The sequence below is a fragment of the Chelativorans sp. J32 genome (assembly GCF_000518985.1).
In the GTDB taxonomy this organism is placed as follows: domain Bacteria; phylum Pseudomonadota; class Alphaproteobacteria; order Rhizobiales; family Rhizobiaceae; genus Chelativorans.
The window spans coordinates 112901-155649 of sequence record NZ_JAEQ01000008.1; the positions used below are offsets into that span (position 1 = coordinate 112901).

The window sequence follows — 42749 nt, forward strand, 5'->3', positions numbered from 1 at the left end:
CAGCTTTGATGAGCAGAGGAAAAGGCCATGTTCGTCGCATCGGCATTTGCACAAGAGGCGGCTGACCAGGCCGCTGGAGAAATACACACGGAGACGGGCGTAGCGGAGCACGGCAGCGAAGGCGGCTTTCCTCCCTTCCTCGTTGAGACTTATCCCTCGCAGCTTCTTTGGCTCGCGATCACGTTTGGTCTTTTCTATCTTTTCCTGAAGCGGGTGGTTCTGCCGCGCATCGGGGGCATTCTGGAGGTACGGCGCGACCGTATCGCCCAGGACCTCGACCAGGCGGCCCGCATGAAGGAAGAGGCGGATGCAGCTGTCGCTGCATACGAGCAGGAGCTTGCCGAGGCCCGTAAAAAGGCGGCGTCGATCGCCCAGGAGGCGCGCGACAACGCCAAGGCCGAAGCGGAAGCTGAACGCCGCAGGGTTGAAGCAGGGCTCGATTCCAAGCTCAAGGAAGCCGAGGCCAGGATTGCTCTGATCAAGGACACGGCACTTTCCGACGTCGGCACAATTGCCGAAGAGACGGCCGCTGCCATCGTCCAGGAGCTTGTGGGCGGCAAGGTCGACAAGGCTTCGCTCTCGGCGGCGGTAAAAGCCGCCCAGCAGCAGTAGGAGAGGCGCATGGACGCGACATTCTGGGCACTGGTGGCGCTTGTCATCTTCGTGGGCATCCTGCTTTACATCAAGGTGCCGGCGAAGTTGGCGGGTTCGCTGGATGCTCGCGCCGACCGCATCCGCAACGAGCTTGAGGAGGCACGTCGCCTTCGCGAGGAGGCCCAGCAGCTTTTGGCCGAGTACCAGCGCAAGCGGCGCGAGGCCGAGGAAGAGGCGAGGGATCTCGTCGAGGCCGCCAAGCGTGAGGCGAAGGTCATCGTCTCCGATGCCAAGTCTAAGACCGAGGAATATGTTTCCAGGCGCACCGCACTGGCCGAGCAAAAGATCGCTCAGGCCGAGCGGGATGCAGTGAACGAGGTGCGGGCTCGCGCCGTCGATGTCGCTGTGGCTGCGGCCGGCAAGCTTCTGGCGGAGAAGGTCGACAGCAGGACTGGCGAGGAGCTCTTCAAGGCTTCTCTGCAGGACGTCAAAACGCGACTGAACTGAACGCCTGTAATGAACTTTGAAAAATGCCGCCCTCTGGGCGGCATTTTTCTTTTGCGGGCTCTTGGATGAGGAATTTATCTCGAGCTTGCCTCCTCCAAGATGCAGCCTGCCGTCGCTTTGCCGAGTTCGGCGGCTCCGTGAAGAGATTTCTTCAATGGGCCATCGAGATAATGGGTCATCGAGATGCCCTCCCAGGAGCTATCAAGCTGTTGAAGCCGCGCTGCAATCATTGCCTTTTTTTTAGATAATGCGCATTTCCCGGAACGGCACGGCTCCCTCTGGTACGCCTCTCGCTCCGCGCGGAGGACGAAATCTCGTTCGCAAATCCTGCCAAGCGAGCTCGGCACCATCAATATGCTGGACGCTGCCTGAGTGAGCGGACTTCGTAATTCGGGCACGCTGTCGACGAGAGTAGGAGGAGCGCCTTGGCGAATTTGGCGCGAGCCTCGACCGCTCTGGATGAAATCCTTGTCTATGCAGTCAGCCCATCTCGCTTTCGCGTGTCGGCTCTGCTGATAAAGTCGGCGCGGCTTTCACCGGGGCGTCATAAGGGATATCCAGGAGCCTGCAGAGCTCCTGCAAGCATTCCTCGAAAACGGGTTCCAGGTTGTTATAGGCAAAGCCGATCTGATTCAGGACTTCCATGCAGAGCAGCCCGTATAGCCGCATCCAACAGGAAAGAAAGATATAGGCGGCCTCAGGGGGCAGCACGCCGTCCAGCCTTTCCGAATAGGTCCTCAACTGCTCCGCAAGCGCAGGGTCCATGTCTTCCAGACTTGGGATGGGAAATCGCTTCGTGCGCCAGATCTGGACGATCTCTTCCATGAAGACTTGGCCGAATGCCCTGCCTGACTGGCTCAGGTTCGTGCATCTTTCGTGGCCGTCAGGCGCCGGAGTGGCAAAGAGGCAGCCGAACTCGGCTGGATGAGCAACCGCCCACTGACGCAAGGCACGGCAGATCGCGAGAAGGCGGCAGTCCGGGTTCGCTGCGCCGCTGCGGTCACGCGCGGATGTGAGCGCATTCACGAGTTCGCAATAAAGATCGTGCCGGAGCGCTTCGGTGAGTTCGCCTTGGCTGGAATAGTATCGGTAGAGGGCAGGACCGCTCATCCCCATCCGTCGCGCCACCGCGTTGACCGTCACGGCCGCGGCACCCTGGCTGACAAGGAGTTCGCGTGCAATGCTCCTCATCTCAGCCATGGTGGCTTCGCGAAGCTTCTCCCTGCGGCTCGTCTTCTTCGGTCCAGTTCCGTCGCTCATCGGCATATTGACATGATAGCCCACATAACGATAGTTAGACTATCTAACTTTTGTGAATGGGGCAAGTTCAGCACTTCCATGATTCCGCCCGGAAGCGCTGCTGCACCCCGCCATCCTTTGAGACGTACAAGGATGGATGCAAGTTATTGAATCTAAGCGCTGCTGGCGAAACCGTTCCGGTGGTCGCGGCTATGCGCTAGAATGGGCGGAGGGTGGATTGGAGGAGCCGCATGCTGGTCCTTGTTCTTGGTCTCGTTATCTTCCTCGGCACGCATTCGGTCCGGATTGTGGCGCCGCAATTGCGCGAGGGTGTCATACGCAGCCGCAGCTTGGGCGCCTGGAAAGGCATGTACAGTCTCGCGGCATTCCTCGGACTGGTGCTGATCGTCTGGGGCTATTGGCTCGCTCGGCAGGACCCGGTCATCCTCTATACGCCGCCTGTCGGGATGCGCCACCTGACGCTAGCCCTCATGCTCCCGGTCTTTCCCCTCATGGCCGCATCGCATCGGCCGGGGCGCATCAGCGCAGCTGTCGGACATCCAATGCTGCTCGGCACGGTGCTTTGGGGCGTTGCCCATCTATTGGCCAACGGCACGCTGGCCGACTTGCTTCTGTTCGGCGGCATTGCAGCTTGGGCCGGCATAGACTGGGTTTCTTCCGTTCGGCATCCGCGCGAGCCTGTGTTCAAGGGCAAACCGACGCCGAGAAATGATGTGATGGCGATCGTTGCGGGGCTGATTATCTACGCGATCTTTGTTGGTGGGCTACACCGGCTTCTTTTCGGTGTCTCACCCATTGGCTAAGCGGTGAGCACTAGGTGGCGAAGAACTCTGCGGCCTCCTCGGCCGGTGCAGCGATGCCGTCTTCGGGCGTTTTGAAAGGCGAGAAGCTCATCCGGTGAAGCCGCGTTACAGGGCCATAGGCGGTGATGGCTTCGCGGTGGCGTTCGGTTGCATAGCCGACATGGCTGTGAAAGCCATAGTGGGGCATCAGCATGCCGGTCCTCACCATCATCCGGTCCCGCATGACCTTGGCAACGATCGAAGCCGCGGCGATGGACTGGGATCGCTGGTCGCCTTTGACGACAGCCCGGCATGGGCAGGGGAGGCCCGGAGGAATATCCCTTCCGTCAGCAAGCGCATAGGCCGGCTGCACGCAAAGCCCGTCAAGGGCGCGCCGCATGGCTTCCAGACTGGCTCTGAGGATGTTCGATTCGTCTATGCTGGAGGCGCAAACAGATGCGACGGACACGGCGATCGAAGCGCTGAAGATCTCCTGCACCAGCGCCTCGCGCGCTTCCGCGGTGAGCCGCTTCGAATCGTCCAATCCATTCGGAATCCGATCCGGGTCGAGGACAACCGCTGCCGCCACCACAGGCCCGGCAAGGGGGCCACGTCCCGCCTCGTCCAACCCCGCCACGGGCGCCAGACCGTCGCGCATAATCCCCGCCTCCAGCGTGAAGTCGGGACGCACGGGCAGATCGAAGAGGGGCGGAGAATCGGACTGCGAGGAAGCCATGGCGGCATGCTTGCATCGCTGCCGATTCTCCGCAAGCCTTTCCCAACGCTTCGGACAAAAAGCGGGGAAGGCTGCCGTCGGCCCGGGGGCGAAGGGCTACGACGGTCGCTCCGGAGCGGCATGGGGCGAGACCGCACCGGAATTGCAAACTTCGATCGACGCAGGAGAATCCGGCAGCTGCCGGTACTCACCTGGCGTCGTCATCGCTTCAACTGATCCGTCCTTGGAAGGATATGCCGGACCTGGCGCTTCTTTCCTAAAGAAGGCTCAGCTGCTCTCCTTCGCCTTTTCCGGCCTTGAAAAGATCGGTGCGCAGCTTTCGCCGCTCGGCATTGAGCCCGATCCTCCGAGCCGCAATCTCAAAACGCCGTCCGATCTGCCAGGCATAGGGGCCAGTACCCTTCATTCGCTTCCCCCATTCGGAATCATAATCCTTGCCTCCGCGCATCGAACGCACGAGCGACATCACATGCCTGTAGCGATCGGGATAATGGCGCAGGAGCCAGTCCTTGAAGATCGGGCTCACCTCCAGTGGCAGACGCAGGATCACATAACCTGCCTCCTTGGCACCCACCGCATGGGCGGATTCCAGGATACGCTCGATCTCGCTGTCGTTCAGGCCGGGGATGACCGGCCCTATCATCACTGAAGCGGGAATGCCGGCCTCGTTCAGCGCCCGCATCGCCTCCAGCCTGCGTGTCGGCGTTGCCGCCCTGGGCTCCATGGTCCGTGCAAGCCGCCGGTCAAGCGTGGTTACGGAAAGGGCTACTTTAGCCAGGCCGCGTTCAGCCATGCGCGACAAAATATCTATATCGCGCATGACCAGTGCGGATTTCGTGACGATGCCGACCGGGTGGTTATGGGCATCTAGAACCTCGAGGATCTCGCGCATAATGCGCCACTTCTTCTCGATCGGTTGATAAGGATCCGTGTTGGTACCGATCGCGATCGTCCGTGGCTCGTATCCCGTTTTGGCGAGTTCCTTTTCCAGCAGGCGCGGCGCGTCGGGTTTTGCGAACAGTTTCGATTCGAAATCAAGCCCGGGCGACAAACCCATGTAACTATGCGTCGGGCGAGCGAAGCAGTAGACACAACCGTGCTCACAACCGCGATAAGGATTTATCGAACGGTCGAAGGAGATATCCGGTGAGGCGTTGCGCGTGATGATCGTACGCGGTTTTTCGACCTGCACTTCGGTCTTGAAGGGCGGCAGTTCCTCCAGCGTCTCCCATCCGTCATCGAACACATGACGGGTGAGCGGCTCGAAGCGTCCCGTGGGATTGATGCCGGCGCCGCGTCCTCTTCGGCGATCGTCGCCGACCCGGACGCCTGCCTCATCGATGATCGCGTTTGCCATGGCAGAACCTCCATCGCTGTAAGCGGCAATGTCTGCCCGTACGATCTGTTCCATCGTCCTGCCTCCGCGCTGCCCGGCCGGCGCGCTGATGTCTTGAGATGAATCTATTCCTATTCGGCTATAAGGAACAAATCAAGAACATTTTACGCGAGGGAAGAACGTGGCCAAAGGCGCGGCTGTGAAGAAGCTGTGGAATAAGGAATCAGCGCGAGGTGGCGCCGCGCTTCAGGTGCTCATCGAGACGCGGCATGATTTCCACGAAATTGCAGGGCTTGTGCCGGTAGTCGAACTGATCCTTCAGGATGGAATCCCAAGCATCGCGACAGGCGCCGGGCGAACCCGGGAGAACGAAGACGAACGTCTGGTCGATGAGGCCGGCAGTGGCCCGGGATTGGATCGTAGAGGTTCCGATCTTCTCAAAGGAAATCCTGTGGAAGACCTGTGAAAAACCGTCCATCCGTTTTTCGAACAGCGGCTCGAGGGCTTCCGGTGTCACGTCGCGTCCCGTGAAGCCGGTGCCGCCGGTGGTGATCACGGCATCGATCCCGGGATCGGCGCACCAGGCGCGAACGAGGCTGCGGATATGCCGGATCTCGTCTGGCGCTATGCTGCGGTCCGCCAATTCGTGGCCCGCTTCCTTGATGCGTTCGGCAAGCGTCTGCCCCGATTTGTCATCGGCCAAGCTACGCGTATCCGAAACGGTGAGCACGGCAAACCGCACGGGAATGAACTGCCGCTCAGACATTGACCAACTCCCCCGTTGAAGCCGATGTTTCGGTGGCGCAAACAAACCAATGGGGATGCTTTTGGGCGATCGCCTGGCGGGTTCGTTCCGCCGCCTCTTGATGCTCGAAAATACCGAAGCAGGTGGCGCCGGAGCCCGACATGCGGGCGATAAGCGCTCCCTCGGCACGCAGCAGCCCGAGAACGCTGCCGATCTCGGGCACGAGTGAAAGCGCGGCCGGCTCCAGGTCGTTGCGTGTGAGCCGCATCCATTCCAGGAGTTCCGCCGGGTCGCTCTTCGAGGGCAGGGCAGGAAGGGGCGCGTGCTCGCGCTTGATCAGGGCTGAGAACACTTTTGGAGTGGCGAGCGGCAGGCCGGCATTGACCAGGAGGATGGGAAGCCGGGGCAGGGCGGGAAAGGGCTCCAGCATCTCGCCGATACCGCGCGCGATCAGGGGACGTCCGTAAAGGCACATGGGCACATCGGCTCCGAGCATCAGCCCGATCTGGGCAAGCTCCTTGGGAGGGACCTGGATCTCCCACAAGCGGGTCAGCAGCTTCAGCACCGCCGCGGCGTCGCTTGATCCGCCTCCTATACCCGCAGCGACGGGCAGGTTCTTTTCAAGCGTGATCGCCACGGGTGACTTTGCTTGAGCACCAAAATGCAGCCGGAGGATGTCCCGCGCCTTGAGCACCAGGTTGGCCCCGCCTTCCAGGCCGTCGCGGAAAGGTCCCGTCACCTCGAAGTGATCCCGATCCGATGGTCGGACGGAAAGCCGATCCCCGAAAGCAGTGAAGGCTACAAGGGATTCCAGCAGGTGATACCCGTCGGCACGCCGGCCGATCACATGCAGCGCGAGATTGATCTTTGCCGGGGCCGTATTTTCAAGTTTCATTCGTTGCGGCGCTTAGTCCTTCGCCAAGCGGTACTCGCCGGTCCGCGGATCCTTCACAAGCGTGCCCATACTGCCCGTGGCGGCTTCCTTCCGAACGCGCTCCATCCGCTTTGTGACGCGTTCAGCCTCGCGAAGGAAAAGTCGATAGCCGGCAAGTGCCACGGCGGCGACAAGAGCGAGGAAAATGAGTTGCGGCATGGCCGAGTGCCTCCTTTGGCGATGTTCCTCATTCTATGGCGGTTTGCGACAGCAGCAAGGCGCTAGAATCCGAAACGGCGCCAGAGCGCCTGGTCTTCAAGGGTTTGAATAAGGCCGGCTGCCGCAGCCGCTGCGATTTCGGTCTCCCGGCCTTCAATTCCGAAGAAGCCCAGCCTTCGGCCCAATAGGCCGCGAGGGGCGCTGACGAGCTTAAGGCGGGTCTTCGGTCCGTAGCGCTGCTTAAGAAAGGATCGCATATCGCCGATCGCATCGACAAGGCCCAGCGCAAGACCTCTTTCACCTGTCCAGAAAAGGCCGGTGAAGAGATCGTCGTGATCGGCAAGCTTTGCGCCACGCCGCTGCCGGACGAGCGAAATGAACGTCTGGTGAACCTCTTCCTGCAGGGCTTTCAGCCGTTCCACGTCTTCCTCTTTTTCCGGCTGGAAAGGATCGAGGATCGCCTTGTTGCGTCCGGAGGTATGAACGCGGCGCTCCACACCGATCTTCTTGATGAGATCCTGAAAGCCGAAACCCGCTGAAACGACGCCGATCGAGCCGACGATGGAGGAGGGGTCGGCGATGATCTCGTCACCGGCAAGGGCGATCATGTAACCACCGGAGGCGGCAACATCCTCGACGAAGACAAAAACGGTCCTTTTCTTTTCTTCCGCCAGATCGCGGATGCGCCTGTAGATCAGACGTGACTGCACCGGTGATCCGCCAGGCGAGTTGACCGAGATTGCGACAGCAGGGCTGGAGATGGAGAATGCCTTCTCCAGGAGACCAGCCGTGGAGGCCAGTGACAGCGACTGCCGCATGGGGCCGGCGCCCGCCATGATCGTCCCGTGCAGCCTGACGACGGGAATGGTGATGGCATCGGAACGAAGGGATTTCGGCAGGAGGCGTGCCAGCGATTCTTTCACTTAGGAGGTCTCCGCGACTGGTTATCTTCATGTAGGCATTGGTATGCAGGACGCAATGGCAATCACACCAACGCTCAGTCGGGGAAAAGTGTTTCCCTGCCGTTTATGATAGCGTCCGCACGTTCCGTGAAGGCTCGGCCGTCCTGCTCATGCAATATGAGGGGCGGTACGATGCTCAAGGCCCCCCGGGCACCCTTGCGCGCCCTGAGAACGATGCGGATCGCATCGGCTTCCGGACGTGGATGGACCGGAAGACAGCGTGGGCTGCCAAACCGGCCTTCTAGTGATGCGATGATTTCGGCAAGCGAAGCTGGCCGAGCGATGATCGCCACTTCCGCTTTCGACCGCGCGATCGCGGAGGCTGTCCGGAGCCATCGGTCGAAGAGGCCATCGGTCAGAACGTGGGCATCCCGCCGAAGCAGGTCTGGCGTCGCGCGGTCCCGTGCCGAGTTGAAGGGCGGGTTCATAATGATGAAGTCGAAGGAACGGTCCGGCAGGCCGGCACGAACCCGCTCCGGGCCGGAAAGCTCGACGTCTGCCTGCGCCACCTTGATGCGGGCGGCGAGCCCCGCATTTTCGGAAAGGCCACAGCTTTGCAGCGCACAATCCGCCATGGTGGCAACTTTCTCGACCAGCAGCACCTGCGCCCTCAAGCAGCGCGCCGCAACCGCGAAGCCGGCGGCGCCCGCTCCAGCGCCTAGATCCGCCAGATCGCCATGGAAGCCGTTGGGAACGGCTGCAGCCAGCAGCATTGCATCGAGCCCCGCGCGATGACCCTTGCCGGCGGGCTGGACGAGATGGAACGCGCCGCGATGGAAGGCATCGATGGTGAAGGGGGGCGGCTCGGTGTTCATGACCTCTGTATATCGCAGCCGAGCGTGGAGGATGTCGCTCACGGAAAATTCAACGCTGGCCTAACTGCGCTGCTCCAGCCAGCTCTGAAATTCGGCGAGGTTGCTTACCTTGTGCTCTAACACTGCATGGTAGACAAGGAAACTTGGAAGAGGTTCGGCTTGTGCTGGCGGGCTCGCCGCCAGATCCGTCTTGATCAAAAGGATGGTCTCGCGAATATGAGGCGTTAGACGCCGGCCGATCGTTTCCAGATGGCCCAAGTCGGGCTGTCTGGCCGGCTCGTCCACGAACCAGATGTCGAAGGTCCATTCGTCATCTGCTGCCGATAGGCAGGTGATACCGATATACAATCCATCAGGATATGCCTCGGGTGTCTTGTTCCAGAAGCCGCTGTCATTCCTGAACCGCACCGAGCCCACGCGCGGATGAGCGGCCAATTCCCTTAGAAGTTCTGCGATCGCCGCGTGAGTGGGCGAATCCAGTTTATCGCAGACGACGGTGATGTCGATATCGCGGCGGACCATGAGTCCCAAGGCGGAACTGCCGACGCGGATTGGATTTCCGATCGCGCGGAGCCTGTTCTCGATATCCATCAGCTCCACGATCGAATCAGCTTCTGCCTGCAATGCAGCCTGCCGATCCAGGAGGTCAGCCCTTCCCACGATTAACCACCCCTGTTCGTCCAGCAGGCCACGCAAAGCTGATCACGTCAGGAGCCGTCCCCGGTGGTCACGCCGGCGTCTACAAGCAGTTTCCTTGCATCCGCGACCTGGTCTTCCGCAACCAGCACGCGGCGGGGCAATACGCCCAAAGAACCTTCCAGGATGCTCATATTCTGATCGGCTATGATGTAATCGATCCCTGCATCGCGCAGCAGGCTTTCGATGAAGGAGATGGCGACGGCGTCATTGGTGCGGATAAGTTCGATCATGACTAGACGTTCGCAGGTCCATGTCTACTTGTAAATGCGCCCCGCTTGCCTTACCCCCAACCCCGCGCCAACTCGCCGCTTGCGGGGAGGTGGGCTGCGGCCATACACTTCAGAGGCTGTTAGGAAGGAGAAGCACTGGTGGGTGTCGTATTGAATCTTGAAGACGGCAAGCGCGGTGCGGCCTCCATCGAGGGCCTGATAGCGCTGACCAAGGACGATATGGCGCGCGTCAACGAGTTGATCCTTTCGAAAGCGGGTTCGGATGTGGATTTGATTCCCCAACTTGCCCGCCATCTGATCTCATCCGGCGGCAAGCGACTGCGCCCCATGATCACCCTGGCGGCAGCGCAGACCTTCGGCTATTCCGGCGAGGGGCATGTGAAGCTCGCCACGAGCGTGGAATTCATGCACACCGCCACGCTGCTCCACGACGACGTGGTCGATGAAAGCGACCTGCGGCGCGGCAAGAAGACGGCACGCACGATCTGGGGCAATCAGGCGAGCGTGCTGGTAGGGGATTTCCTCCTGGGGCAGGCCTTCCGCATGATGGTCGATGTCGGGTCACTCGATGCCCTCGACGTGCTTTCTACCGCCGCCGCCATCATCGCCGAGGGCGAGGTGATGCAACTTGGCGTTTCGAAGAACCTGGAGACCACCGAAGACGAGTATCTGGCAGTCATCAAGGCCAAGACGGCGGCCCTCTTTTCCGCCGCGGCGGAGGTGGGGCCGATCATAGCCGAGGCGTCGCGCAACGACCGGGCGGCGCTGCGCTCATTCGGCATGAATCTGGGCCTTGCTTTCCAACTTGTCGATGATGCACTTGATTATGGCGGCAGCAGCCGTGATCTCGGCAAGAATGTCGGTGACGATTTCCGCGAGGGCAAGGTGACGCTGCCGGTGATCCTGAGCTACCGGCGCGGCTCGGACGAGGAGCGGCTTTTCTGGAAGCGTGCCATCGAGGAGAACCAGAGCGACGATGACGCGCTGCAGAAGGCGATCGGCCTCATGAGCCGCCATGGTGCGATCGGAGACACGATCGCGCGCGCCCGACATTTCGGCGAGATCGCTCGTGACGCGCTCGCCCCGTTGAAGAGTACGCCGCAGAAAGCGGCGCTTTTCGATGTCATCGATTTCTGCATCAGCCGGGTTTCGTAGGCGGGACAGGCCGCAATTGCCGATTGCGACACAATCGCAAAAAGGCCATGCTCTGCAGCTAGCGAGACTCCGTGGCAATTTCCGTAAGGGAAGGGCCGAACCGACGGAAGGGATAGTATGCGGCTAACCAGGGCAACACTCAACGCGACGGCGGCACTCGCGGTTTTCATGGCGTTTTCCGCGCAGACGGTCGGCGCCAAGGATGCTGAAAAGGCGGCCGGGCAGGTTCCCACCAGTACGTTTTCGGGTGCTTACCTGGCCGGAAGGGCGGCCGAGTTTGAGGATGATCTGAAGAGCGCGGTCACCTATTACGAGCGCGCGCTGGCACTCGATCCCGACAATGCCGATCTGCAGCAGACACTGCTGCTCGCGCTGGTCTCCCAAGGCGAAATAGACAAGGCACTCCCTTACGCGGATCAGTTGAAGGCCGTTCCCGAGGTCGAGCGCTTCTCTCGCCTTACATTGGCGATCGACTCTTTCCGCAAGAAGGATTTTGCCGCCGCTGAACGATGGCTCAATCTGGTTCTGGAATCCGATCTCGACCGCCTTATCACCGGCATCATGACAAGCTGGGCAAAGGTGGGGCAGGGCGATACCGAAGCCGCGCTGACCAGCCTCGACAATCTCCAGGGCCCGCAATGGTACGATCTTTTCAAATCCTATCATCGCGCCCTCATCCTGGCTAATGACGGGCAGGCTGAGGAAGCCGACGCAGCCTTTGACGAAGTGGTCACCGAGCTGGCTCCCCGTTCCGTCGCCCCCGACACAATGGGTCGTCTCGCTGAAGTGTATGCTTCCTATCTGTCGAGCCGTGGCGAAAAGGAGCGCGCGCTCGCCGTGCTCCAGCAGGCGGAGCAGACGGGAGGCGGCATAGCCACCATTCCCGAACTTCGCGCCAAGATCGAAGGCGGCGAGAAGCTCGACTCGGTGGTGGCGAATGCGCCCGACGGGGCAGCCGAAATCCTGCTCAACATTGCCACCGAGCTTGCAAGCGGTGGGGGTGATTCTTTCGTCCGCGTCTATCTTCAGCTTGCGCGGGCTCTGCGCCCGCATGGCGACGCCGTTCTCGTGCAACTCGCCCATGTCGCCGAGCGGCAGCAGGATGGCGAGGAGGCGATCGCGATTTACCGCCAGATCCGAAAGGGCTCGCCCTGGGCGCGGTTCGTGGATTTCCAGATCGGCCTCAACCTTGCCGACCTGAAGCGGAACGACGAGGCGATCGCGCACCTGAAAAAGGTGCTGGAGGCCGACCCGAAAGACATGCGCGCCTACCTGGCGCTGGGCGGTGTTTATGCGAGCCAGAAGAATTACCGCGACGCGGCCGAACTCTATGATCGTGCAGTGGCGCAAATCCCGGAGCCCGGGCGTGAGCACTGGAACATCTTCTATCAGCGCGGCATCGCCTATGAGCGCCTGAAGCAATGGCCCAAGGCGGAGCCAAATTTCAAAAAGGCGCTGGAGCTTTATCCCGACCACCCGCAGGTGCTGAATTATCTCGGCTATTCCTGGATCGACATGAACATGAACCTCGAAGAGGGCATGGAACTGATCAAGAGGGCCGTGGAACTCAGGCCCAGCGACGGCTACATCGTTGATTCGCTCGGATGGGCCTATTACCGGCTCGGTCAGTACGATCAGGCGGTCGAGCATCTGGAGCGAGCCGTGTCGCTGCGTCCCGAAGATGCGGTTCTGAACGACCACCTCGGCGACGTCTATTGGCGCGTCGGGCGTAAGCTCGAGGCGCGCTACCAGTGGTCGCAGGTCAAGTCTCTCGAGGCCGAACCCGATCTCCTCGCACAGGTGGAAGAGAAGCTGAAGAACGGCCTGCCGCCCGTGGATGGCGAAAAGGTGGCCGATGCTGCAGGCAACGCGCGGACGGCGAATGACAGCACTCCCGCCGCTCCGGCCAAACAGCCCGAAGAACAGCCTGCTGCTCAACCCTCCCAACCGGCCGAGGAGCCCGAGCAGCCACAGGCCCAGCCTGCAACGCCGGAGGAGCCGGCGGATACAGGCGCGAGCGCCGAGACCGACGCGACTTATAAGGTGAAGCCTGGTCAGTCCCTTTGGTCCATCGCCGTTGAAGAGCTGGGCGACGGCAAGCGCTTCCGCGAAATCCTGAACCTCAACCCGGTGCTCAAGGGCGATCCGAACCGCATCCGCCCGGGTCTGGAGCTGAAACTGCCGCGATAATTCGCTGCTATCCCGGAGCGCCGAAGGGCTCTCCGGGATGCCACTGGTGCGAAATCGCCGCGCACGGGCCGGTCCTTGCCCCAGCCAATTGCTTGACGCTCGCTCGCCCGCGCAATAGGACGGGGCCGCTTTTGTCCATCGCTCCGGAGAAGCTCGCGTGAACGCCAGCGCCCTTCCTCACATGCACCCCTCGCGGTCCTTTCAGGGCCTGATCCTGACGCTGCACAGCTATTGGGCGGAGCAGGGTTGTGTGATTCTCCAGCCCTACGACATGGAGGTCGGCGCGGGTACCTTCCATCCGGCGACGACGCTGCGCTCGCTCGGGCCACGGCCGTGGAACGCCGCCTATGTGCAGCCCTCGCGCCGACCCAAGGATGGCCGCTACGGCGAAAACCCCAACCGGCTGCAGCATTACTATCAATATCAGGTGATCCTGAAGCCGAACCCGCCCAACCTGCAGGAACTCTATCTCGGCTCGCTCGCCGCGATCGGCCTCGATCCGCTCCTGCACGATATCCGCTTCGTCGAGGACGATTGGGAAAGCCCGACGCTCGGCGCATGGGGGCTCGGCTGGGAATGCTGGTGCGACGGCATGGAAGTCTCCCAGTTCACCTATTTCCAGCAGGTTTGCGGCATCGAGTGCGCGCCCGTTTCAGGCGAGCTCACCTACGGCCTCGAGCGCCTGGCCATGTATGTGCAGGGCGTGGACAATGTGTATGACCTGAACTTCAACGGGTTGGAAGGCCCGGAGAAGGTCACCTATGGCGAGGTTTTCCTGCAGGCCGAGCAGGAATATTCGCGCCACAATTTCGAATATGCCGACACGGCGATGCTCTTCCGCCATTTCGAGGATGCGGAGAAGGAATGCCGTGCGCTGCTCGAAGCCGGAGCGCCTCGTTCAAGCGACAATGCTCCGCTGCACCGCATGGTCTTCCCTGCCTATGACCAGTGCATCAAGGCTTCGCACGTGTTCAACCTGCTCGATGCCCGCGGCGTGATCTCGGTCACCGAGCGCCAGAGCTATATTCTGCGCGTCCGCGATCTGGCGAAAGCTTGTGGCGAAGCCTTCCTGCAGACCGAGGCCGGTGGCGCGACGCCCTCCTCACCCTCCATGGGGAAGGCCGCCGCGTAGCGACGGGTAGGAAAGAGGCGCCTTATGTCCAGAGCTGGTACGCGCCAGGCAGAATATATTGCCGGCGCGGAAACACCCTGTGGCTTGCATATCCCGGCCGTCATCTCGACGGCTCGCCGCACGCCGGTCATCTCGTCCGAAAAGGCCTGATGCGCGGCAAAGCAGGCCATCAATGCGATCAGTTGCAGAAGTGTCGATGCCGTCTTCATGGCCGTTCCGGACAAAGCTTCGCCGTCTGAAGCGCCTGCGCTTCAGCGCCTTTCGTTGCGTTGAGTGATTTCGCTCCAAGAACGGGCGATCACCCGCCGATCCGACACTAAGATGAAGTTTTTCTCGATATCCGATGGTGCCACTTTGAGGTCAAAGATGCCATTTCTGGCACCATATTCGGGTGACAGTTGCCGGTTGAATTGCTATTGCCCCGCATATTTCCAAGCATCGAGCCCGCCAAATGCCCGACCTTCTTCTTGAACTGCGCAGCGAAGAAATCCCCGCCCTGCCGCGCGCCCGCAGCGCCGGAGGCGCGAGGACGCTCAAACAAAAGAATGACACGCGGGCGGAGATTCACTGATGCCAGACCTTCTTCTTGAACTTCGTAGCGAAGAAATCCCCGCCCTGCCGCGCGTCCGCAGCGCCGGAGGCGCGAGGATGCTCAAAAAAGAAAACGGCATGCGGGCGGAGATTCACTGATGCCCGACCTTCTTCTTGAACTTCGCAGCGAAGAAATCCCCGCCCTGCCGCGCGCCCGCAGCGCCGGAGGCGCGAGGACGCTCAAACAAAAGAACGGCACGCGGGCGGAGATTCACTGATGCCAGACCTTCTTCTTGAACTTCGCAGCGAAGAAATCCCCGCCCGCATGCAGCGGAAGGCCGCGGGCGACCTGAAGAAGCTCCTGACGGATGGTCTGGTGAATGCGGGGCTCACCTACGAGGCCGCCACCGAATACTGGACGCCGCGCCGCCTGGCGCTTGATGTCCGCGGCGTCACCGCCCGCTCGCGCGATGTGCGCGAGGAGATCAAGGGGCCGTCCACCAGCGCGCCGGAACAGGCGATCCAGGGCTTTCTCCGAAAGGCCGGCCTCACCGATATCGCCCAGGCGCATGTGCACACCGACCCCAAGAAGGGCGATTTCTACGTCGCGCACATCGAAAAGAAAGGCCGTCTCGCCGAAGAGATCATCGCCGAACTGATGCCAGCCATCATCCGCGATTTCCCCTGGCCGAAATCCATGCGCTGGGGCGCGGCCTCCCGCAATCCGGGCTCGCTGCGCTGGGTCCGCCCGCTGCAGTCCATCATCTGCACCTTCGGCCCGGAGACCGAGGAGCCGGTGGTGGTCGATTTCGAGATCGACGGCATCCGCTCCGGCAACGTCACCTACGGCCATCGCTTCCACGCGCCGGGGGCGATCACCGTCCGCCGTTTCGATGACTATGTGGAGAAGCTGGAACAGGCGAAGGTCGTACTCGATGCCGAGCGGCGCAGGCGCATCATCCTTGATGACGCGAAGAACCTTGCTTTCGCAAGCGGCCTGGAACTGGTCGAGGACGAGGGCCTCCTGGAAGAGGTCTCCGGCCTTGTCGAATGGCCGGCGGTGCTGATGGGTGAGTTCGAGGAGGCCTATCTGGAAATCCCGCCTGAGGTCGTCCGTCTGACCATCCGCGCCAACCAGAAGTGCTTCGTCACGCGCCCGCAGGGCGAGGCGGGAAAACTCTCCAACCGTTTCATCATCACGGCCAATATCGAGGCTTCGGATGGCGGCAAGGAGATCGCCTACGGCAACGGCAAGGTAGTACGCGCGCGCCTTTCCGACGCGCTCTATTTCTGGAAAACGGACCAGGCCGACCTGCCGGACCTCGACCGGTTAAAGGACTCCGCCGAAAAATTCGGCCTGGATCTCAAGAAGCCGCTCGACCAGCGCATGGCGCGGCTCGACCATCTGAACGTCACCTTCCATGCCAAGCTCGGCACGCAAGGCGAGCGCGTGGAGCGCATCCGCCGGCTGGCGCGCGAGTTGGCCCCGATCGTCGGCGCCGATCCTGCGCTTGCCGAACGCGCGGCCGTGCTCGCCAAGGCCGATTTGCAAACGGAGGTGGTGGGCGAGTTCCCGGAACTCCAGGGCGCAATGGGCCGCAAGTATGCCGAGCTTCAGGGCGAGCACCCGTCTGTCGCCCGCGCGCTCGAAGAGCATTACAAGCCGCTCGGGCCGTCAGATATCGTGCCGACCGATCCGGTCTCGGTGGCGGTCGCGCTTGCCGACAAGCTCGATACGCTCGTGGGCTTCTGGGCCATCGACGAGAAGCCGACAGGGAGCAAGGACCCGTATGCGCTCCGCCGCGCCGCGCTCGGCGTGATCCGGATCGTGGTGGAGAATGGGGTGAGAGCTGAACTGTCCGAGCTTATAGTGGGCGCAATGCTCCCAATATTGGCAATCTTGCAGGATCGCTTTGCCGACAAGAAAATGCTCAACCATTTTGCTCACTTGATGATGGTTGAGCGATCGACCAAGCGTATGACAACTAGGCAAAAGATTGCATTCTTGTTGGTTGATTCTCCTCCGCGATTAGCGTTTCCGTATGATCCCATTGTGGCTAGCGATGACCTCCTCTCCTTCTTCCACGACCGCCTGAAAGTCTACCTGCGCGACAAGGGCGCGCGCTACGATCTCATCGACGCGGTTCTGGCGAGTGGCCGCCCGATCTCTCCCCTTGAGGGGGAGATGTCGCCGAAGGCGACAGAGGGGGGTAAGGACACCGCCAAGGCACTGCCGGGCATCTCCCCCTCAAGGGGGGAGATCACGCCTTCATCCAACGACGACCTGCTCCTGATCGTTCGCCGTGTCGAAGCGCTTTCGAACTTGCTCGGCACCGAAACCGGCCAGAACCTGCTCGCGGGCACCAAGCGGGCGGCGAACATCCTTGCGGCCGAGGAGAAGAAGGGTACCAGGATTGCCGAGGCCGTCGATCCCGCGCTTCTCAAGGAAGAGGCGGAGATGCGCCTCTTCAGCGCGGTGAATCAGGCCGAGAAGGAAGCCGGCGAAGCGATTCAGAAACAAAACTTTTCCGCCGCCATGACGGCGCTGGCCGCGCTGCGCGAGCCTATCGATTCATTCTTCGAGAAAGTCCTCGTAAATGACGAGAATGATTCAATACGCGCCAATCGCCTTGGCCTCCTGAAGCGCATCCGTGAGGCGACCGGTCAGGTGGCGGATTTCTCGAAGATCGCGGGGTAGGCCATCAGCCGCGGCAGTTAGGCTAAGCCTTGCCCTCGGCCCTTCGTCGGGATAGGCACCTTGCAGTAAAAGGGAATGAGCGTGGCCGAGATCCTTCCGCAGGAGAATGCTCTTGACGCAGCCAGCCGCCTGCTGGTGACGGGGGAGCCGGTCGCAATCCCCACGGAGACGGTCTACGGACTTGCAGCTGATGCCACCAATGGCGAGGCGGTCGCTCGCATCTTTGAGGCGAAGGGCAGGCCCCGCTTCAATCCGCTCATTGCCCATGTGGCCGATGTCAATATGGCGCAGCGGATCGCTCACTTCTCACCGCTAGCGCAGCGCCTGGCTGAAGCCTTCTGGCCCGGCCCCCTCACGCTCGTATTGCCGCAGCGCGACGCTTCAGGGATTCATCCGCTCGTCACCGCCGGGCTGGACACGATCGCGCTGCGCTGCCCGCAAGGTTTCGGCCGTGAGGTGATCGCCCGGCTCGGGCGCCCGCTCGCTGCTCCCAGCGCCAATATATCCGGCCGCGTGACGGGAACCACCGCGCAGGCGGTAGACGCGGCGCTCGGTGATCGCATCAAGCTTATTGTCGATGGCGGCCCGACCAGGGTCGGACTCGAATCCACCATCGTCAAAGTGGCGGAGGACGGGATCGTCCTCCTGCGCCCGGGCGGACTGGCTGTCGAGGAGATCGAGCGCGCTGCTGGTGCGCCGGTGAAGCGTGGGGCACGGGGCGTTCAAGCTCCGGGAATGCTCGCCTCGCATTATGCACCGCAGGCGGGGATCAGGCTCGACATCGACGAGATTCTGCCGGGCGAGGCGCTGCTTGCCTTCGGGCCGGACCGGGCGAGGGGAGCGGCACAGGCTGTCCTGACCCTCAATCTTTCGCCCGCCGCGGATCTTCGCGAGGCGGCGGCCAATCTCTTCTCCTATCTCTCCAAGCTCGATGCTTCCGGTGCTAAGACCATCGCTGTCGAGCCGGTGCCCAGGCATGGGCTCGGAGAAGCGATCAATGATCGTCTGGCGCGGGCGGCCGCCCCACGGGATTGAGCCGGCATGGAGTGAATGCCCATGGATATTGAGACGGATATGCTTGATCCAGCCCTCGTTGAGCGCTTCGTTGCCATTGTGGGCGAGCGGCACGCTCTTACGGATCCAGCCGATATCGCTCCTCATCTCATAGAGCGTCGTGGCCTGTGGAGTGGCGGCCGCAGCAGCCTGGTGCTGAAGCCGGGCAGCACGGCGGAAGTAAGCAGGATCCTGAAGCTCGCAACGGAGACGGGCACGCCGATCGTTCCGCAGGGCGGCAATACAGGTCTTGTCGGTGGCCAGATGCCGGATGCCACGGGCCGCGAAGTCATCCTTTCCACCGCGCGTCTCAACCGTATCCGGGAGATCGACCTTTCCTCCAACACCGCAACGGTCGAGGCCGGTGTCGTGCTCCAAGTGCTCCAGGAGGAGGCGGCGAAGAATGATCGCCTCTTCCCGCTTGCTCTTGGCTCGCAAGGGTCTTGCCAGATCGGCGGCAATCTCTCCTCGAATGCCGGCGGTATCGGCGCACTCGCTTACGGCGTGGCGCGGGATCTCTGCCTCGGCCTGGAGGTCGTCCTGCCCACCGGTGAGATTTTCGACGACCTTCGCAAGCTCAAGAAGGACAATACCGGCTACGATCTGAAGGATCTCTTCATCGGCGCCGAGGGCACGCTGGGCGTCATCACGGCAGCGGTCGTGAAGCTCTATCCCAAGCCGAAGGGGCGTGAGCTTGCCTGGGTGGGCCTCGGTTCACCAGTCGATGCTCTGAGGCTGTTCGAGCTTGCGAACGACAAGGCCGGCACGGCGCTCACAATGTTCGAACTGATAGAGAGAACCCCGCTCGATTTCGTGCTGCGGCATTTTCCAGTGCACCGGCCGCCCTTGGCCGAGCCTCATCCATGGAACGTGATGCTCGAGATCTCCTCGGGCCGTTCGGCAGAAGACGCGCGCGCCCTCATCGAGGACATACTGGAGACCGCCTTCGAGTCAGATTACGTTAACGACGCGACCATCGCGCAGAACGAGACCCAGCAGCAAGTGCTGCGCCAGATGCGTGAAGACATGTCGGACGCCCAAAGGCACGAAGGCAGCTCGATCAAGCACGACATCTCCGTGCCGGTGGCTGCAATCCCCGAATTCATTGCCCGCGCTGCACTGGCCGTCCAGGAGATCGTGCCCGGCGCCCGCGTCGTTTGTTTCGGCCACATGGGCGATGGCAATCTGCACTACAACATCGCCCAGCCTGTCGGTTTCTCCGCAGAGGAATATCTCGGCCACTACCGGGCGATGAACGATGCGGTGCACGCCATCGTCCGTTCCCTCGGCGGCTCTTTTTCGGCCGAGCACGGCATCGGCCGCATGAAGAGGGAGGAGCTTCTTGCCACCCAGTCACCGGTCGCCACGGATCTCATGCGCCGCGTGAAAACGGCGTTCGACCCGGCGGGCATCATGAATCCCGGCAAGGTGATCTGAACCCCGTCACTTCGGTGAGAAAGTCTTCACAAAGCTTATCTTGTCGTAAAATGCGCTGGCGCGTAATCAGCAAAATTTAACTGACTTTCTAAGCCCGGAAGTAAGAACCCCGGGGCTAGTCTTCCCTCCATACAGACCGGGTCAACTGGTCGGGGAGAACCGGACAACCGGCTCTCGGGAGCAACAGGAAGGCAACAATGGCAATTGGTCTGAAACCGGTCTGGGCTGGGCGGGCGCTACGGCTCGATCCGTTCCGCCTGCCGCAGGTGGTAAGCTACGCAGCGCAAGATAGTTTTGGAGAGGTAACCTTCACGATCGGTCCTCGTGGCGTCCGCATGCGCCGCGTCCTGGACAAGGCTCAGCTGCCGGTCACCTTCGCCTTGCCCCCGTCCGCTTTCCGTGGCGTTGCCGCGCGCGCGATCGAGGATGAGGATGGCCAGGTGACGATCACGCTGGAACTCCTCCACACCGACCCGAAATTGTCCGTGCCTCTGCTTGTGGCTGGGGACCTCGACGATGTCGCTGCCGATTGGCGTGCCTGGGCGGAAGCCTTTCAACTGCCGATGCTGTTGGTCGAGTCCGACGGCATAGCGCGCACCCTCGATGAGTCGTTGGGGAATGTGAAGAAGCGCGTGGCGCAGGATCGACGCCAGGGCAGCGCCGTGCGCCTGCGTCGTCCCCGCTTCCTCGCGCGCCGCAGGAAAGGCACGCTCGGCCTGCGTCTCGTGGTCGATGGCGAGGAGATTATCGCCGCAGGCCCGGCTGGTCGTTCGGACACGCAGGAAGCGCTGTAGAGATCACTGCCGGGGTGGAAGCCGGCAATCAGAAATACGGGCTGATCGAGGCCCAGGCTCCTCCGCAAAGGAGGCCCAGAAAGATCAGCCAGCCCACGACCGAGTTGGATTTGAACAGCGCCAGGCACTGATCCGGATCGTCGATATCGAGGACCCGGATCTGCCGCGCCATATGCGCGCCGGCCGCGACCAGCCCGGCAAGCGCCGGCATGGGCACGGCGGCAAGAGCAAAGGCGACGGCGAAGAAGAGAAGCGCTCCGCCATAGAGCGCGACGAGCCAGCGTTTGGTATGCTCCGCGAACAGGCGTGCGGTGGAGCGGACGCCGACCAGCGCATCATCCTCCTTGTCCTGATGGGCATAGATCGTGTCATATCCGATCACCCACAGGATCGAGCCGCAATAAAGGAGGAAAGGCGCCAGCGATAGGCTGCCGAAATATACGGCCCAGCCCATCAGCGCACCCCAGGAAAATGCAAGCCCCAGAAAGAACTGGGGCCAGTCCGTGAATCTCTTCGCGAAGGGATAGACCGCCACCACCAGGAGCGACGCGAGCCCCACCAGGATTGCGAAGGCATTGAACTGCAAGAGCACCAGAAGCCCCACCAGCGCCTGCGCCACGAGGAAGGACCACGCCTGCTTCCGCGAGACCTGGCCGGAGGGAAGCGGGCGCGAGCGGGTCCGCTCCACCTTCTCGTCGATATCCAGGTCGACGATGTCGTTATAGGTGCAGCCGGCACCGCGCATCGCGATGGCACCCACGAGGAAGAGGAAGAGGTGCCACAGCGACGGCATCTCGCTTAATATCCGGGCGCCGGGAACGGCACCTGAGGCAGCGGCCATCGCAAGAGACCACCAGCAGGGCCAAAGCAGGAGCTTCCAGCCGATCGGACGATCCCAGCGGGCAAGCTGAGCATAGGGCCAGGCTATGCGAGGCAGGAGGCGGTAGACCCAGTGGCCGGACGGCGCATCGGCAACACGGCCACGCATCTGCCGGGATTGGATGACGTCCATCTGCACTAACCTCTCGCCTGCGGAGACGCGAACTGGAGTGGCAAGCCGGGCGGTCTACGTCAAGCCAATCCTTTCTTGATATGTCTTCTCGCGGCTTGACCTCGGCCCGTTTCGGCCATAGCCCGGTGTCACGAAATCGGGATAACGGGCAGGTTCATGAAAGTTCTCCTCATCGGGTCGGGCGGGCGCGAGCATGCTCTGGCGTGGAAACTGACCGCTTCGCCTCTCCTGGAGAGACTCTATGCCGCGCCTGGAAATCCGGGCATTGCCAAACATGCCGAATGTGTCGAGCTCGATATCCGCGATAATGGTGCGGTGGTCGATTTCTGCCGGGACAATGGGGTGGACTTCGTGGTGGTCGGCCCTGAGGCGCCCCTGGTGGCGGGTCTTGCCGATGACCTGATCGCCGCCGGGATTCCGGTCTTCGGGCCGACGGCTGAGGCAGCGCAGCTGGAAGGGTCGAAGGGCTTCACCAAGGATCTCTGCGCAGCATACGGCATTCCCACCGCCGCCTATGCCCGCTTCGGTGATGCGACGCATGCCAAGGATTATCTGCGCAAGGTGGGCACCCCCATCGTCATCAAGGCGGACGGGCTGGCCGCCGGGAAGGGCGTCACGATCGCCATGACCGAGGACGAGGCCTTTGCTGCCGTCGATGATTGTTTTTCCGGCATTTTCGGCGATGCAGGCGCGGAGGTGGTGATCGAGGAATTGTTGGAGGGTGAGGAGGCGAGCTTCTTCTGCCTCTGCGACGGCAAGACGGCGCTGCCATTTGGAACCGCACAGGACCACAAACGTGTGGGCGAGGGCGATACGGGTCCGAATACCGGCGGAATGGGCGCCTATTCCCCGGCGCCCGTAATGTCGCCCGAGATGATTTCCAGGGTGATGGGGGAGATCATCGAGCCGACATTGAAGGGCATGGAGGAAAAGGGGGCGCCGTTCATTGGCGTGCTCTATGCAGGGCTCATGATCACGGACGAAGGTCCGAAGCTCATCGAATACAATGTGCGCTTTGGGGATCCCGAATGCCAGGTGCTGATGCTCCGGCTGAAGGACGATCTTTTATCATTGATGAAGGGCGCGGTCGATGGCCAGCTTGCGCATATGTCCGTGCGTTGGAGCGACGATGCGGCACTCACCGTGGTCATGGCTGCAAAGGGTTATCCCGGCACGCCCGAAAAGGGTTCGGTGATCCGGGGATCGGAGGCCGCTACGGCTGAAGGCGTCGAGATCTTTCATGCCGGCACCGCCCTGAAGGACGGCGAACTGGTCGCAAATGGCGGCCGCGTGCTCAACGTGACGGCGCTCGGCAGCACCGTGACCGAAGCGCGGGACAAGGCCTATGACGCCATCGGCCGGATCGATTGGCCGGAGGGTTTTTGTCGACGCGACATCGGTTGGCGGGCGATCGAGCGGGAAGCGGCTGGAACGAAGCCCTGACCCGCCGTCATTCGACACTGGATTATCTTCAAGCAAGGGCGTCGGAATCTCCATTGGCCAGTCGTCTTCAAGGCGGATGAGCCACGGAGAGGACAATGACCCCCATCATTACGGCCTTTGAACAGTCCCCCGATCGCGGCAGGGGCCTCGCGCGTGACATGCGCGTTCGCTGGGCCCTTGAGGAAGTGGGACAGCCTTACGAAGTTCGCCTTCTTTCGTTCAAGGCGATGAAGGAACCCGCGCATCTGGCGCTTCATCCATTCGGGCAGATCCCGACCTATGAGGAAGGCAATCTCACCTTATTCGAGTCGGGGGCGATCGTGTTTCACATTGCGGAGCGGCATGCGGGCTTGCTGCCGGAAGACGCGAACGCCCGGGCTCGCGCGATCACATGGATGTTTGCGGCGCTCAGCACGATCGAGCCCCCGGTGGTCGAGCGAGAAATGGCCAGGTATCTGGAGGGCGAGGAGACCTGGTACGAGCAGCGCCTGCCTCTGGTCGAGGGGCGTATCCGCAACCGGTTGCGCGAGCTTTCCGATCGTCTCGGCGATGCCGACTGGCTCGACGGGGCTTTCAGCGCCGGTGACCTGCTAATGGTGACGGTCCTGCGCAGATTAGAAGGATCGGGGCTGGTGGAGGAATATCAGAACCTCTCCGCTTATGTCGACCGTGGTAAGGCGCGGCCAGCCTACAAGCGTGCCTTCGAGGCTCAACTGGCGGTTTTTAGAGCCGCGTCGGCCGGATGAGAAAAGAAGGGCGCCTCCGCAGCTCTGCAGCCTTATCGCCGAGGCGCCGCAGTTCGCCCCGCAACGACAGACCTAATCGCCCTCGAAGGGATCGGGCGCAGGACCGGTGGGTAGCGTGCCTTCGGCGGAGCGCTTCTGGTGATGGGCGAGCGAACATTGGATCGAGCAAAGCACGCCGCGGTCCGACCAGTAAGCCGCCCCGTTCTCGATCAAACCTTGGTAATAGGCGAAGCCCGGAGTGCCCATCGCCTTGCCGCACTCAACGCATTTGAACTTTTCCGGTCGCGCGAGCATGGCGCCTCCATCTCTTCCCCTTCAATCTAACCGCTAGGCCAGACATGCTCAACGACCGCGTGAGTTTGCGATGGTCTTGGCAGTGAAGGGGATCGGGATGCGCCGGGCCCACGACCGGCCGTCAGGGATAGAGCCTGGTCTTCGACCAGCCCTCGTCGCCCTCACGCTTGAAAAGGACGCGGTCATGCAGGCGGAAGGGCCGGTCGTGCCAGAATTCGATGCTGACCGGCACGATGCGGAAACCGGACCAGTAAGAGGGACGCGGGATCTCGCCCACTGCGAATTTGGCCGTGTATTCGGCGACTGCCTTTTCCAGCGCAAAACGGCTCTCGAGTGGACGCGACTGCTTTGATGCCCAAGCGCCTATCCGGCTGCCGCGCGGGCGCGATGCATAGTAAGCGTCAGCCTCCTCGTCGGGCACCTGTTCCACGGGACCCCTGACCCGCACCTGGCGACGCAGGCTTTTCCAGTGGAAACAGAGCGCTGCCTTCATGGACGATAAAATTTCCTGTCCCTTTACGCTTTCAAAATTGGTATAAAAAACGAATCCTCGCTCATCGAATCCCTTGAGCAGGACCATTCGTACGTTCGGCATCCCATCCGGGTCCACCGTTGCGAGCGCCGTGGCGTTCGGGTCGTTGGGCTCGGAGCGTTCTGCGTCTTGCAGCCATTCTGCAAAGAGGCGGAAGGGTTCTCCAGCTTCGGTGAAATCCGCTTGGTTTAAGTCATTTTTAATCATCGTGTTGCTCATTTTGTTTTCCTGAGGAGATCGCCGATTGTCTGGAATGACGCAAGAGACAGAAACCGGCAGCCGTTTGGCCCTGCGCACCTTTGGAAAGGTGGCGGCTCTTTTCGTCATATCTGTTTCAGCCCAGGCGTGCGTCATCGGTGGAAAGAAAGCCTCCCTCGACACGGTGCTTACGACGGGCTCTGTTCCGCGGCAAACACGTGTCTTTTCCGATGACAGCCTGGCGAAGGATGGACAGGCAATCCTCGCAGCGCTTTCGTCTGTCCCCGGCGAAACTGCCGGCCTGCCTTGGGAAAATCCCGAAAGCGGCGCCCGGGGCCTGATCACCGCTTATAGCGGTGAAGCGGAGTGCCTTGCCTTCACGACCACCCGAGAAAGCTTCGACGGAATCGGTCTCTATCAGGGGAAGGCCTGCCGCGATGCGGCCGGCAATCTGCGGATGCGCAGATTCGAGCAGCAATAGTGGACTCACGCCTCCCTCTGGAATTTGGCCGCCCGAATGCGCATATATCGGGTGAATGCTGAATCTATTGGCAAAAACACTCTTTCGCGGCACTTCCTGCCGCCTTTGGGCTAGGCAGAATGAGAGACCCTTATGAAGTGCTCGGCGTGTCGAAAAGCGCGTCGGCCAAGGACATAAAGGCGGCTTTTCGCCGCCTCGCCAAGAAATACCATCCCGACCAGCGGCCGGATGATCCGCAGGCGAAGGAACGCTTTTCCGAAGTCAACCAGGCTTACGAGATCCTCGGCGACGAGCAGAAGCGCAAAGCCTTCGACAATGGAGAGATCGACGCCGCGGGCAAGCCTCGTTTCCAGGGATTCGAGGCGGCCGGGGGTGATCCCTTTGCCGGTTTTCAGCGCGCTGGCGGAGGCCCGGGACGCACGCATTTCGAATTTCGCAGCAGCGGTTTCGGTGGCGATGCCGGCGATATCTTCAGCGAGATCTTCGGTCAGGCTTTCCGGGGAGCGCAGGGCGCGAGCAGCGCACGGCCCGAGGGGCTGGGCGATATCAACGCCACGCTGGATGTGAGCGTGGAGGATGTCGCTTCCGAAGCCAAGGTAACCGCAATCTTCCCTGATGGACGTCGCATCGCGGTCAAGCTGCCGCGCTATGTGGAAGATGGGCAGACGATCCGGCTGAAGGGGCAGGGTGCTGAAACGCCCTTCGGCGAGCGCGGAGATGCGCTGGTGAAGCTACGGCTGCGGCCGCATCCGCTTTTCCGCGTTGAAGGCCGCGATCTCCATGTGGACCTGCCCGTCAGTCTTCGCGACGCGGTGCTGGGCGCGAAGGTAACGGTCGATACCCCCACCGGAAAGGTCGCTGTGAAGGTTCCGGCATGGTCCAGTTCGGATCGTACCCTGCGCTTGAAAGGCCGCGGCCTTCCGCTGAAAGGCGGCGGCAACGGCGACCTCTATGCTCATGTGCGCATCATGCTGCCGGCGGGCGGGGATCCCGCTCTCGAGGAGCTTTTCCGCAAGGCCGAGGTCTGACAACTTTTCCGAGCAAAACCCGAGGGCGGTCTTTCCCGGTTGCACGCTTGATGCGATGCTGCCGCTGTGCGATACGGCGTCCGCCGCAACTTGAGTTCGGAGAATCGACATGGCAGGTGGGAATGGCCTGATGGCCGGCAAACGGGGTCTCGTTCTCGGCGTGGCGAACAACCGCTCGATTGCCTGGGGCATTTGCAAGGCATGTGCCGCCGAGGGGGCCGAGCTTGCCCTTACTTACCAGGGTGATGCCATGAAGAAGCGAGTGGAGCCGCTTGCCGCAGAGCTTGGCGCTCTCGTGGTCGGCCATTGCGACGTCACCGATCCCGACTCGATCGACGAGGTCTTCGCGGAGGTGGAGAAGCGCTGGGGCAAACTCGATTTTCTCGTTCATGCCATCGCCTTTTCCGACAAGGACGAGCTGACTGGCCGCTATGTCGAGACCACGCGGGAGAACTTCCTGCGCACCATGGATATATCGGTCTATTCCCTGACGGCCGTCGCCAAGCGGGCGGAGCGGCTGATGACCGATGGCGGTTCCATCATCACGCTCACTTATTACGGCGCCGAGAAGGTGATGCCGCACTACAATGTGATGGGCGTCGCCAAGGCTGCGCTCGAAGCGAGCGTCCGCTATTTGGCCGTCGATCTTGGCGACAAGAACATCCGTGTGAACGCCATTTCGGCAGGGCCGATCAAGACGCTCGCCGCGTCGGGCATCGGCGATTTCCGCTACATCCTGCGCTGGAACGAATACAACTCGCCGCTGAAGCGGGTGGTGACGATCGAGGAAGTGGGCGACACGGCGCTTTATCTGCTGTCGCATCTGTCTCGCGCGGTCACGGGGGAAGTGCTTCACGCCGATTCGGGCTACCATGTGGTCGGCATGAAAGCCGTGGATGCCCCTGATATTTCCGTGAACGGCGACTAGGCCATATCTCGATCCGAGGGGCGACGGCGCCCCGTTTCTGCGAGGGCAAGCGTGCTTCCGCTCGTGTACATCGTGCGCCATGGCGAGACCGACTGGAACGTGGAAGAGCGTCTCCAGGGGCAGGCGGATACCGACATCAACGAGCGCGGCCGCGTTCAAGCCGATCGCAACGGCCGCCGTCTCGCCGAGCTTGTGCCCGATCCCTCCTCATTCGATTTCGTGGCGAGCCCTCTTCGTCGCACGCGCGAAACCATGGAGCGCATCCGTCTCCAGCTTGGGATGCCGCCCGCGGGCTTCCGCACCGATCCGCGCCTTATGGAGGTGCATTTCGGTTCCTGGCAGGGCTTCACCTATAGCGAGCTCGAGGAACGATCTCCGGGCTGTACCGATGAGCGCACACGCAACAAGTGGCGCTTCCTCCCGCCGGGTCCGGGCGCAGAAAATTATGAGACGATGGCCTTGCGAATTCGCTCATGGCTTGATGAGGTCGCGCGGCCAACCATCTGCGTGACCCATGGCGGGGTCATTCGCGCAATCTTTCACTGGCTGGAAGAGATGCCCGGCGAGGACGCCGCCAGCCTGGAGGTCCCGCAGAATCGAATCCTGCGGATCCAAAACGGCAGGCTGGAATGGCTCTAGCCATTATTCCGGCAAGAACATGTCGGTAATCTGCCGCTCGCCTTTGTCATCGACCTGGTAGGCAATCACGACCTCAGCGCCGTCGCTGATCGCTTCCATGTCCACTTCGGGCGGGAGCTTGTACGTGGAGCCGTCATCGAGCGTGATCGTCATCGTCTCCGGGTCCACCGACGTAATCTTGCCTTCCGCATCGGCCGCCAAAGCCGGAGTGCAAATGAGCCCGAGGACAAGAGCTGCAACCGCGATTCGCATGTTTCGAAACCTCATCGATCTGATCGAGCAGGACCGCGACGTTACAAAAGCTACAAGTCGCAAATGTGTCCAAACCGAAGCAATGCGCGGTTTGACCGCGCCGCCAAACCAAAATAGAAGCATGGCCGCCCCCTTATGGGGAAGGAATCTTTTCGATGTCACACAACACATTCGGCCATCTTTTTCGCGTCACCACCTGGGGGGAGAGCCATGGCCCCGCCATCGGCTGCATCATTGATGGTTGTCCGCCCGGAATCCATTTCACGCGCGCCGAAATTCAGGCCGATCTCGACCGCCGCAGGCCGGGACAGTCCCGTTTCGTCACCCAGCGCCGTGAGCCGGATGAGGTCAAGATATTATCCGGCGTAATGGAGAAAGGCGATTCCCTGGTCACCACCGGCACGCCGATCTCTATGCTGATCGAGAATCTCGACCAGCGTTCCAAGGACTATGGCGAGATCGCCGAGCGCTACCGTCCCGGTCACGCCGACTATACCTATGACGTGAAATACGGCCTCAGGGATTACCGCGGTGGGGGCCGTTCGTCGGCGCGTGAAACCGCTGCCCGTGTGGCTGCCGGTGCGCTCGCCCGCAAGGTCGTGCCCGGCATGGTGGTGCGCGCAGCGCTGATTTCGATGGGCGAGAAGGATATCGATCGGGCGAACTGGAACTGGGACTTCGTGCACGATCCTGACAACCCCTTCTTCACACCCGATCCGCAATCCGTTCCCGTGTTTTCGGACTATCTCGACGGCATCCGAAAGGCCGGATCTTCCGTCGGCGCGGTGGTCGAAGTCGTGGCCGAAGGCGTGCCCGCGGGGCTTGGTGCGCCCGTCTATGGCAAGCTCGATCAGGATATCTGCGCCAATCTCATGTCGATCAACGCCGTCAAGGGAGTGGAGATAGGCATAGGTTTCGAGGCCGCGCGTATTCGTGGCGAGGAGAACGCCGATGAGATGCGGGCGGGCAATGACGGCCGGCCTCGTTTCCTGTCCAACAATGCCGGCGGGATTCTCGGCGGCATCTCGACGGGGCAGCCCATCATTGCCCGGTTTGCCGTAAAGCCCACTTCCTCGATCCTGACACCCCGCCGCTCGGTTGATCGGCAGGGAGCGGAGGTCGAGATCGTGACGAAGGGCAGGCACGATCCCTGTGTCGGCATCCGCGCGGTCCCGATCGGGGAAGCAATGGTCGCCTGCGCGATCGCCGACCATTATCTGAGACATCGGGGGCAAACGGGACAGGGATAGGACTGCCGGCGCGGGAATGTTCGCGAAAGCTCTTTCCCGTCCCGCTTTAATTCCCTATTGCCCTACTGCCTTACCGAACCTATTGCGCTAATCCCGGGAGGGAACATGCCCTACGATCAGAAACAAGTCGTCGAAGCCCTCCGCGCATTCGAACGCGGCGAGATCGTGGTCGTCATGGACGATGACGGCCGCGAGAACGAAGGCGACCTGATCGTTGCCGCGGTTCATTGCACGCCGGAGAAGATGGCGTTCATCGTTCGTCATACTTCGGGCATCGTGTGCGCACCCATGCCGCGCGAGGAAGCGCGTCGGCTCAACCTTGCCCCGATGGTTGCGGAGAACGATGCTCCCCACCAGACCGCGTTCACGGTCAGCATCGATTTCAAGCATGGCACGACGACGGGCATTTCCGCGGAAGATCGCACGCTCACCGTGCGCAATCTCGCAAACCCCAATGTCGGAGCACAGGATTTCGTGCGTCCCGGCCATATTTTCCCGCTCGTCGCGCGGGAGGGCGGGGTGCTCATGCGCTCCGGCCATACGGAAGCAGCCGTGGATCTCTGCCGCCTTGCAGGCCTGCCGCCGATCGGTGTCATCTGCGAGCTGGTGAATGACGATGGGACCGTGATGCGCGGCCCGCAGGTCGTGAGCTTTGCTCAGAAGCACGGATTGAAGCAGGTTTCCGTCGCCGATCTCATTGCCTATCGCCAGCGGCAGGAGACGCTGGTCGAGCGCGTCGCTACGTTCCCGATCAACACGGCCGCTGGCCAAGCGATGGCCTACGCCTATACCCTGCCATGGGAGGCAATGCAGCATCTGGCCATTGTGTTGGGAGACGTTCGGGACGGGCAGGATGTTCCGGTCCGGCTTCATACGGAAGATGTCGTGGAAGACGTCTTCGGCGTCGAAAGGCGCCTACAGCATGTGCTGGAGCGCATGGAAGGACGGGGCGTGCTGGTCTATCTGCGCGCAGGTTCCGTTGGGGTGGCGCATCAGCAGAGGCGCCGTGAGGGTGAGGATCACGAAGAGGCCATCAAGCGCGAGAGCGAGTGGCGCGAGATTGGCCTGGGCGCGCAGATCCTCAAGGATCTCGGCATCACTTCCATCCGGCTTCTGGCCTCGCGCGAACGCCATTATGTCGGCCTCGACGGCTTTGGGATCGAGATCGTATCGACCGAAATCCTCTGATCGGAGCATTTCCCGAAACAAAACGCGCACCTGTTGAGGGTGCATTCCAGGCGTGGCCAAACGCAACTCCAACCCTTATACGGGGCTATGGCCACACGACTATACACCCACCCAGTCTGCCTGGAGCATCTTGTGCCGCCTGGGCATCCCGAGCGCCCGGACAGACTCCGGGCCATTGCCAAGGTGCTCGCCCACGACGTCTTCGATCCGCTCGATCGGGTGGAGGCGCCGCTGGCGGACGAAGGGATGCTGCTTTTAGCCCACCCGCAAACCTATATTCACAGGGTCAGGGAAGCGATTCCGGCAGAAGGTATGGAACGGATCGACGCGGACACGGTGGTAAGCCCGCGTAGCTGGGACGCTGCGCTTGCTGCAGTGGGAGCATCGGTCACGGCTGTGGACGACGTCTTCACCGGCAGAGCAGACAATGTCTTCGTCGCCACGCGCCCGCCCGGGCACCACGCGGAGAGGGACAGAGCCATGGGGTTCTGCCTGTTCAACAATGCCGCGATCGCGGCGCGTTATGCGCGGAAGGCCCACGTGGCCGAGCGGGTCGCCATCGTGGATTGGGACGTGCACCACGGCAATGGAACGCAGGATATCTTCCGGGACGATCCTTCCGTGCTCTACTGCTCGACCCATCAGATGCCGCTCTATCCCGGCACCGGCGCTTCATCCGAGACGGGGGCGGGGAATATCGTCAATGTTCCGCTGGCGCCCGGCAGCGGCAGCGACCTCTTTCGTGAGGCTCTCGAGACGGCTATTCTTCCACGCATCGATGAATTCCAGCCCGATCTCATCATTATCTCGGCCGGCTTCGATGCCCATCACCGCGATCCGCTGGCCGAGCTCAACTTCACCGAGCAGGATTTCAGCTGGGCCACGGCGAAGCTGATGGAAAGTGCTGGACGCTGGTCGTCCAATCGGGTTGTCAGCCTGCTGGAGGGCGGTTACGACCTTGAGGGGCTCGGCCTCTCGGTGGCCGCCCATGTCGGGCGCTTGATGAAAGGGTAAAGATGATGACCGGAAACGATACCCCGGCGAACAATGACGACATCAAGGCCATGAGCTTCGAGCAGGCGCTGGAAGCTCTTGAGAATATCGTCAACGATCTAGAGCGGGGCGACGTTCCTCTCGAGCAATCGATCCGGATCTATGAGCGCGGCGAGGCGCTGAAGGCCCATTGCGACCGGTTGCTGAAGGCGGCTGAGGACAAGGTCGAAAAGATTCGCCTGTCCCGCGAGGGCGCGCCGGTCGGCACCGAGCCGCTCGACCCCAAGTGAGGTCGGGCGCCGTTCCTCAAAAGGGGCTGTTCCGCATCCTGGAAGAGGTCTAAGCTCCGCCGGTTTCGGTGCGAGGTACCCATGAGTTTCTTTCCCGGTAAGGATCCAGTCGCAGGCGACGCCTCTGCCTGCGATGCGATCGAAACACTGATCGTGCCGCGTACGGCCGATATCGGTGAGTTCCAGGTGCGCCGAGCACTTCCTTCGGCAAAGCGTCGGCTCGTCGGTCCCTTCATTTTCTTTGATCGGATGGGACCGGCCATCCTGCGCGCGGGACAGGCGGTGGATGTGCGGCCGCATCCGCATATAGGGCTTGCCACGGTCACCTATCTTTTCGACGGTCGCATCCGTCACCGTGACTCGCTCGGCACCGAGATGGTGATCGAGCCCGGTGACCTGAACCTGATGACGGCGGGGCGCGGCATCGTCCACTCGGAGCGCACGCCGGAGGAGATCCGCGGCGCACCTTTGTCCATATCAGGTTTGCAGACCTGGCTGGCGCTGCCCGACGGGGGAGAGGAGGTGGCCCCCGCTTTCTCCCACACGCTTGGCGAGGATCTTCCTTTGCTCGATTGGGAAGGTGTTTCAGGCCGCCTTATCATCGGCGATCTTCATGGGCTTCGCGCGCCGGTAAAAACGGCGACGGAAACCCTTTATGCCGATATCCGCCTTGCGCCCGGCGCCCGCTTCCAGATCCCCGCGACTGCGGAGGAACGGGCCATTTATGTCCTCGAAGGCGCGGTGGAGATCGCGGGAGAGACGTTCCCGTCAGACCGCCTTCTTGTCTTCCGTCCGGGTGATGAAACCGTGGTCGAGGCGCAAACCGGGGCACATTTTATGCTGTTTGGTGGTGCGGCGCTCGGATCGCGACGCTATATCTGGTGGAACTTCGTTTCTTCCTCTAAGGAACGCATCGAACAGGCGAAGGAGGAATGGCGTACGGGCCGCTTCGACATCGTTCCCGGTGACGAAGAGGAATTCATTCCCCTGCCGGAAAAATAATGCAGCGGGATTCTGCTGCGATCACATTCAGCCAGGCAAGATCAATGTCCAACACACAAGATGACGATAGGCAGGCGGGGCGGATGAAGTCGCCCCCGGAAACACCCCTGCTGGATCGTGTTCGTTTTCCCTCGGACCTCAAGCAGATCCCCGAGGAAGATCTGCCGCTGCTGGCGGAAGAGTTGCGCGCTGAGATGATCGACGCCGTCTCTCAAACCGGTGGCCACCTGGGCGCTGGCCTGGGCGTGGTCGAACTCACCGTCGCGCTGCACTATGTCTTCGATACGCCGCATGACCGGCTGATCTGGGATGTCGGCCATCAGGCCTACCCGCATAAGATCCTGACCGGCCGTCGTGACCGCATCCGAACCCTTCGCCAGGAAGGCGGGCTCTCAGGCTTCACGAAGCGCGCCGAAAGCGAATATGATCCCTTCGGCGCCGCCCACTCGTCCACCTCGATTTCCGCTGGGCTTGGCATGGCGGTGGCACGCGATCTTTCCGGAGGGCAGCGGCATGTGATCGCCGTCATTGGCGACGGCGCGCTTTCGGCGGGCATGGCCTATGAAGCCATGAACAACGCCGGCGCGCTTGATGCCCGGCTCATCGTGATCCTCAACGATAACGACATGTCCATCGCACCCCCGACCGGGGCGATGAGCACTTATCTGGCGCGCCTTGCCTCCGGCCGCGCCTATCAGGGAATCCGCGATGTCGGCAAGAAACTGACGTCACATCTGGGGAAGACCGTGGACCGGGCGATTACCCGCGCGGTGGAGCATGCGCGCGGCTATGTCACGGGCGGTACGCTGTTCGAGGAGATGGGTTTCTTTCATATCGGCCCGATCGACGGTCATGACCTGGAAGCGCTGGTACCGGTGCTCCGCAATATACGCGACCATGGTACCGGCCCGGTCCTGATCCATGTCGTTACCCAGAAGGGCAAAGGATATGCGCCGGCGGAAGCGGCGGCCGACAAATATCATGGTGTCGCCAAGTTCGACGTGATCACCGGGGCACAGGCCAAATCGCCGGCAGGCGCGCCGAGCTACACCAAGGTGTTTGCTCAGTCACTTGTCGAAGAAGCCCGCGAGGATGATCGCATTGTGGCGATCACCGCCGCCATGCCTTCGGGCACTGGCCTTGATCTCTTTGAGAAGGAGTTTCCGAAGCGAACCTTCGATGTCGGCATTGCCGAGCAGCACGCCGTGACTTTTGCGGCAGGCCTTGCCGCGGAGGGTTACAGACCCTTTGCCGCGATCTACTCCACTTTCCTTCAACGCGCCTACGACCAGGTGGTGCACGATGTGGCGATCCAAAACCTGCCCGTTCGCTTTGCCATCGACCGCGCGGGATTCGTGGGCGCGGACGGTTCCACCCATTGCGGTGCCTTCGACGTAACCTACCTCGCAACGCTTCCCAATATTGTCCTCATGGCGGCGGCCGACGAGGCGGAACTGAAGCACATGGTGCGCACCGCCGCCGCCTATGACGAAGGGCCAATCGCGTTCCGCTATCCGCGCGGCGAAGGTGTGGGCGTCGCCTTGCCGCAGCGTGGCGAAATGCTTGCGATCGGCAAGGGGCGCGTCATTCGCGAAGGCAGCAAGATCGCACTCCTCTCGCTTGGCACCCGCCTTGCAGACTGCCTGAAGGCTGGCGACGAGCTCGAAGCCGCCGGCCTCTCGACCACCGTTGCAGATGCACGCTTCGCCAAGCCGCTGGATGCCGATCTCATCCGCCGCCTTGCCCGCGAGCATGAGGTGCTGGTGACCGTCGAGGAAGGATCCATTGGCGGTTTCGGTGCACATGTGCTGCACTTCCTGGCGCATGAAGGGTTGCTCGACAACGGGCTGAAGGTGCGCCCGCTGGTGATGCCGGACATCTTCATGGATCAGGCGAAGCCGGAAAAGATGTATGCCGATGCAGGGCTTGATGCCGCAAGCGTCGTGCGCACCGTCTTCGCGGCACTCGGACAGGCGGAGCAGGCAGCGAGGGCCTAAGCGATACCACCTTCGGCGTTGCATTTTGCACTCTCATCCCGGAGCGGAGCGAACCTATCCGGGATGGCACGATCTCTGCCATGGCCCACAGCGATAGACCTTGCCTCGCCGCGCCGCATCCTGCACTGAAACACCCATGATGTCGCCAACCACCTCTCGTTTCCGCCTCGACCAGCTTCTGGTGGAGCGGGGTTTTTTTGAGAGCCGCGCCCGGGCTCGCGATGCGATACTGCGCGGCACGGTAAGGGTCGCGGGTGAGCTGGCGGAAAAGCCTGGTCAACCGGTCGCAGAGCATGTGGACATCGCGGTGGACGACCCGGCCCGCCGCTACGTCTCGCGTGCGGCCCTGAAGCTGATCCATGGTCTGGATGCCTTCAAGCTTGACCCCAACGGCCGTCACGCCCTCGATATTGGCGCGTCGACGGGTGGGTTCACGCAGGTGCTGCTCGAACGAGGAGCCGCTCATGTGACGGCGATCGATGTGGGCACGGGGCAAATGGATCCGAAGCTGCGCGAGGATTCTCGCGTCACCTGCCTCGAAGGTATCAACGCCCGGCATTTGACGCTTGATGCGATCGGCGGACGCAAGCCTGATTTCCTGGTTTCGGATGTCAGCTTCATATCGCTCAGACTGGCATTGCCGCCGGCGCTTGAGATGGCCGAGAAAGGTGCGCAGGGCCTTTTTCTGGTCAAGCCGCAATTCGAGGCGGGCCGTGAGGCAATCGGGAAGGGTGGGTTGTTGCGCTCGCCGGAGAAGGCGGAAGCAGTCGCGCGGGAGATCGCAGACTGGCTTCCGGGCAATCCGGGCTGGCAGACCATCGGTCTCCTTCCGTCCCCGATCGAAGGCGGTGACGGCAATCGCGAGTTCTTGCTCGTGGGGCGAAAGGTATGAGCCTTCGTCTCACCATCGATGAGTTGGGCGCTCAGGGAGACGGCGTCGCGCATGGACCGGCGGGGCCGGTCTATATTCCCTTTGCGCTTCCCGGCGAAGAAATCACAGCGCACGTCGAAAAGACCAGGGGCGCGCTTATTTCCATCGAGAAGCCGTCGCCTCTTCGTGTCGCGCCCTCGAGCCCGCATTTCGGCGTGTGCGGGGGGTGCTCCGTGCAGCATCTTGCGCCTGCCGCCTATGCGGAATGGAAGCGCGAGAAGGTCGTGCGCGCGCTGCAGAGCCGGGGTCTGGAAGCGCAAGTTGAGCCACTGGTGCTCTGCCCTCCTGCATCGCGCAGGCGCGTCACGTTTACGGGGCGCGCCGCTGGCGGTCGTGTGCTGCTCGGCTTCAACGCCGCCCAGTCCCATCGCATCGTGGAGATAGAGGAATGCCCGATCGCCGTACCGCAGATCGTCTCGGCCCTCCCGGATCTGCGAGCCCTGGCGGGTTTGATTGGGACGGGACCGAAACCCTTCCATCTCACCGTGACCGCCACCCGGACAGGGCTCGACATCGCGGTCGATGGTTCCGGCCCGCTCAGCGAAAAGAGGCGCCAAAGGGCCCTGGAACTCGTTCTGGCCAGCGGCTTTGCGCGCCTTTCCGTCGGTGGGGACGTGCTGGTGGAGCGCGAGAAGCCCGTCGTCCTTTTCGGCAATGTGCCTGTCGCGATCCCTCCTGGTGGCTTCCTGCAAGCGACCGAGCAGGCCGAAGAGGCCATGGCGACTCTCGTTCGCATGCATCTTGAGGGGGTCAAACATGTGGCCGACCTCTTTGCCGGCAGCGGCACCTTCGCGCTTCGGCTTGCGCGCGCGGCGCGCGTCCATGCGGTGGAAGGGGAGGCCGGTGCGCTCCGTGCGTTGGAGGAAGGAGCAAAGCGCGCCACCGACCTGAAGCCGGTTACCGTGGAAAAACGTGACCTGTTCAACCGTCCGCTTCTGGTCAAGGAACTGGAGCGATTCGACGGGCTCGTCTTCGATCCGCCCCGTGCGGGTGCGGAAGCGCAGTGCCGGCAGCTTGCCCGCTCCCCGGTCCGGAGTGTCGCTGCCGTTTCCTGCAATCCTGGCACGCTCGCCCGCGACCTCTCCATCCTGGTGGAAGGTGGATACCGCATCACAAGGGTCACGCCGATCGACCAGTTTCTCTGGTCGCCGCATGTGGAGGTCGTGGCGCTTCTGGAGCGTGGGAAAGAGCGAGGCTAGAGCCTTTCAGGTTTTGACGGAAGCCTATCCGGCATTGAGAAAGTAGTTTCTGCATTCGGTTGGGTGGATCGAGGAGACGAGATGGCCGATGCGTCGCCAGGTGTCCTCGATGGTTCGCTTCTGGGCTTGGCGCATCCAGTGCTTGATCTTGGCCAAGGCCTGCTCGATGGGATTGAGGTCGGGCGAGTAAGGCGGCAGATACCAGAGCCTGGCATTGGCGGCGCGGATCATCTGGCGAATGGCAGCGGCCTTGTGGGAGCCGAGATTGTCCATGACGACGATGTCGCCGGGTTCGAGTACCGGTACGAGCTGCTGCTCGACATAGGCGCGGAAGCACTGGCCATTGATCGGCCCGTCGAACACGCAAGGTGCCGTCAGCCGGTCGCAGCGCAGCGCGCCGAGGAAGGTCAGCGTGCGCCAGTGGCGGTCCGGGGCGTAGCCGCGCAGGCGCTTGCCCTTTGGCCCCCAGCCCCGCAGCGGCGCCATGTTGGTCTTGATCCACGTCTCGTCGATGAACACCAGCCGCCGTGGATCGAGATCCACCTGAAAGGGCCGCCAGCGCCGCCCCTGTGGGCGATAACGGCGGTCCTGCTCAAGGGGGAACAGCGTTTTTTTGAACCGAAGCCCCTCGCGGCGCAGGAACTTCCACACCGTGTCGTGCGACACCTTCACGCCGCGCGCCGCCAGTTCATCCTTCAGGCCATGCAATGTCAGATGCGATGCCTGGTTGATGCGTTGACGATAAACACCCGGTGCAGCTCCAGAACGCGCTTGCGATGGCCACCCATCTTGGCCGGCGCCACCGAGCCGGTTGTCCCGGTAGCGCTGGTGCCACTTCACTGCCGAGGAAACGGCAACCCCGAAGCGGCTGGCAGCCGACCGGCAGCTCTCGCCGGCCTCGATCGCACCGACCACACGTGCTCGAAGATCATTGGATAGAGGTGCTGTCATCAGATGCTGGCCTCCACTCCAGCCAGCATCTTGAATCACAAAATCAACAGAACCGGAATCCCTCCCGATTCAGTCAATCACTGAACCGCTCTAGGGCGTTTTGCAGGCAGCTGGCGTGACCTGCCGTCACACAATGCGGCTAAGCGTTCACCTGCCCCGAAAGAATGCGGTCGACATAAGCGGGCACGATCTTGCTCGCTGGGCCATGGATCGCTTCGTCGAAATTATACACGTTTTCGGAAGGTTCCAGGTTGAGCTCTACCGTGTGCGCGCCGGCGACAGCCGCTTCCTCCACGAATTGGGCCGCAGGATAGACGCTGCCGCTGGTGCCAATCGACAGGAACAAGTTGCAGGCCGAGAGCGCTTCGTAGATCCGTTCCATATGGTAGGGCATTTCTCCAAACCACACGACATCCGGCCTTAAAGCGCCTTTGGTTCTGCAGTCGGGGCAGGGGATATCGACGGACAACGCCTCTCGCCATTCGTGCCGCGAGCCGCAGTGGGCGCAAAGCGCCTTGGCGAGTTCACCATGCATGTAGATCAGGTTATGCGATCCCGCACGCTCGTGCAGGTCGTCGATGTTCTGGGTGATGAGAAGCACCTGACCCCGATACTGGCGTTCGAGCTGCGCCAAAGCGTAATGTGCTGCATTCGGCTCGACCTGCGAGAGTTGACTGCGGCGATCGTTATAGAATCCGTGCACCAGCGCCGGGTTGGCGGCAAAACCCTCCGGCGTGGCCACCTCGCGCAAATCATAGCGCGACCAGATCCCGCCCTTGTCGCGGAACGTATCCACCCCTGATTCGGCGGAAATACCTGCCCCCGTCAGGATGACAATCGAGCTTCCCATCTAGGCTTGCGTGCCGCCCACAGTCATCTGGTCCATTCTCAGATGCGGTTGGCCGACGCCGACCGGCACGCCCTGGCCGGCCTTGCCGCACATGCCGATGCCGGTGTCGAGCTTCATGTCGTTGCCGATCATGCTAACCCGCTTCATGGCGTCCGGGCCGTTACCGATGAGAGTGGCGCCGCGGATCGGACGGGTCACCTTTCCATCCTCGATCATATAGGCTTCGGTGCAGTCGAACACGAATTTGCCTGAGGTGATGTCTACCTGTCCACCGCCGAAGGAAACGGCATAAATGCCCTTCCTCACCGACGCGATGATCTCTTCGGGCGTCTTGTCACCACCCATCATATAGGTGTTGGTCATCCGGGGCATGGGCACATGGGCGTAGGATTCGCGCCTGCCATTGCCGGTCGCCTGCATGCCCATAAGGCGGGCGTTGAGCCGGTCCTGCATGTAGCCGACAAGCTTGCCGTCCTCGATCAGCACGGTGCGATTGGTGGGGGTGCCCTCATCGTCTATTGTAAGCGAGCCGCGCCGCTCGGCGATCGTGCCGTCGTCCACCACGGTCACGCCCTTTGCGGCTACCTGCTGTCCCATGAGACCGGCAAAGGCTGACGTCTTCTTGCGGTTGAAGTCGCCCTCGAGCCCGTGGCCGACCGCCTCGTGCAGCATGACGCCTGGCCATCCATTCGCCAGCACGATATCGAACGTGCCGGCGGGGGCAGGGGCCGCTTCGAGATTGACCAGAGCCTGGCGCAGCGCCTCGCCGGCGGCATGCCGCCAGGAATCCTCCGCAAGGAACTCGGCGAAGCTCTTACGGCCGCCCATCCCATAGGAGCCGCTCTCCTGCCTCTCCCCATCCCCGACGACGACGGAGATATGCATGCGTACCAGCGGGCGGATATCGCGGGCGAGGTGGCCATCCGCCCGCAGGATTTCCACATGCTGCCACGAGGCGGCCAGCGACGCGGTAACCTGCCGAACGCGCGGGTCTTTGGCCCTCAGCCACGCATCGACTTCCTGCAGGAGCTTCGCCTTTTCCTCGAAGCCAGGCGCAGCGATCGGATTCTCTTCGCTGTAGAGGCGCTGATTCGTGCCGGCTGGAGCTGCCGCCAGCGTGCCCGAATAGCCGTGCTTCACGGCGGAGACCGCATCGGCCGCACGAAGGAGGGCAGCCTCCGAAAGCTCGCTCGAATGGGCGTAACCTGTCGCTTCACCGGCGACCGCGCGCAACCCGAAACCCTGATCGGTATTGAAGCTCGCCGTCTTCAACCTTCCATTGTCAAAGACCAGCGCCTCGCCTTCTCGGTATTCCAGGAAGAGCTCCCCGTCATCAGCACCTGATATGGTGTGCGACACGATGGTCTTGAGCTTTTCCGGGGAAGAATCGAAGGAATCGATGAGGGAACGGGGCATGCGGGCATCCTCTTGGTTGGCCCACGATCTTGTGAACGCTGACTACGCGTTGGTGTTCAGGCATGGACCCGCATCGAATGATCCATGCCTGAACGACCCCGCGTCGTCCCCGATCGAATAAAGGACCGTGGCCTTACACATGTAGAGAGAGAGGGCTGGATGATCCAGCCCCGGCCTTGCGCCTAGCGTGGCAGAGCGTCGAAGCCTTCGCCGAAACCGTTCAGGTCGACGGGGATGCCGATTCCCTCTTCAGGCGTCTGGAAGACGATGAAAGTGGCGGATGTCCCAGTCCTAAGCGTCTGGAGAAGCTGCTGCTCCAGGATCACCTCGGCATAGCAGCCGTCCTGGAAGCAGCGCACGAAATATGCCCTGCCGATATCCTTCCCGTCGACATTCAGGCCAAGGCCGTTGGGCAGCAGCACACCGAGCGGCGCCAGCACACGCAGGATTTCGGCCTTGTTGTCCGCCGTTCGCAGAACGACGACGGAGAGGCCGACCTCCGGCCGATCCTCCGCCACCACGTTCTGCATCATTGCGCACTGCTCGCTGGCGGCCCCCGCCGGGGTATCGCACACGATCGACCAGGCACCGTGGGTGGAACGCACATTGCCGCTCTGTTGCGGCTGTTGCTGTTGGGCGACCGCAGGCAATGCCGCGGCCAGGGTAAGGGCGATCGTTGCCGCTCGTGCCAACAGACGCATCGAAACCTCGCTACATTACGAATCGGGACAATCTATCGCGGCGCCCGCCTGCCCGGAAGGGTGCTGCGCCGCATCAATAGGTCTTGCCCCACCTCGGGGCGACATTTCCCCAGAAATCGGACGGAACTGCGGCGCTCCCGCGCATCTCGAAGCCGCGTGGCCGCCTTGGCGCCAGCGCAAAAATGCCGCATGTAAGGCAAGATGCCTTTCTTGCGGTTCGGATGAGAGTATGGTTTGAACGCGCCGATAAGAGCCAGGAATCTCAATTGGGCTTCCGTGCGGCGTGGTATTTTGCCATAGCAGCAGCCGCAGGTGGCGCGTTGATCGGGAGATGACGAGGGTGATGAAGAAATTTGCAGCAGGCCTTGGGGCTCTGTCGCTTTCCGCCAGCAGCGCTGTCGCGGCACAGCCTGAACCCTGGGAGATGCGCTTCCAGGAAGCAGCGACAGGCATCATGGAAGAAATCACTTGGTTCGAGGAATACACATTGTGGTTCATCGTCCCAATCGTGCTTCTTGTGATGGCTTTGCTTGCGTGGTGCATGCTGCGCTACCGGTCGAGCGCCAACCCGGTGCCGTCCCGCACGAGCCACAATACGCTCATCGAAGTCCTGTGGACCGTAGGCCCGGTGATCGTGCTTCTCTTTCTTGCGATCCCTTCCTTCCAGCTCCTGACGCGGCAGTACACGCCCGACGAGGAGCCGGCCATGACGATCAAGGCGACGGGCGTACAGTGGTATTGGGATTACGAGTACCAGGATCAGGAGAACCCGCTGAACTTCACCTCCCTTATGTTGCAGGAAGGTGACCGTGCATCGGCGGGCAAGGAAAACACGGCCGAATATCCGCGCCTTCTGGCGGTCGACAATGAACTGGTTGTTCCCGTCAACACCACCGTTCGCGTGCTGGTGACGGCGAGCGACGTCATTCATGCTTTCGCTATGCCGTCGTTCGGCATCAAGGTGGACGCGGTTCCCGGCCGCATCAACGAGACCTGGTTCAAGGCCGAGCGTGAAGGCCTTTATTACGGCCAGTGCTCTGAGCTTTGCGGCAAGGATCATGCATTTATGCCGATTGCCATCCGTGTGGTATCGCAGGACCAGTATCAGACCTGGTACGCTGCCGCGCGGCAGGATCTCACGGGGGCCAACCGAGCGCTGATGGCGTCTATCGGAAGCGGCAAAGACGAGGACAAAGTCGCCGCTGCCGAGTAATGGCGGGCGATCGCAGCAAAATGGAGCGGTACGAAATGGCAGGCGCTGCAGCGACTAGCGACCACGACCATCACATGCCGAGAGGCTGGGTGCGTTGGGTCTACTCCACCAACCACAAAGATATCGGCACTCTTTACCTGATCTTTTCGATCATCGCAGGCGTCATCGGCGGCTTCCTGTCGGTGATGATGCGCTGGGAGCTTGCAGAGCCCGGGATCCAGATCTTCCACGGTCTCGCCTCCATGGTCTATGGCTATGAGGGTGCCGCGGCCATCGATGCCGGCAAGGAACTCTACAACGTGTTCACCACGGCCCACGGGCTGATCATGATCTTCTTCATGGTCATGCCGGGCCTGATCGGCGGNTTNNCCAACTGGATGTTGCCGATCATGATCGGCGCGCCGGACATGGCCTTCCCGCGCATGAACAACATTTCGTTCTGGCTGCTGCCGCCGGCCTTCATCCT

At 61.9% G+C, this 42749-nt stretch carries 45 protein-coding genes; 27 read left to right on the top strand and 18 right to left on the bottom strand.

Features of this window, described 5'->3' with window-relative positions; genetic code table 11:
- Nucleotides 1-27 precede the first annotated feature (27 nt).
- Both CHEJ32_RS0112825 and CHEJ32_RS0112830 read left to right on the top strand, forming a co-directional pair.
- Nucleotides 28-612, top strand: a complete 585-nt coding sequence (locus tag CHEJ32_RS0112825) for a F0F1 ATP synthase subunit B (RefSeq protein ID WP_028034232.1) — start codon at nucleotides 28-30, stop codon at nucleotides 610-612.
- 9 nt (nucleotides 613-621) lie between these two features.
- The gene (locus CHEJ32_RS0112830; protein WP_028034233.1) at nucleotides 622-1101 is read left to right on the top strand and encodes a F0F1 ATP synthase subunit B; all 480 of its coding nucleotides are present in this window, start codon (nucleotides 622-624) and stop codon (nucleotides 1099-1101) included.
- A 480-nt stretch (nucleotides 1102-1581) separates the two neighbouring features.
- Here the strand turns inward: CHEJ32_RS0112830 and CHEJ32_RS0112840 are convergent, their stop codons facing one another.
- Nucleotides 1582-2361 carry a TetR/AcrR family transcriptional regulator gene (locus CHEJ32_RS0112840; RefSeq protein WP_245261091.1) on the bottom strand — a complete coding sequence of 260 codons (780 nt, stop codon included), beginning with the start codon at nucleotides 2359-2361 and terminating at the stop codon, nucleotides 1582-1584.
- A gap of 230 nt (nucleotides 2362-2591) precedes the next feature.
- Between CHEJ32_RS0112840 and CHEJ32_RS0112845 the strand changes: the two genes are divergently transcribed.
- Nucleotides 2592-3164, top strand: coding sequence for an NnrU family protein (locus tag CHEJ32_RS0112845; protein WP_028034235.1), 573 nt, complete (start codon nucleotides 2592-2594; stop codon nucleotides 3162-3164).
- A gap of 10 nt (nucleotides 3165-3174) precedes the next feature.
- Here CHEJ32_RS0112845 and CHEJ32_RS0112850 read toward each other — a convergent pair whose 3' ends face one another.
- From CHEJ32_RS0112850 to CHEJ32_RS0112890, 9 genes are all read right to left on the bottom strand, one after another.
- Nucleotides 3175-3879, bottom strand: coding sequence for a ribonuclease HII (locus CHEJ32_RS0112850; protein ID WP_028034236.1), 705 nt, complete (start codon nucleotides 3877-3879; stop codon nucleotides 3175-3177).
- A gap of 256 nt (nucleotides 3880-4135) precedes the next feature.
- Nucleotides 4136-5290, bottom strand: a complete 1155-nt coding sequence (locus CHEJ32_RS0112855; protein ID WP_028034237.1) for a PA0069 family radical SAM protein — start codon at nucleotides 5288-5290, stop codon at nucleotides 4136-4138.
- Nucleotides 5291-5438: 148 nt separating this feature from the next.
- Nucleotides 5439-5981, bottom strand: a complete 543-nt coding sequence (gene moaB, locus CHEJ32_RS0112860) for a molybdenum cofactor biosynthesis protein B (RefSeq protein WP_028034238.1) — start codon at nucleotides 5979-5981, stop codon at nucleotides 5439-5441.
- On the bottom strand, nucleotides 5974-6855 hold the full coding sequence (locus tag CHEJ32_RS0112865; RefSeq protein WP_028034239.1) for a 4-(cytidine 5'-diphospho)-2-C-methyl-D-erythritol kinase: 882 nt from the start codon (nucleotides 6853-6855) through the stop codon (nucleotides 5974-5976). Before CHEJ32_RS0112865 ends, moaB begins: the two co-directional genes overlap by 8 nt.
- Nucleotides 6856-6867: 12 nt before the next feature.
- Complete coding sequence (locus CHEJ32_RS0112870) at nucleotides 6868-7053, bottom strand: hypothetical protein (RefSeq protein WP_028034240.1); 186 nt, start codon at nucleotides 7051-7053, stop codon at nucleotides 6868-6870.
- Between the two features lie 62 nt (nucleotides 7054-7115).
- Nucleotides 7116-7976 (bottom strand): S49 family peptidase, encoded by an 861-nt coding sequence (locus tag CHEJ32_RS0112875; RefSeq protein ID WP_028034241.1) that lies wholly within the window; start codon nucleotides 7974-7976, stop codon nucleotides 7116-7118.
- A gap of 74 nt (nucleotides 7977-8050) precedes the next feature.
- Nucleotides 8051-8830, bottom strand: coding sequence for a tRNA1(Val) (adenine(37)-N6)-methyltransferase (locus CHEJ32_RS0112880; protein WP_028034242.1), 780 nt, complete (start codon nucleotides 8828-8830; stop codon nucleotides 8051-8053).
- Nucleotides 8831-8890: 60 nt separating this feature from the next.
- Nucleotides 8891-9490, bottom strand: a complete 600-nt coding sequence (locus CHEJ32_RS0112885; protein WP_034658353.1) for a hypothetical protein — start codon at nucleotides 9488-9490, stop codon at nucleotides 8891-8893.
- A 47-nt stretch (nucleotides 9491-9537) separates the two neighbouring features.
- On the bottom strand, nucleotides 9538-9759 hold the full coding sequence (locus CHEJ32_RS0112890) for a DUF2007 domain-containing protein (protein WP_028034244.1): 222 nt from the start codon (nucleotides 9757-9759) through the stop codon (nucleotides 9538-9540).
- A gap of 138 nt (nucleotides 9760-9897) precedes the next feature.
- On the opposite strand from CHEJ32_RS0112890, the gene CHEJ32_RS0112895 reads away from it, so the two are divergent.
- From CHEJ32_RS0112895 to CHEJ32_RS24685, 8 genes are all read left to right on the top strand, one after another.
- Nucleotides 9898-10914, top strand: coding sequence for a polyprenyl synthetase family protein (locus tag CHEJ32_RS0112895; RefSeq protein WP_028034245.1), 1017 nt, complete (start codon nucleotides 9898-9900; stop codon nucleotides 10912-10914).
- A gap of 117 nt (nucleotides 10915-11031) precedes the next feature.
- Nucleotides 11032-13104, top strand: a complete 2073-nt coding sequence (locus tag CHEJ32_RS0112900; RefSeq protein WP_028034246.1) for a tetratricopeptide repeat protein — start codon at nucleotides 11032-11034, stop codon at nucleotides 13102-13104.
- A gap of 181 nt (nucleotides 13105-13285) precedes the next feature.
- On the top strand, nucleotides 13286-14236 hold the full coding sequence (locus CHEJ32_RS0112905) for a glycine--tRNA ligase subunit alpha (RefSeq protein WP_034658329.1): 951 nt from the start codon (nucleotides 13286-13288) through the stop codon (nucleotides 14234-14236).
- Nucleotides 14237-14260: 24 nt separating this feature from the next.
- Nucleotides 14261-14386, top strand: coding sequence for a hypothetical protein (locus tag CHEJ32_RS27915; protein ID WP_256375670.1), 126 nt, complete (start codon nucleotides 14261-14263; stop codon nucleotides 14384-14386).
- Between the two features lie 658 nt (nucleotides 14387-15044).
- Nucleotides 15045-17465 carry a glycine--tRNA ligase subunit beta gene (gene glyS / locus CHEJ32_RS0112930; protein ID WP_028034248.1) on the top strand — a complete coding sequence of 807 codons (2421 nt, stop codon included), beginning with the start codon at nucleotides 15045-15047 and terminating at the stop codon, nucleotides 17463-17465.
- Nucleotides 17466-17546: 81 nt separating this feature from the next.
- The gene (locus CHEJ32_RS0112935; RefSeq protein ID WP_028034249.1) at nucleotides 17547-18500 is read left to right on the top strand and encodes an L-threonylcarbamoyladenylate synthase; all 954 of its coding nucleotides are present in this window, start codon (nucleotides 17547-17549) and stop codon (nucleotides 18498-18500) included.
- Nucleotides 18501-18521: 21 nt separating this feature from the next.
- Nucleotides 18522-19955 carry an FAD-binding oxidoreductase gene (locus CHEJ32_RS0112940; RefSeq protein ID WP_028034250.1) on the top strand — a complete coding sequence of 478 codons (1434 nt, stop codon included), beginning with the start codon at nucleotides 18522-18524 and terminating at the stop codon, nucleotides 19953-19955.
- Between the two features lie 197 nt (nucleotides 19956-20152).
- Nucleotides 20153-20749, top strand: coding sequence for a DUF6101 family protein (locus CHEJ32_RS24685; protein ID WP_051469649.1), 597 nt, complete (start codon nucleotides 20153-20155; stop codon nucleotides 20747-20749).
- Nucleotides 20750-20777: 28 nt separating this feature from the next.
- Here the strand turns inward: CHEJ32_RS24685 and ubiA are convergent, their stop codons facing one another.
- Nucleotides 20778-21761 (bottom strand): 4-hydroxybenzoate octaprenyltransferase, encoded by a 984-nt coding sequence (gene ubiA / locus CHEJ32_RS0112950; RefSeq protein WP_028034251.1) that lies wholly within the window; start codon nucleotides 21759-21761, stop codon nucleotides 20778-20780.
- A gap of 156 nt (nucleotides 21762-21917) precedes the next feature.
- Between ubiA and purD the strand changes: the two genes are divergently transcribed.
- Nucleotides 21918-23204 (top strand): phosphoribosylamine--glycine ligase, encoded by a 1287-nt coding sequence (gene purD / locus CHEJ32_RS0112955; RefSeq protein WP_028034252.1) that lies wholly within the window; start codon nucleotides 21918-21920, stop codon nucleotides 23202-23204.
- Nucleotides 23205-23299: 95 nt separating this feature from the next.
- Nucleotides 23300-23950 carry a glutathione S-transferase family protein gene (locus CHEJ32_RS0112960; RefSeq protein WP_028034253.1) on the top strand — a complete coding sequence of 217 codons (651 nt, stop codon included), beginning with the start codon at nucleotides 23300-23302 and terminating at the stop codon, nucleotides 23948-23950.
- 72 nt (nucleotides 23951-24022) lie between these two features.
- Here CHEJ32_RS0112960 and CHEJ32_RS0112965 read toward each other — a convergent pair whose 3' ends face one another.
- A complete protein-coding gene (locus tag CHEJ32_RS0112965; RefSeq protein WP_028034254.1) occupies nucleotides 24023-24244 on the bottom strand; it encodes a hypothetical protein in 222 nt (73 codons plus the stop codon).
- A 121-nt stretch (nucleotides 24245-24365) separates the two neighbouring features.
- A complete protein-coding gene (gene pdxH, locus CHEJ32_RS0112970) occupies nucleotides 24366-24995 on the bottom strand; it encodes a pyridoxamine 5'-phosphate oxidase (RefSeq protein ID WP_084032796.1) in 630 nt (209 codons plus the stop codon).
- Between the two features lie 34 nt (nucleotides 24996-25029).
- On the opposite strand from pdxH, the gene CHEJ32_RS26285 reads away from it, so the two are divergent.
- From CHEJ32_RS26285 to CHEJ32_RS0112990, 4 genes are all read left to right on the top strand, one after another.
- Complete coding sequence (locus CHEJ32_RS26285) at nucleotides 25030-25455, top strand: RT0821/Lpp0805 family surface protein (protein WP_051469650.1); 426 nt, start codon at nucleotides 25030-25032, stop codon at nucleotides 25453-25455.
- A 119-nt stretch (nucleotides 25456-25574) separates the two neighbouring features.
- A complete protein-coding gene (locus CHEJ32_RS0112980) occupies nucleotides 25575-26483 on the top strand; it encodes a DnaJ C-terminal domain-containing protein (protein ID WP_028034256.1) in 909 nt (302 codons plus the stop codon).
- Nucleotides 26484-26592: 109 nt separating this feature from the next.
- On the top strand, nucleotides 26593-27411 hold the full coding sequence (gene fabI, locus CHEJ32_RS0112985; protein WP_028034257.1) for an enoyl-ACP reductase FabI: 819 nt from the start codon (nucleotides 26593-26595) through the stop codon (nucleotides 27409-27411).
- A 51-nt stretch (nucleotides 27412-27462) separates the two neighbouring features.
- On the top strand, nucleotides 27463-28050 hold the full coding sequence (locus CHEJ32_RS0112990) for a histidine phosphatase family protein (protein WP_028034258.1): 588 nt from the start codon (nucleotides 27463-27465) through the stop codon (nucleotides 28048-28050).
- 3 nt (nucleotides 28051-28053) lie between these two features.
- Here CHEJ32_RS0112990 and CHEJ32_RS0112995 read toward each other — a convergent pair whose 3' ends face one another.
- Nucleotides 28054-28302: a DUF1344 domain-containing protein gene (locus CHEJ32_RS0112995; protein ID WP_028034259.1), complete on the bottom strand. Its 249-nt coding sequence runs from the start codon at nucleotides 28300-28302 to the stop codon at nucleotides 28054-28056.
- A gap of 155 nt (nucleotides 28303-28457) precedes the next feature.
- On the opposite strand from CHEJ32_RS0112995, the gene aroC reads away from it, so the two are divergent.
- The 8 genes from aroC to CHEJ32_RS0113035 all read left to right on the top strand — a co-directional run bounded on the left by aroC (nucleotide 28458) and on the right by CHEJ32_RS0113035 (nucleotide 37152).
- Nucleotides 28458-29552 (top strand): chorismate synthase, encoded by a 1095-nt coding sequence (gene aroC / locus CHEJ32_RS0113000; protein WP_028034260.1) that lies wholly within the window; start codon nucleotides 28458-28460, stop codon nucleotides 29550-29552.
- A 105-nt stretch (nucleotides 29553-29657) separates the two neighbouring features.
- Nucleotides 29658-30740 carry a 3,4-dihydroxy-2-butanone-4-phosphate synthase gene (gene ribB / locus CHEJ32_RS0113005; protein WP_028034261.1) on the top strand — a complete coding sequence of 361 codons (1083 nt, stop codon included), beginning with the start codon at nucleotides 29658-29660 and terminating at the stop codon, nucleotides 30738-30740.
- Nucleotides 30741-30827: 87 nt separating this feature from the next.
- Nucleotides 30828-31754, top strand: a complete 927-nt coding sequence (locus CHEJ32_RS0113010; protein WP_028034262.1) for a histone deacetylase family protein — start codon at nucleotides 30828-30830, stop codon at nucleotides 31752-31754.
- A gap of 2 nt (nucleotides 31755-31756) precedes the next feature.
- Nucleotides 31757-32023, top strand: coding sequence for an exodeoxyribonuclease VII small subunit (locus CHEJ32_RS0113015; protein WP_198023860.1), 267 nt, complete (start codon nucleotides 31757-31759; stop codon nucleotides 32021-32023).
- Between the two features lie 81 nt (nucleotides 32024-32104).
- Complete coding sequence (locus tag CHEJ32_RS0113020) at nucleotides 32105-33025, top strand: pirin family protein (protein ID WP_028034264.1); 921 nt, start codon at nucleotides 32105-32107, stop codon at nucleotides 33023-33025.
- 83 nt (nucleotides 33026-33108) lie between these two features.
- On the top strand, nucleotides 33109-35022 hold the full coding sequence (dxs, locus tag CHEJ32_RS0113025) for a 1-deoxy-D-xylulose-5-phosphate synthase (protein WP_028034265.1): 1914 nt from the start codon (nucleotides 33109-33111) through the stop codon (nucleotides 35020-35022).
- A gap of 136 nt (nucleotides 35023-35158) precedes the next feature.
- The gene (locus tag CHEJ32_RS0113030) at nucleotides 35159-35914 is read left to right on the top strand and encodes a TlyA family RNA methyltransferase (protein ID WP_028034266.1); all 756 of its coding nucleotides are present in this window, start codon (nucleotides 35159-35161) and stop codon (nucleotides 35912-35914) included.
- The gene (locus CHEJ32_RS0113035; RefSeq protein ID WP_028034267.1) at nucleotides 35911-37152 is read left to right on the top strand and encodes a class I SAM-dependent RNA methyltransferase; all 1242 of its coding nucleotides are present in this window, start codon (nucleotides 35911-35913) and stop codon (nucleotides 37150-37152) included. The genes CHEJ32_RS0113030 and CHEJ32_RS0113035 overlap by 4 nt, the downstream gene beginning before the upstream one ends.
- Nucleotides 37153-37176: 24 nt before the next feature.
- Here the strand turns inward: CHEJ32_RS0113035 and CHEJ32_RS0113040 are convergent, their stop codons facing one another.
- The 4 genes from CHEJ32_RS0113040 to CHEJ32_RS0113055 form a co-directional block, all read right to left on the bottom strand.
- Nucleotides 37177-38103, bottom strand: coding sequence for an IS630 family transposase (locus CHEJ32_RS0113040; RefSeq protein WP_371179802.1), 927 nt, complete (start codon nucleotides 38101-38103; stop codon nucleotides 37177-37179).
- A 139-nt stretch (nucleotides 38104-38242) separates the two neighbouring features.
- Nucleotides 38243-38953 carry an NAD-dependent deacylase gene (locus CHEJ32_RS0113045; protein ID WP_028034269.1) on the bottom strand — a complete coding sequence of 237 codons (711 nt, stop codon included), beginning with the start codon at nucleotides 38951-38953 and terminating at the stop codon, nucleotides 38243-38245.
- On the bottom strand, nucleotides 38954-40369 hold the full coding sequence (tldD, locus tag CHEJ32_RS0113050; RefSeq protein ID WP_028034270.1) for a metalloprotease TldD: 1416 nt from the start codon (nucleotides 40367-40369) through the stop codon (nucleotides 38954-38956). It lies immediately after the preceding gene.
- Nucleotides 40370-40551: 182 nt separating this feature from the next.
- The gene (locus CHEJ32_RS0113055; protein WP_028034271.1) at nucleotides 40552-41070 is read right to left on the bottom strand and encodes an invasion associated locus B family protein; all 519 of its coding nucleotides are present in this window, start codon (nucleotides 41068-41070) and stop codon (nucleotides 40552-40554) included.
- A 343-nt stretch (nucleotides 41071-41413) separates the two neighbouring features.
- Between CHEJ32_RS0113055 and coxB the strand changes: the two genes are divergently transcribed.
- Nucleotides 41414-42283, top strand: a complete 870-nt coding sequence (gene coxB, locus CHEJ32_RS0113060; protein WP_084032797.1) for a cytochrome c oxidase subunit II — start codon at nucleotides 41414-41416, stop codon at nucleotides 42281-42283.
- 35 nt (nucleotides 42284-42318) lie between these two features.
- Nucleotides 42319-42749 (top strand): cbb3-type cytochrome c oxidase subunit I (locus CHEJ32_RS0113065; RefSeq protein ID WP_198023861.1); only part of this gene is annotated, 431 nt, incomplete at its 3' end.

What these genes read in the sequence shown, in the direction of transcription:
- CHEJ32_RS0113045 (WP_028034269.1), bottom strand. Translation starts at nt 38,953, where the DNA reads ATGGGAAGCTCGATTGTCATCCTGACGGGGGCAGGTATTTCCGCCGAA.
- CHEJ32_RS0112960 (WP_028034253.1), top strand. Translation starts at nt 23,300, where the DNA reads ATGACCCCCATCATTACGGCCTTTGAACAGTCCCCCGATCGCGGCAGG.
- CHEJ32_RS0113040 (WP_371179802.1), bottom strand. Translation starts at nt 38,103, where the DNA reads ATGACAGCACCTCTATCCAATGATCTTCGAGCACGTGTGGTCGGTGCG.
- CHEJ32_RS0112870 (WP_028034240.1), bottom strand. Translation starts at nt 7,053, where the DNA reads ATGCCGCAACTCATTTTCCTCGCTCTTGTCGCCGCCGTGGCACTTGCC.
- purD (WP_028034252.1), top strand. Translation starts at nt 21,918, where the DNA reads ATGAAAGTTCTCCTCATCGGGTCGGGCGGGCGCGAGCATGCTCTGGCG.
- dxs (WP_028034265.1), top strand. Translation starts at nt 33,109, where the DNA reads ATGAAGTCGCCCCCGGAAACACCCCTGCTGGATCGTGTTCGTTTTCCC.
- CHEJ32_RS0112840 (WP_245261091.1), bottom strand. Translation starts at nt 2,361, where the DNA reads ATGAGCGACGGAACTGGACCGAAGAAGACGAGCCGCAGGGAGAAGCTT.
- CHEJ32_RS0112855 (WP_028034237.1), bottom strand. Translation starts at nt 5,290, where the DNA reads ATGGAACAGATCGTACGGGCAGACATTGCCGCTTACAGCGATGGAGGT.
- CHEJ32_RS0113055 (WP_028034271.1), bottom strand. Translation starts at nt 41,070, where the DNA reads ATGCGTCTGTTGGCACGAGCGGCAACGATCGCCCTTACCCTGGCCGCG.
- CHEJ32_RS0112900 (WP_028034246.1), top strand. Translation starts at nt 11,032, where the DNA reads ATGCGGCTAACCAGGGCAACACTCAACGCGACGGCGGCACTCGCGGTT.
- CHEJ32_RS0112830 (WP_028034233.1), top strand. Translation starts at nt 622, where the DNA reads ATGGACGCGACATTCTGGGCACTGGTGGCGCTTGTCATCTTCGTGGGC.
- aroC (WP_028034260.1), top strand. Translation starts at nt 28,458, where the DNA reads ATGTCACACAACACATTCGGCCATCTTTTTCGCGTCACCACCTGGGGG.
- CHEJ32_RS0112995 (WP_028034259.1), bottom strand. Translation starts at nt 28,302, where the DNA reads ATGCGAATCGCGGTTGCAGCTCTTGTCCTCGGGCTCATTTGCACTCCG.
- moaB (WP_028034238.1), bottom strand. Translation starts at nt 5,981, where the DNA reads ATGTCTGAGCGGCAGTTCATTCCCGTGCGGTTTGCCGTGCTCACCGTT.
- ubiA (WP_028034251.1), bottom strand. Translation starts at nt 21,761, where the DNA reads ATGGACGTCATCCAATCCCGGCAGATGCGTGGCCGTGTTGCCGATGCG.
- CHEJ32_RS27915 (WP_256375670.1), top strand. Translation starts at nt 14,261, where the DNA reads ATGTCCAGAGCTGGTACGCGCCAGGCAGAATATATTGCCGGCGCGGAA.
- CHEJ32_RS0112880 (WP_028034242.1), bottom strand. Translation starts at nt 8,830, where the DNA reads ATGAACACCGAGCCGCCCCCCTTCACCATCGATGCCTTCCATCGCGGC.
- CHEJ32_RS0113010 (WP_028034262.1), top strand. Translation starts at nt 30,828, where the DNA reads ATGGCCACACGACTATACACCCACCCAGTCTGCCTGGAGCATCTTGTG.
- CHEJ32_RS0113020 (WP_028034264.1), top strand. Translation starts at nt 32,105, where the DNA reads ATGAGTTTCTTTCCCGGTAAGGATCCAGTCGCAGGCGACGCCTCTGCC.
- ribB (WP_028034261.1), top strand. Translation starts at nt 29,658, where the DNA reads ATGCCCTACGATCAGAAACAAGTCGTCGAAGCCCTCCGCGCATTCGAA.
- CHEJ32_RS0113030 (WP_028034266.1), top strand. Translation starts at nt 35,159, where the DNA reads ATGATGTCGCCAACCACCTCTCGTTTCCGCCTCGACCAGCTTCTGGTG.
- CHEJ32_RS0112865 (WP_028034239.1), bottom strand. Translation starts at nt 6,855, where the DNA reads ATGAAACTTGAAAATACGGCCCCGGCAAAGATCAATCTCGCGCTGCAT.
- CHEJ32_RS0113035 (WP_028034267.1), top strand. Translation starts at nt 35,911, where the DNA reads ATGAGCCTTCGTCTCACCATCGATGAGTTGGGCGCTCAGGGAGACGGC.
- CHEJ32_RS26285 (WP_051469650.1), top strand. Translation starts at nt 25,030, where the DNA reads ATGACGCAAGAGACAGAAACCGGCAGCCGTTTGGCCCTGCGCACCTTT.
- CHEJ32_RS24685 (WP_051469649.1), top strand. Translation starts at nt 20,153, where the DNA reads ATGGCAATTGGTCTGAAACCGGTCTGGGCTGGGCGGGCGCTACGGCTC.
- CHEJ32_RS0113015 (WP_198023860.1), top strand. Translation starts at nt 31,757, where the DNA reads ATGATGACCGGAAACGATACCCCGGCGAACAATGACGACATCAAGGCC.
- tldD (WP_028034270.1), bottom strand. Translation starts at nt 40,369, where the DNA reads ATGCCCCGTTCCCTCATCGATTCCTTCGATTCTTCCCCGGAAAAGCTC.
- CHEJ32_RS0112940 (WP_028034250.1), top strand. Translation starts at nt 18,522, where the DNA reads ATGGATATTGAGACGGATATGCTTGATCCAGCCCTCGTTGAGCGCTTC.
- pdxH (WP_084032796.1), bottom strand. Translation starts at nt 24,995, where the DNA reads ATGAGCAACACGATGATTAAAAATGACTTAAACCAAGCGGATTTCACC.
- CHEJ32_RS0112850 (WP_028034236.1), bottom strand. Translation starts at nt 3,879, where the DNA reads ATGGCTTCCTCGCAGTCCGATTCTCCGCCCCTCTTCGATCTGCCCGTG.
- glyS (WP_028034248.1), top strand. Translation starts at nt 15,045, where the DNA reads ATGCCAGACCTTCTTCTTGAACTTCGCAGCGAAGAAATCCCCGCCCGC.
- coxB (WP_084032797.1), top strand. Translation starts at nt 41,414, where the DNA reads ATGAAGAAATTTGCAGCAGGCCTTGGGGCTCTGTCGCTTTCCGCCAGC.
- CHEJ32_RS0112980 (WP_028034256.1), top strand. Translation starts at nt 25,575, where the DNA reads ATGAGAGACCCTTATGAAGTGCTCGGCGTGTCGAAAAGCGCGTCGGCC.
- fabI (WP_028034257.1), top strand. Translation starts at nt 26,593, where the DNA reads ATGGCAGGTGGGAATGGCCTGATGGCCGGCAAACGGGGTCTCGTTCTC.
- CHEJ32_RS0112965 (WP_028034254.1), bottom strand. Translation starts at nt 24,244, where the DNA reads ATGCTCGCGCGACCGGAAAAGTTCAAATGCGTTGAGTGCGGCAAGGCG.
- CHEJ32_RS0112890 (WP_028034244.1), bottom strand. Translation starts at nt 9,759, where the DNA reads ATGATCGAACTTATCCGCACCAATGACGCCGTCGCCATCTCCTTCATC.
- CHEJ32_RS0112905 (WP_034658329.1), top strand. Translation starts at nt 13,286, where the DNA reads ATGCACCCCTCGCGGTCCTTTCAGGGCCTGATCCTGACGCTGCACAGC.
- CHEJ32_RS0112845 (WP_028034235.1), top strand. Translation starts at nt 2,592, where the DNA reads ATGCTGGTCCTTGTTCTTGGTCTCGTTATCTTCCTCGGCACGCATTCG.
- CHEJ32_RS0112825 (WP_028034232.1), top strand. Translation starts at nt 28, where the DNA reads ATGTTCGTCGCATCGGCATTTGCACAAGAGGCGGCTGACCAGGCCGCT.